This window comes from Pseudoalteromonas sp. CO109Y (assembly GCF_004208935.1).
GTDB classification, from domain to species: domain Bacteria; phylum Pseudomonadota; class Gammaproteobacteria; order Enterobacterales; family Alteromonadaceae; genus Pseudoalteromonas; species Pseudoalteromonas shioyasakiensis.
The window spans coordinates 230,686-288,356 of the sequence record NZ_SGPD01000027.1 but is presented as its reverse complement, the minus strand read 5'-3'; the positions used below and the strand labels follow the sequence as shown (position 1 = coordinate 288,356).

The 57,671-nt window shown below is 40.8% G+C and carries 37 protein-coding genes (1 of these 37 running past the window's edge); 23 read left to right on the top strand and 14 right to left on the bottom strand.

What is annotated here, in order from left to right:
* The 5 genes from fkpB to murJ all read right to left on the bottom strand — a co-directional run.
* Positions 1-329: the 5' portion of an FKBP-type peptidyl-prolyl cis-trans isomerase gene (gene fkpB / locus EXT43_RS11120; RefSeq protein ID WP_055020954.1), read on the bottom strand. 112 nt of this gene lie to the left of the window's left edge; only the first 329 of its 441 coding nucleotides appear in the window; the start codon lies at positions 327-329; its stop codon lies beyond the left edge, outside the window.
* Positions 326-826, bottom strand: a complete 501-nt coding sequence (lspA, locus tag EXT43_RS11115; RefSeq protein WP_130166994.1) for a signal peptidase II — start codon at positions 824-826, stop codon at positions 326-328. Before lspA ends, fkpB begins: the two co-directional genes overlap by 4 nt.
* Before the next feature lie 9 nt (positions 827-835).
* Complete coding sequence (ileS, locus tag EXT43_RS11110) at positions 836-3,661, bottom strand: isoleucine--tRNA ligase (RefSeq protein WP_130166993.1); 2,826 nt, start codon at positions 3,659-3,661, stop codon at positions 836-838.
* Positions 3,662-3,686: 25 nt separating this feature from the next.
* A complete protein-coding gene (gene ribF, locus EXT43_RS11105; RefSeq protein ID WP_062564282.1) occupies positions 3,687-4,613 on the bottom strand; it encodes a bifunctional riboflavin kinase/FAD synthetase in 927 nt (308 codons plus the stop codon).
* Between the two features lie 73 nt (positions 4,614-4,686).
* Positions 4,687-6,267, bottom strand: coding sequence for a murein biosynthesis integral membrane protein MurJ (murJ, locus tag EXT43_RS11100; RefSeq protein WP_276319706.1), 1,581 nt, complete (start codon positions 6,265-6,267; stop codon positions 4,687-4,689).
* A gap of 243 nt (positions 6,268-6,510) precedes the next feature.
* On the opposite strand from murJ, the gene rpsT reads away from it, so the two are divergent.
* Positions 6,511-6,771, top strand: a complete 261-nt coding sequence (rpsT, locus tag EXT43_RS11095; RefSeq protein WP_054561913.1) for a 30S ribosomal protein S20 — start codon at positions 6,511-6,513, stop codon at positions 6,769-6,771.
* 99 nt (positions 6,772-6,870) lie between these two features.
* Here the strand turns inward: rpsT and EXT43_RS11090 are convergent, their stop codons facing one another.
* Complete coding sequence (locus EXT43_RS11090) at positions 6,871-7,254, bottom strand: response regulator (RefSeq protein ID WP_054561914.1); 384 nt, start codon at positions 7,252-7,254, stop codon at positions 6,871-6,873.
* Positions 7,255-7,405: 151 nt separating this feature from the next.
* On the opposite strand from EXT43_RS11090, the gene EXT43_RS11085 reads away from it, so the two are divergent.
* The 3 genes from EXT43_RS11085 (at position 7,406) to smrA (ending at position 8,925) form a co-directional block, all read left to right on the top strand.
* Positions 7,406-7,849 carry a hypothetical protein gene (locus EXT43_RS11085; RefSeq protein WP_054561915.1) on the top strand — a complete coding sequence of 148 codons (444 nt, stop codon included), beginning with the start codon at positions 7,406-7,408 and terminating at the stop codon, positions 7,847-7,849.
* Positions 7,850-7,949: 100 nt separating this feature from the next.
* On the top strand, positions 7,950-8,195 hold the full coding sequence (locus EXT43_RS11080) for a hypothetical protein (RefSeq protein WP_054551958.1): 246 nt from the start codon (positions 7,950-7,952) through the stop codon (positions 8,193-8,195).
* A 148-nt stretch (positions 8,196-8,343) separates the two neighbouring features.
* The gene (smrA, locus tag EXT43_RS11075) at positions 8,344-8,925 is read left to right on the top strand and encodes a DNA endonuclease SmrA (protein WP_062564281.1); all 582 of its coding nucleotides are present in this window, start codon (positions 8,344-8,346) and stop codon (positions 8,923-8,925) included.
* Positions 8,926-8,987: 62 nt separating this feature from the next.
* Here the strand turns inward: smrA and EXT43_RS20905 are convergent, their stop codons facing one another.
* Both EXT43_RS20905 and EXT43_RS11070 read right to left on the bottom strand, forming a co-directional pair.
* Entirely contained in the window at positions 8,988-9,122 is a 135-nt protein-coding gene (locus tag EXT43_RS20905; RefSeq protein WP_258535966.1) for a hypothetical protein, read from the bottom strand.
* A gap of 98 nt (positions 9,123-9,220) precedes the next feature.
* Positions 9,221-10,141, bottom strand: coding sequence for a glyoxylate/hydroxypyruvate reductase A (locus EXT43_RS11070; protein WP_063529693.1), 921 nt, complete (start codon positions 10,139-10,141; stop codon positions 9,221-9,223).
* Positions 10,142-10,264: 123 nt separating this feature from the next.
* On the opposite strand from EXT43_RS11070, the gene EXT43_RS11065 reads away from it, so the two are divergent.
* A complete protein-coding gene (locus tag EXT43_RS11065; protein ID WP_130166992.1) occupies positions 10,265-11,983 on the top strand; it encodes a lysophospholipid acyltransferase family protein in 1,719 nt (572 codons plus the stop codon).
* 50 nt (positions 11,984-12,033) lie between these two features.
* Here the strand turns inward: EXT43_RS11065 and dapE are convergent, their stop codons facing one another.
* Both dapE and EXT43_RS11055 read right to left on the bottom strand, forming a co-directional pair.
* Positions 12,034-13,212, bottom strand: a complete 1,179-nt coding sequence (dapE, locus tag EXT43_RS11060; protein WP_130166991.1) for a succinyl-diaminopimelate desuccinylase — start codon at positions 13,210-13,212, stop codon at positions 12,034-12,036.
* A gap of 70 nt (positions 13,213-13,282) precedes the next feature.
* Positions 13,283-14,701 (bottom strand): MATE family efflux transporter, encoded by a 1,419-nt coding sequence (locus EXT43_RS11055; protein ID WP_130166990.1) that lies wholly within the window; start codon positions 14,699-14,701, stop codon positions 13,283-13,285.
* Between the two features lie 234 nt (positions 14,702-14,935).
* Here EXT43_RS11055 and EXT43_RS11050 point away from each other — a divergent pair, with 234 nt between their 5' ends.
* The 9 genes from EXT43_RS11050 (at position 14,936) to EXT43_RS11010 (ending at position 35,975) form a co-directional block, all read left to right on the top strand.
* Complete coding sequence (locus EXT43_RS11050; protein WP_054561921.1) at positions 14,936-15,589, top strand: OmpW family outer membrane protein; 654 nt, start codon at positions 14,936-14,938, stop codon at positions 15,587-15,589.
* Between the two features lie 333 nt (positions 15,590-15,922).
* Positions 15,923-18,157 (top strand): CapA family protein, encoded by a 2,235-nt coding sequence (locus EXT43_RS11045; RefSeq protein WP_130166989.1) that lies wholly within the window; start codon positions 15,923-15,925, stop codon positions 18,155-18,157.
* A 9-nt stretch (positions 18,158-18,166) separates the two neighbouring features.
* Positions 18,167-20,059: a hypothetical protein gene (locus EXT43_RS11040; protein ID WP_130166988.1), complete on the top strand. Its 1,893-nt coding sequence runs from the start codon at positions 18,167-18,169 to the stop codon at positions 20,057-20,059.
* Entirely contained in the window at positions 20,059-23,172 is a 3,114-nt protein-coding gene (locus EXT43_RS11035; RefSeq protein WP_130166987.1) for a poly-gamma-glutamate biosynthesis protein PgsC/CapC, read from the top strand. The genes EXT43_RS11040 and EXT43_RS11035 overlap by 1 nt, the downstream gene beginning before the upstream one ends.
* Positions 23,159-25,423, top strand: coding sequence for a hypothetical protein (locus tag EXT43_RS11030; protein ID WP_130166986.1), 2,265 nt, complete (start codon positions 23,159-23,161; stop codon positions 25,421-25,423). Before EXT43_RS11035 ends, EXT43_RS11030 begins: the two co-directional genes overlap by 14 nt.
* Entirely contained in the window at positions 25,413-26,156 is a 744-nt protein-coding gene (locus tag EXT43_RS11025; protein WP_130166985.1) for a hypothetical protein, read from the top strand. The genes EXT43_RS11030 and EXT43_RS11025 overlap by 11 nt, the downstream gene beginning before the upstream one ends.
* Positions 26,157-26,182: 26 nt before the next feature.
* Positions 26,183-30,415 carry a hypothetical protein gene (locus EXT43_RS11020; protein WP_130166984.1) on the top strand — a complete coding sequence of 1,411 codons (4,233 nt, stop codon included), beginning with the start codon at positions 26,183-26,185 and terminating at the stop codon, positions 30,413-30,415.
* Positions 30,405-34,484, top strand: a complete 4,080-nt coding sequence (locus EXT43_RS11015) for a poly-gamma-glutamate synthase PgsB (RefSeq protein WP_130166983.1) — start codon at positions 30,405-30,407, stop codon at positions 34,482-34,484. The genes EXT43_RS11020 and EXT43_RS11015 overlap by 11 nt, the downstream gene beginning before the upstream one ends.
* 246 nt (positions 34,485-34,730) lie before the next feature.
* Complete coding sequence (locus tag EXT43_RS11010) at positions 34,731-35,975, top strand: DUF642 domain-containing protein (RefSeq protein ID WP_130166982.1); 1,245 nt, start codon at positions 34,731-34,733, stop codon at positions 35,973-35,975.
* 61 nt (positions 35,976-36,036) lie between these two features.
* On the opposite strand, the gene EXT43_RS11005 is transcribed toward EXT43_RS11010, so the two are convergent.
* The gene (locus EXT43_RS11005; protein WP_054561929.1) at positions 36,037-36,567 is read right to left on the bottom strand and encodes a thioesterase family protein; all 531 of its coding nucleotides are present in this window, start codon (positions 36,565-36,567) and stop codon (positions 36,037-36,039) included.
* Between the two features lie 109 nt (positions 36,568-36,676).
* Between EXT43_RS11005 and EXT43_RS11000 the strand changes: the two genes are divergently transcribed.
* A complete protein-coding gene (locus EXT43_RS11000; RefSeq protein ID WP_062564268.1) occupies positions 36,677-37,165 on the top strand; it encodes a hypothetical protein in 489 nt (162 codons plus the stop codon).
* Positions 37,166-37,231: 66 nt separating this feature from the next.
* Here EXT43_RS11000 and tyrR read toward each other — a convergent pair whose 3' ends face one another.
* The 3 genes from tyrR to bcsE form a co-directional block, all read right to left on the bottom strand.
* Positions 37,232-38,788, bottom strand: coding sequence for a transcriptional regulator TyrR (tyrR, locus tag EXT43_RS10995; protein ID WP_054561931.1), 1,557 nt, complete (start codon positions 38,786-38,788; stop codon positions 37,232-37,234).
* Between the two features lie 94 nt (positions 38,789-38,882).
* Entirely contained in the window at positions 38,883-40,463 is a 1,581-nt protein-coding gene (bcsG, locus tag EXT43_RS10990) for a cellulose biosynthesis protein BcsG (RefSeq protein WP_130166981.1), read from the bottom strand.
* Positions 40,464-40,632: 169 nt separating this feature from the next.
* Positions 40,633-42,258, bottom strand: a complete 1,626-nt coding sequence (gene bcsE, locus EXT43_RS10985) for a cellulose biosynthesis protein BcsE (RefSeq protein ID WP_130166980.1) — start codon at positions 42,256-42,258, stop codon at positions 40,633-40,635.
* A 122-nt stretch (positions 42,259-42,380) separates the two neighbouring features.
* Here bcsE and bcsR point away from each other — a divergent pair, with 122 nt between their 5' ends.
* The 8 genes from bcsR (at position 42,381) to EXT43_RS10945 (ending at position 57,660) form a co-directional block, all read left to right on the top strand.
* Positions 42,381-42,593 (top strand): BcsR/BcsP family cellulose biosynthesis protein, encoded by a 213-nt coding sequence (bcsR, locus tag EXT43_RS10980; protein WP_055021463.1) that lies wholly within the window; start codon positions 42,381-42,383, stop codon positions 42,591-42,593.
* A 10-nt stretch (positions 42,594-42,603) separates the two neighbouring features.
* Complete coding sequence (bcsQ, locus tag EXT43_RS10975; protein WP_130166979.1) at positions 42,604-43,326, top strand: cellulose biosynthesis protein BcsQ; 723 nt, start codon at positions 42,604-42,606, stop codon at positions 43,324-43,326.
* Positions 43,316-45,982: a UDP-forming cellulose synthase catalytic subunit gene (bcsA, locus tag EXT43_RS10970; protein WP_062564264.1), complete on the top strand. Its 2,667-nt coding sequence runs from the start codon at positions 43,316-43,318 to the stop codon at positions 45,980-45,982. Before bcsQ ends, bcsA begins: the two co-directional genes overlap by 11 nt.
* Entirely contained in the window at positions 45,979-48,228 is a 2,250-nt protein-coding gene (bcsB, locus tag EXT43_RS10965; protein WP_130166978.1) for a cellulose biosynthesis cyclic di-GMP-binding regulatory protein BcsB, read from the top strand. The genes bcsA and bcsB overlap by 4 nt, the downstream gene beginning before the upstream one ends.
* The gene (gene bcsZ / locus EXT43_RS10960) at positions 48,228-49,343 is read left to right on the top strand and encodes a cellulose synthase complex periplasmic endoglucanase BcsZ (protein WP_062564262.1); all 1,116 of its coding nucleotides are present in this window, start codon (positions 48,228-48,230) and stop codon (positions 49,341-49,343) included. Before bcsB ends, bcsZ begins: the two co-directional genes overlap by 1 nt.
* Positions 49,334-53,146 carry a cellulose synthase subunit BcsC-related outer membrane protein gene (locus tag EXT43_RS10955; protein ID WP_130166977.1) on the top strand — a complete coding sequence of 1,271 codons (3,813 nt, stop codon included), beginning with the start codon at positions 49,334-49,336 and terminating at the stop codon, positions 53,144-53,146. The genes bcsZ and EXT43_RS10955 overlap by 10 nt, the downstream gene beginning before the upstream one ends.
* A gap of 244 nt (positions 53,147-53,390) precedes the next feature.
* Positions 53,391-54,821 carry a peptide MFS transporter gene (locus EXT43_RS10950; protein WP_063527708.1) on the top strand — a complete coding sequence of 477 codons (1,431 nt, stop codon included), beginning with the start codon at positions 53,391-53,393 and terminating at the stop codon, positions 54,819-54,821.
* A 115-nt stretch (positions 54,822-54,936) separates the two neighbouring features.
* Positions 54,937-57,660 (top strand): metallophosphoesterase, encoded by a 2,724-nt coding sequence (locus EXT43_RS10945; RefSeq protein ID WP_130166976.1) that lies wholly within the window; start codon positions 54,937-54,939, stop codon positions 57,658-57,660.
* Positions 57,661-57,671 lie beyond the last annotated feature (11 nt).

Here is a 57,671-nt window from a genome sequence, read left to right as displayed (position 1 = left end):
AGCTCTGTGCCATCTGGTTGAGTAAAGGCAATAATATTACCTACTTCAGCTGGAGTATCTGCACCAAACTTACTGCGGTCAACATAATAAATGTTATCTGGGTTTGGCTGACCAAATGCATCTTCAGGCTCTAATGCAAATGACTTACTGTCACCAGCAGCTAAACCGAGTAAACACTTTTCAAAGTTTGCTGTCAGGCTACCATCACCCATTCGCAATTTTGCAGGTTTATTATGTACCTTGGTTGAATCGGCTGCTGAGCCATCTTCTAACTTAATTGAGAAATGAAAGATCACTTCAGAGTTTTCACCAATTACAGCTTGGCTCATGCTTGTTGCTCCTTAGGACTTTCGCCTGTGAAGGCATCAAATAAAAGTAATGCGGCACCGATACAAATTACACAATCGGCAATATTAAAAACAGGAAAGTGCCAGTTTTCGTAATATACATGCAGGAAGTCAATAACATAGCCATAAGCGATACGGTCGTATAAATTGCCTATTGCACCGGCTAATACTAACGCATAAGCAGAACATAATACTTTGTTCGTCGCTGGCAAACGCTTCAGCCACCATACTAAAAGCACACTGATCGACACTGCAATCAAACTAAAGAACCAACGCTGCCAGCCACCTGAATCACTTAAAAAGCTGAAGGCTGCACCATAATTATGTACATAAGTGAAATTAAAAAATGGCAGAATATCAATCGACTCTTCGTAGGCCATGGTACTAACGACAAGTGATTTTGTCGCATAGTCTACTACCAAAAGTAGTAGACTAAGCCATAACCAAACCAAGCCACTTTTTCCGGCTAGTTTGCTCACAAACAACTCCTATGCGAACTGACGCTGTTCACCATCGCCATCAACATTGCTTACACAACGGCCACAGATCTCAGGGTGAGCAGGATCAGCACCTACATCATCACAGTAGTGCCAACAACGCTCACATTTTTCAGCGGTTGTTGCAGCAACTTTAATGTATAAGCCATCAATTTCTGTAGCTTGCGTTTCTTCTGGCTGTGCTGTCACAGTTTCAACGGTTACGCCTGACGTTAATAGTACAAAGCGCAGTTCATCACCTAATGCAGCTAATTTCGCGCTTAGCTCTTCACCTGCATAAATGTTTACGTTTGCTTGTAGAGTAGCACCAATAACTTCTTCTTTACGAGCTGCTTCTAGTACACGGTTTACTTCATCACGCACGTTAAGGATTGTTAACCAATCATCGTTGCTGAATTTACCTTGTGAAGAGGCTTGCAAGCCATCGTACCATACTGAAGTGAATACAAACTTGTCACGCTCACCTGGTAATGCTTCCCAAATTTCTTGCGCGGTGAAGCTTAAGATCGGTGCCATCCAACGCGTCATTGCTTCGGCAATGTGATAAAGCGCAGTTTGACATGAACGACGCGCATGACTGTCGCTTTTCGCTGTGTATTGACGATCTTTGATTACGTCTAGGTAGAACGAACCAAGCTCACCAGTACAGAAGTTCATTAGCTTTTGCGTTACAAGCAGCATTTGATACTTGTCATAAGCCGCTAAGATTTCATCTTGAAGCTCAGCTGCGCGGCCCACAATCCAACGGTCAAGCTCAACCATGTCTTCAATAGCAACTTGATCAGTTTTTGGATCAAAACCATTTAAATTCGCAAGTAAGTAACGGCTCGTGTTACGAATACGACGATAACGGTCTGCTGAACGTTTAAAGATTTCATCAGATACAGTCATTTCAGCTGTAAAATCAGTTGATGCAACCCATAAACGTAAGATGTCAGCACCTAGTTTGTTCATCACGTTTTGTGGCGAAATTACGTTGCCTAATGATTTAGACATCTTGCGGCCATTTTCATCAACCGTGAAACCATGTGTTAGCACTTGCTTATATGGCGCATGACCATTGATAGCAACCGATGTCATCATTGACGACATAAACCAGCCACGGTGTTGATCAGAACCTTCTAAGTAAAGATCAGCAGGACCGGTTAAATCTTCACGTGCATCAACCACACATGCGTGAGTCACACCTGAGTCAAACCATACATCTAGCGTATCTTGTACTTTCATGTATTGCTCAGCGTCATCGCCAAGTAAGGTTGCTGGATCTAAGTCATACCAAGCTTGAATACCTGATTTTTCAACCAGCTTCGCAGCTTCTTCAATTAGCTCTTCGGTATTCGGATGAAGCGCACCAGTGTCTTTATCAACGAATAATGCAATTGGCACACCCCATGTACGTTGACGTGAAATACACCAATCAGGACGGCCTTCAACCATGTTTGCAATGCGGCTCTCGCCCCACTCAGGTAACCACTCAGTCTTTTTGATTTCGCTTAATGAATCTTGACGAAGGTTAGCTTGGTCCATACTTACGAACCACTGTGGCGTAGCACGGAAGATAATAGGAGTTTTATGACGCCAGCAATGTGGGTAGCTGTGCGTAAGTGCATGATGATGCAATAACGCATTGTTTTCAGTTAATACGTCAATAACGCTCGCATTCGCTTTAAATACGTGCTGACCTGCAAACATTGGTGTGTCAGGTAAGTAAACACCGTTAGCACCAACCGGATTAGCTACTTCTAAACCATAAGCAAGACCTGCCGCGAAATCCTCTTGACCATGACCAGGTGCAGTATGAACAACACCAGTACCAGAATCAGTCGTTACGTGATCGGCAACAATCACAGGCACTGTGAAGTCATAGAATGGGTGAGCAACTTGTAAGTTCTCAAGTGCGGCACCTTTTACATAACCGAGTACGTGGTAATGTTTGAAGCCATAACGGTCCATAGCATCTTTAACTAGCTCAGAACCTAAAATTAGACGTTGCTGTGCACCTTCATCATCAATTTGAACAAGGGCATATTCAAGCTTTTCGTGAACCGCTACTGCACGGTTAGCTGGTAATGTCCAAGGTGTTGTTGTCCAGATTGCTGTGCTAACAGCACCTGTACCTTCATGGCCTTCAGCAAGTTCAAACGCATTGATTACAGCATCTTGATCAGCAAACTGAAAACGCACATCGATTGCTGGAGACTGTTTATCTTGGTATTCAACTTCCGCTTCAGCAAGTGCTGAACCACAATCTGTACACCAGTGAACAGGCTTAGCACCTTTGTGTAAGTGACCATTTTTAATGATGCGACCAAGTACGCGAATTGCATTCGCTTCAAAGTCAAAGTTCATTGTTAAGTAAGGCTTGTCCCAGTCACCAAATACACCAAGACGTTTAAAGTCTGTTTTTTGACCTTCGACTTGTTTTTTTGCGTATGCGCGACATTTTTCACGGAACTCAGCAGCAGACACCTTAACGCCTGGCTTGCCTACTTTCTTTTCAACCATTAATTCAATTGGTAAACCGTGACAGTCCCAACCCGGCACGTAAGGTGCGTCGAAGTCAGACAAAGTTTTTGACTTAACAATAATATCTTTAAGAATTTTGTTTACCGAGTGGCCTAAATGGATATCACCGTTTGCATACGGAGGACCGTCATGCAAAATGAAGGTTTTTTTACCTTTTTTAGCGCTGCGAATTTGACCGTAAAGATCGTCTTCATACCATGTCTTAAGCATCTTTGGTTCACGTTGTGCCAAATTGCCGCGCATTGGAAACGCTGTTTCCGGTAAATTCAAAGTATGTTTGTAGTCGCTCATTAATCCTACTTTCCGTATCGGCTACCTAATTTAAACCAAAACACTGCTTAGCGGCGGTTACATCATCTGCAATCTGCGCCGTCAGTTGTGTTAATGTCTCGAATTTTTTCTCATCGCGAAGCTTTTTAATTAGCTCCACGTGCATAAATTGTCCGTAAATGTCTTGCGCAAAGTCGAAAAGATGGACTTCTAACAATGCGCGTGTTCCATTAAATGTGGGTTTGTTGCCAATATTTGCAACCCCATATAATTCTTTATCACCCACTTTAGCTCGTACCGCAAATACCCCATTTACAGGGCATACTTGGCGTTTTAGTGCTATGTTGGCAGTTCTGAACCCTAATTCACGACCTTTCGCCCAGCCATGAATAACACGTCCAGAAATCGCATAACCATGACCTAACATGGTTTTTGCATCTTCTAATTGCCCTGCAGCAAGCGCATGGCGAATAAGGGTACTACTGACTCTATCATTGAGTCTGCGAAAACTTGCAGTACTTTTCACATCCATGTTCAGCTCAGCGCCCATGGTTTTTAGTAACGCAAAATCGCCACGACGACGTTTGCCAAAACAAAAGTCATCACCAACAGTTAATGCTTTAACGCCTAGCTTTTCAACCAGTACTTGGCTGACAAACTGTTCTGCTTCCATGTTGGCAAATTGCTGATTGAAGCTAATGCAAATCACTCGCTCTACGCCTAATTTAGCAAGCAAACTGAGCTTATCACGTAGTCGCGTTAAACGCGCGGGTGCATTATCTTTAGCAAAAAACTCTTGTGGCTGAGGCTCAAATAACATCACGGTACTTGGCAATTGATGCTTTTCTGCGTCTTGCAACAAGCCTTTAATCACTTCTGCATGACCTAAGTGCACGCCATCAAAATTACCAATGGTCAACACACAGCCATAATGCTGCGCGCGAATATTGTGAATACCTCTAATTAACTCCATGCCACCTTTTTGCCTTTATCAGCGAGCCCAAAACATTGATATCGGGCCTGAAGGGCCGATTATAATCTTTTTTTTAGTTTGATTCAGTAGTTGCAACACTTTTTATCGTATTTAGTCGCACACCTAAAATAAATAAGGCCGCAAAGTAAACAAAAACCGCCAGCACTAATAACCCACTCAACAGCAACACTTGCTCAGTAAAGTGCCATGTTTTCCACGTAAATTGCTGGCCAACATACCACACTGCAGCAGCCATTAATAAACTTGAAAACAAACACTTAAAGGTGAAGCCCAGACTCATCGCAGAAAACTGATAAACGCCTTCTTTACGTAATTGATGATACAACAAATAGGCATTACAACTGGCCGACATCGCAGTTGCTAATGCTAAACCCAAATAGCCAATAAATGGAGCTAGCATAATGTTAAACACCATATTTAACACCAATGTTTTAATGCCTATTTTTACCGGCGTTTTAGTATCTTGACGTGAATAAAAACCCGGTGCTAACACCTTGATTAACATAAAGCTAACCAGACCAACTGAGTAGGCCATCACACCGTAACTTACCGCTTTTACATGATCAATTTCACCATTTTGAAACGCACCATGATCAAATAAAACCGTAATAATGAGCGGGCTTATGACCATTAAACCAAACATGGCCGGCAAGCCTAAGAAAATAACAAATCTCACCCCCCAGTCGAGGGTTAGTTGAAAATCTTTTGTGCTTTTGGTGCTATGTAGCTTAGACAATGCGGGCAGTATGACCGTTGCTATACCGATACCAAATAAGCCAAGAGGAAACTCAATTAAACGGTCTGAGTAGTAAAGCCACGCGATAGAGCCAGTCATCAACATCGAGGCGATCATGGTGTCGAGTAGTAAGTTTATCTGACTGATAGACACGCCAAACAAGGCCGGTAGCATAAGTTTTCGGACTTTCTTAACGTTTTCATCTTGCCAGCCCCATTTAGGACGGCTCAACATACGGGCACGATACAAAAATGGCAACTGGAACAATAACTGCACTAAGCCCCCTACAAACACGCCGATGGCAAGCGCGTATGCCCCCACCGAAAATTTATCGTGTAGAAAAACAGCACACGTGATAATTGATACATTCAACAGCACAGGGGTAAATGCCGCAACAGCAAAGCGATTATATACGTTCATAACCGCACCACTTAGAGCAACCAAACTCACGAAAAATAAATAAGGGAAAGTCAGTTTTAACAGTGCACTAGCAAGTACAAACTTTTCTGCATTTTCGCCTCCTTGCCACCAATCGATAAACCAGCCAGTACCAAATAAAGCAGCTATGACTGGAGAGGCAACCACCCCAAACAAGGTAACGATTAATAAAATAGTACCTAGGGTACCGGCTGCTTGAGCCACAAACAGCCTGACTTTATCATCGCCTTGTTGCTCTTTTATTTCAGATAAAATCGGCACAAAAGCTTGCGCAAAGGCTCCTTCAGCAAACAAACGTCTTAAAAAGTTAGGAATTCGATTGGCAAATAAAAACACATCCGCAGCAGCACTGGCACCTAGCAGATTTGCCACAACAGCATCTCGTACTAACCCTAAAATACGCGAGATCATCGTCATTGCACTAACAATCATCCCAGAACGAAATAATCCTTTTGCCACCTTAAACCCATTATCAAAAAACTTCTAAGATGGGCGATTATGCCTAAAATATCTTTAAAGCACTAGGCTCGAACCCGACCCTTTGTTACAATGGCGATATTAACTGCTAAAGCGGCAAATTGATGTTCGTTATAAGGAGCAGTTTTTCTTGAGATGTCAAAATTTCGTTGACATTCATGATAAAAACAGGCATATTCCACGGCCTTTAAATTAAGCTTATTTTAAGATTGTTAGGAGCAAACCTTGGCTAACATCAAGTCTGCAAAAAAACGCGCTATTACGAGCGAAAAAAATCGTCAACATAACGCAAGCCGTCGTTCAATGATGCGTACTTACTTCAAAAAAGTAGTTACTGCTATTGAAGCGGGCGACAAAGAAGCTGCACAAGCGGCATTCGCTGTTGCAACACCTATCCTAGACCGTTACGCAACTAAAGGTCTAATCCACAAGAACAAAGCAGCTCGTCATAAGAGCCGTTTAGCAGCTAAAATCAAAGCGCTATAATTTGTTTTTGATGAATATGAAAAAACCGGCTTTTGCCGGTTTTTTTTTATCTGTAATTTAACAAGGCACGTGTTATATATGCCTCATTAAAGTAGCTAGCTAGACAATTTCGAGCTCTGGGTAAAACTTTTTCAGCATAGCGGCAATCTTCTTTGGTGTGAAAGGTTTTACTACAAACCCTTTAGCACCCTTCTCAATCGCTTCTTTAACGTTTTCTACTGTTGAATGGGCTGAAACCATTACTACGTTTGCTTCAGGCGAAATTTCGTTGATTTGCGAGATAATCTCTTTGCCGTCACCATCGGGTAATTCTATATCTAAAAAGATAATATTGAACTCTTTTTCTTTACATGCGCTTAAACACTGCGCGGCCGTAGAAGCCTCACGCACATTATCGATACCTAGGTGCATTAATGTTTGATTTAAAAAACTGCGAACTGTGCCTACGTCGTCCACAATAAGAATTGAAAGCTGCGTATCCATACTATTCCTCTTAAACTATGAAGATAAACACTCATTGCACTGTAGAGTGTAACGCATTTAAGCTATAAGTGATTTGAATTTGACTATTATATCAAAAACTTCGTTATAATCTCATTATAGAGACCTATGTTTAAAAGGCCAGATAAGCTTTATGTCTAATAAAATAAAAAAACAATCTTTGCTTGGTAAAACACCTGCACGAAAAAAACCAACACAAGCAAAGCGCCAAAGACCCGCCCCCCAGCAACAAGCGCGTGCACAAGCTGCGCAGCAAAGCGTTCCTGAAGTCGAACTTAAAAAAAGTAAAACACGCTGGTATGCGCTCGCAGCAGTTGTATTAATTCTGCTAATTACGCCCAAACCTGTGTTAATCACTTATGAAAAGCTAGGTATGGTCTCGCAAAGTGTATTTTGGCCAGGGGTTTTTGGTTATGGTGCAAACTTATTTGATTCAACCCTCAGCCCCCGTGCAGACCTAAGCCGCAACATTATTTACCTGTGCCAGGATAAGCGCAAACCAGATACCTGCCAGAAGTATCGCGTGACAGAGCAAAGTGGTTTTTTTGCTGCCATGAAAAAGCTAATAATGGATTAAAAAATCTAATCCGAAAATTTAAAATTACTTGGTTGAAAGCTGTGTAAAAGATCACCATAATGGCGCTCCTTTTTCAACACAGACGCGATCAGATACGACCATGCTAAACGAGCTAGATTGGCTTTTAAACTTAACGTTACTTGCACTAGGACTAGGTGCATTTTTTATCAACCAGCTTACATTACTGCGTTTTGCAGCGATTAGCGCGTGTAGTTTATTATTTTTATCGTTTAGTTTAGATCTGATGTCATCAAGCGTTATCTCAAATATGAGCTTGGTGTTGATCAACACATTTTATTTATTCAAGGTCTACACATTTGGCCAATTGAATATCAATCAAGGTTAATCTTCTCCTAAGATAAATTGATAGAATAGGCTATCCCATCTATCAGCTTTTATGCCCAAGCAGCCCTCTGCTTGGGCTTTTTTTTACTTACAAAATGATTGAACTGAGATACCATTAATGGCGTATATAAATAATTTGGAGGTGCACTGTGTCATTTAACGACTTCGACTTATTTCTCTCATCAATGGAAGACGTAAAACCTCTTAAGCATGACACTGTTCAGTTTGATTCTACGAAACAGGGCCCTTCTTTAGCGCAACAAGAAAAACGTAAAGCAGCTGAGTGTGATTTAGCAATTGATGAAAACTATTTACGTACTGAATTCGTTGAGCTATTAGATCCTCATGCCATATTGGCATTTAAAAAAGATGGCGTACAAGGCCAAGTATATAAAAATCTGCGTTTAGCTAAATATCAACTCGATGCCACGCTTGATTTGCATGGTCAGCCTCTTCAACGAGCGCGCAGTACGCTTTTTAATTTTATTGATGACTGCCATAAACGAAACATTCGTGTCGTACTAATTCGCCATGGTATTGGTATCAAAAATAAATCACAGCCGGGTATTTTAAAGAGCTATACCAATAAGTGGCTGCAAGAAATTCCAGCGGTTTTAGCCTTTCATAGCGCCCTTAAGCATCATGGTGGTAGCGGTGCGACGTATGTGATGATTAAAAAGTCAGACGAGAAGAAACACGAGAACAGAGAAATCCATTCAAAAAGAAGTTAATAGAATAAGTGATTGAAGTGCAGCATAAAAACATGCTGCACATATTAACTGTGATTGGTTGGTTATGATTGGCTAACTTCAATAGCCTGAGCTGGCTGCTCCGACGCATTCGCTTGATTAAACCATGCTGAAACACCAAGAACGATTACTGACACTACGACTAGACTAAATTTAGCTCCACCTTGATTAGATTTCATAACGCCTCTTTTTTTATTATTGTTTTTTTATTGAGCAACAACAGCATAGCAAAGTTACAGATGTTAACAAGGTGTATATTAAACTAATTTGTAATGTGTCAATAACCTTTTGTTCTATCAACCTGATTTATTAGACTTTCACCTTCAATTAATCTTTTGACATTACCCGCGATTTGCAGCGTCACAGTCTCTAAATCTGACAATGCAGCACAGTGAGGTGTTAAGGTCACCTTTTCATGAGACCAATAAGGATGCACCTTAGGTAAAGGCTCTTCGCTGAACACATCAAGGGTAGCGCCACGTAATTGCTCACTATCAAGAGCTTCAAGCAAGTCTTCATCGACAACATGCTTGCCTCTGGCAACATTAATAAGCACCGCATGATTTTGCAATTTACTTAGCAGTGATTTGTTAATGATACCCTGAGTGTGTTGGTTAAGTGGCAGCAAGCACACGAGATAATCAATTTGACCAAGCATGTCACCTAATCCCTGCTGTGTGTAATAGGTACTTACTTCAGCATCGTGTTTTTCACTATTAGACCAAGCACTCACTCTAAAGCCATTTGCGAGTAACCGCTTAGCACAGGCTTTACCCAATTCACCATAACCCAAAATACCCACATGTTGATGTGAATACGCTCGCTTTGGCTTCCAAGTACTGGCTGATTGTTTTAAATAATATTCTTTGAGTCTCAGCTTGTGTGCCAACACATGGGTCAACACGTACTCTGCCATATCATTTGCAAGATTATCATCAACAATTCTAACAACGGGGACGTGCGCCGCTATCTTCGTTAAGTCGATGCTATCAACGCCTGCACCAAATGAAGAAACTGCTTTTAAATTTACCAGCTTAGGCCATAAATCAGCAGGGGCATTCCAAGCCAGTACAAACTCTACAGCTTCGTAGTCGGTGCATTCAGACCAAAGCTGCACGTCAACCTCTGGTAATAACGCTTGTAATCGAGCAATTAATTGGCTGCAATCTCGGCCTGTTACAGCTACAAGTAAAATCATTGTCTTCTCCATTTTGCCTCGTACTCGAAGCGCTCTTTAAAAAGTCACACAACTGCAACCTAACTGTCACAGCGAACTCTTACCCTAATCTCATCGCTGAAAGCGTTTATGTTTGAGGTTTGTATGATCAGTGTTGATAAAGTAATAGAAGCAAATTTACCACAGTTAGAAAATTCACCAAAAGTAAAAGGCTTAGTAAAGAAAGGTCTGGGTTATTTATTACATGAGCAAGAGTTTGTTGCCTTTGGTGATGCATACCCACATTTACAAGGACTTGAGTTTGTAGAGCAAGTACTTGATGAGCTAGACTTTGACACGCGCTACAAGCCAAAGCAAATGGAACATATTCCTAGTGAAGGTAATGTCGTTATTGTCGCTAACCACCCTATCGGCTCTCTTGATGCATTAGCGCTGATAAAAGTCTTATCAAGTGTGCGCCCCGACTTAAAAGTCGTTGCAAACCGCATGCTGATGTCAATCACTCCGATGCACTCGTTACTCCTTCCCGTTGATAACCTCTCTGGTACAAGTAAAAAGAAAGAACTTGCTAATATCCAAAAGCATTTAAAATCAGACGGTGCGTTATTAATCTTTCCTGCAGGTGAGGTGTCACGCTTAAGTCCAACGGGCATTAAAGACTGTAAATGGAATACTGGCTTTTTGCGTATGGCAAAGAAAGCCAACGCACCTATTTTGCCAATTTACATTAAAGCGAAAAACAGCCCATTATTCTACGGCACCTCAATGATCTACAAACCCTTAGCCAGTTTGTTGTTAGTCAAAGAGATGTTCAAACAGCGACAAAAATCATTAGAGTTTGAAATTGGCGCTTCCATCCCACCTGAGTCATATTTAATCGAGAATTTAAAAGACAAAGAAATAGCTCAGCTGATAAGAAAGCAGTTGTATCGACTTATCACTAAAAAGCCTCTGCCCTTAAAAACACAAACCCCTATTGCCAGTCCAGAAGCAACGAAAGACCTTAAAAAAGCCATCGAAGAGTGTGAGCTATTAGGTGAAACCTCTGATGGTATGAAAATTTACTTATACCAATACTGTGGTAGCTCACCAATTTTCCGTGAACTAGGACGACTACGTGAAATTGCGTTTCGGGCAGTCGGTGAAGGCAGTGGCAAACGCCGAGATATAGATAAATACGACATGGATTATCAACACCTTGTACTGTGGGATGCTAAGCAACTTGAACTAGTCGGCGCATACCGACTTGCCTGCGCACAAGACATTATAGAAAAACATGGCCGCAAAGGTTTATATACCGACAGTCTATTTAGCTACAGCGGTGATATGGCGCCGTATTTTGAAAAGGGCATTGAGCTTGGTCGCAGCTTTGTGCAACCCAAATACTGGGGCAGAAAGAGCCTAGATTATTTGTGGTTTGGCATTGGCGCATTTGTGAGCCGCTACCCGCAATACCGCTATTTGTTTGGCGCAGTCAGCGTGTCTAACGCGCTCCCCGAGCAAGCTAAATCGCTACTTGTTCACTATTACCAACATTATTATGGTGCAAAACAAGTGTTAGCTATCCCCAATAATGAATATCGCCATACCGAATCACAAAAAGAACAATGTGCTCAGTTATTTGCTGGGGATGATATTAAAGAAGACTTTGTTGAACTTAAGCATGTACTTGCCAATATCGGCGCGCAAGTCCCAACCCTATTTAAACAATACACAGAGCTTTGCGAGCCAGGAGGTGTGCAGTTTTTAAGTTTTAGCATCGACCCTGAGTTTAATAACTGCATTGATGGTTTAGTGCTTGTCGACTTAGATAAAGTGAAAGCGACTAAGGCCAAACGATACTTAGGACAGACACGCGAATAGTCGTTATAAAATAGCTAAAAAAGTCGGCATGCTCGCCGACTTTTTTCTTTTTAATTAAAGATATTTCTAAGTGCAGCTAAATATATTTGCTCAATAGTTTTTAAATCTGCGATAGGAACATGCTCATTAACTTGATGAATGGTATGGTTTCGCACCCCACATTCAATCACTTGTGTGTGCTCATTAGCAAAAAAGCGGCCATCTGATGTGCCACCACTGGTACTTAGCATAGGGAAGCTGCCAGTTACTTCATGCACGGCTTGTTCAAGCTGCTGCAATAAGCAATTGCTTGCTTGATGCAGGGTATAAAATGATTCACACGGGCGTTCCCAAACAAGCGTTAGCTGCGATGCTAGATCTGCCAATGCAAACTGAATTTCTTCTTTAACGTCTTTACTTTTGTAGCCATGACTATAACGTACGTTAAACGTGAGCTCACACTGAGCAGGAACAAGATTATCTACCACATTGGCAATATTAATTCCGGTCACTTGCAGTGTTGTAGCCGAACTAGCTTCATCTTTGTGCCAGCTAATTGCCGTTAGGCGCTTCACTACCTCTGCACTTAAATGCGCTGCGTTTATAGTGTTTGCTGGATAGGCAACATGCCCAGCTTTACCTTGAATAGATAATCGAGCAGACAATGCTCCCCTTCTGCCATTTTTAATGGTATCACCCACATGCAAATGACTCGTCGGCTCGCCTACTAAGCAACCATCAAGTACAACACCTTGTTTGGCTAACCGCTCAGCAATCAATAAGGAGCCGTATTCAGCCTCGCCCTCTTCATCTGAGGTTATTAACCAGTAAAATGTGCCGCGTTTATTGCTATTTTGCGCTAAAAAACGTTTTGTTGCGCAAAGCATAGCTGCAACACCGCCTTTCATATCTGCTGCGCCACGGCCATAGACACTGCCATCGACTATCTCGCCACTAAAAGGTTCAACTCGCCAATCACCTTCTGCAGCAGGGACCACATCAATATGGCCAGAAAAAGCAACGATAGGGCCTTCACCAAAGGTGATTTTAGCAATTAAATTAGTAACATGATTAAAGCCAAATACTTCACAGTCAAAGCCGAGCTGGCTTAAGTTACCTTCAAGCCAATCAATTGCACCCGCTTGAGCAGGCGTTACCGATTTAAATCGGAGCAAGGTTTGTAATGTTTCTACCACATCTGATTGCACCGAGAAGTGGGTTGCTAACTCTGCATTTGATATCAAACTCATAATAACCCTAGTCAGTTAGAAAGCTTAGGTTATTACAACGAGAGTTTATGACCGCAGTGTGAAACTTAAATTAATGATTTCCTTCTTCGATGAGGGTTTCTTGGGTTACCTTGGCAATATCTTTGTCTTCTTTGGTTAATTGTGTTCGTTGCCAACGACCAGCTGCGAACCAAAGATAAGTAATGATCGCCACAAGCACATTTGTAATAGCAAAGGAATACCAAATTCCCTGCGGTCCAAGTGAGGTATGCTTAGACAAAATATACGCTGCAGGAAATTGAATAACACATTGCGAAAGTAGTGACACAACCATTGCATTAAGCATGTTTCCTGAAGCCCTAAATGCAGCAACCACACAAAGCTGCACGCCTATTCCGCCCCAAGTTAAACACATAACGCGAATGAACTCTGCGCCACCAGCAATCACAGACTCATCATCAGGAATGAAAAAAGCCACAAAGTATTCAGCAAACAGATAAGCTACAACGCCCACTAAAGTTAGGCCTAGTAACCCCCACAGCGAGGCTAAACGTGTTATTTGTGCTGCACGCTGTGGATTTCTTGCCCCCATGTTTTGACCAACCAAGGTTGAAACAGCCATTGAAAGACCCATTGCAGGGATCATCACCATTTGTAAAATATTAGAACCAACACCATAAGAGGCAATGGTGTGTGTACCAAAGCTGGCAACCAAAAACGACATAATGATTAAGCCAAAGGCTCGCGCAGAAAGTTCAACCGAGCCAGGAGCCCCTAAAAAGAAGGCTTGTTTCATATATTGCCAGTCTGGTTTAAAGCTTGAGAGTTTAAGTTGGATGCCGTGGCGGCCTCGCAAAAACACCCATACCCCGATTGCAGCCGCTAAGCTTTGCGTGATTAGTGTGGCTAGTGCAGCCCCCATTACGCCAAATCCAGCAAAGTCACCAAAACCAAAAATCAGTAAAGGGTCGAGCACAAAATTGAGTAATACAGTAGCGCTTACAATATAAAGCGGTACCTTGGTTTGCCCTATGCCACGCATTAAGGCTTGAAACATGGCATAAATAAATACAAACACAACGCCAATAAAAGATACATGCATAAATTTAAGCGCATCACCAAACACTTGATCTTCAACACCTAATAAAGTCAAAAAGTAAGGAGAAAGCACATAGCCTATTAAACCAAGTATGGTTGCGGTAATTGTCACCATTAACATAGTTTGTGCAGCAACATGGTTTACCTTATCTTGCTGACCAGCTCCCATGTATTGAGCGGATAAAATAGCGCCCGCCATTGCCAAACCAGAGCCAATAGCAATCACCAAAAAGGTAACTGGCATACTGACAGAAACGGCAGCCACTTGTTCTGCCCCTAAGCGCCCTACCCAAAATGCATCGGTCAACTGATAAGCAGACTGCAAAATATTGATTAAGATGATCGGGATACCTAATTTAAGTAACGCTTTTGAAATCGAGCCATGAAGAAATAAGTGCTGCGGATCAGCCATGAAAAACACCTAATAAGCAAATAACACTGTTAGTTTACCAGCCGCAACTGAATATAGAGTCAATAAGAGTCAATCTTTTTTTTGCTGTACCTGTTTAAAAACTTAATCTAAATCAATAAATGGCTTCACTTAGTTCAAACATTTTTGAAACTTTGATCTAGAACAGGTTTTGTCCGCTTCAAGTTAGTAATAATAGCCTCAACCAAATAAGACAAGTAGTTCGCGGAGAACAACATGAAAACTAAATTAAGCATTGCATTACTTACTTCACTATTAGCACTCTCTCCTGTTGCAAACGCAAACTTAAGCGTGAACGTAGGTGCAATTAATGTAAACCCTGATAACGACAGCTCAAAAATCAATGAAGCACCAACGTTAGGTCTACGTGCAGATGATGATACTCAGCTAGGTATTACTGTAGATTATGCGCTTGATGACAATTGGGTAATTGAATTAGTAGCAGCAACACCTTTTAGTCATGATGTTCAAGGTGCAGGTGGTTTAGCAGGTAACAAAATTGCGAAAATCAAACATTTACCACCAACACTTTTAGCGCAATACCACTTCTTAGACTCAACTTATAAGTTCCGTCCATTTGTGGGTGTAGGCGTAAACTATACTGTTTTCTTTGATGAAGAGCCTTCAGCTGCACTAAAAGCAACACTAGGCACTGACGATGTAGAAGTTAAACTAGATGATTCATTTGGCTTTGCAGCTCAAGCTGGTTTTAACTACATGATGAGTGAAAACTGGGGCCTACATGGCATGGTTTCACTAATCGACATCGATACAGACGCTACCGTTTATGCAGATGGTGCAAAAGCATTAACTTCAACTGTAGAAATCGACCCAGTTGTTGCTATGTTCGGTGTGAAATACAAATTCTAACTTTCATTTTGTGAAAGCCCATACGCACAAAAAGGCCATTTATTGGCCTTTTTTATTTCCATTCATTTCCTAATACCAAATTGCTATTTGTCTAAATTTTAAGACAAATTCTGCCAACCAATAAATTTGAACTACACTTAAAACTTAAGCTACACCTTTATCATTGGTTATTAAGTCACCAGTACAAAATATCATCAAGACTATGCCCGAGCGCATGCAATATCTGAATTTTCAGAGCTGGTCAATTGTTGTCCCTATTAGCCAGCAATTATAAAATAACCATAATAATTTTGACGTATAGAATGTAAATTGCGTGATAACGAGGGGCGTTAGTTGAAAATATTTTTTAATTCTTTAGTTCTGCTTACGTGTCTTAATTTCACTGCATGTAAAGTAAAAGACCCGAACGAAGATAAACCAGATGAGCAAACGCAGGTCGCAATCAGCGATCGCGAAAAGCTGCTTGCTGGTAGTGCAAATATTTCTTTTACGATCACCGATGAAAATCAAACACCTCTAAGCAATATCAGTGTTACCTTAGCTGGGCAAAGCTATCAGTCTGATAGCGATGGTACTATAAGTGTTAGTAACCTTGCTTATGGCAATCATGCGATTATGATTGAGCAAACCGGATTTTTTCCGCGTGCAAGTATTGTCGTTAATCAACCAGACTCATCGACAACTACAGTTCAACTCCAAACTAAAGCATCGAGCAGTAAAAGCCTCTTATTTGCTGGCGATACCATGTTTGGCCGTCGTTACTTAGATCCCAATTTAAAAACCATGGGCACGTCTATTCCCGATGTAACTGATGCCTTGATCCATCCAGATACAGCAGGGCCAGACAGCATTGCAATTACTGCTGATGTCGCAGCCCTATTTGAAAATGCTGACTTTGCATCAGTTAACCTAGAATCGCCAGTGACGACTAATCCAGCAACCGTCCATCCAACCAAAGAGTTTAGCTTTTTTAGTCTACCCGATTCACTGCAAGGGCTAACCGAGATAGGCATAGACTATGTTGGTCTTGGTAATAACCATATCTACGATTACTTGCAATCCGGCTTAGAAGATACCCTCATTGAAGTAAGCAATGCTGGCTTACTACATAGCGGTGCAGGACTTGATGAAACCCAAGCAATGACCACAGTGAGTAAAACACTTGAAGATGTAACGCTCGTGCTTTTTGCCGCCACTTCAATCACAGGTACAGAACACGAATACAGCTACATTGCTGATACTGAAAAAGGCGGTGCTGCAAATTTAACCAACTCGGATACAGTTAAATCTTCACTAGAAAAACAGGATTCTTCACTAGAAAAACAGGATTCTTCACAATTTATCATTGCCCAAATGCACGGAGGTGATGAATACACCTATTCTCCTTCAAGCTATATTGGCAGCCGGTTTGAGGCATTATCAAAGCAAAATACAGATCTCCTTATTGCTCACCACCCCCATGTAGCGCAAGGCTTTGCTGTCTATAACGATATTCCTGCTGTACTCGGTCTTGGTAATTTCGTATTTGACCAACCTCGCCTTGATACCTTACTCGGTGTTGCTGTGATGGTCGATTTAAACACAGAAACGCAAACCGTCAACCGGGCTTTTGCTTATCCTATTTTTGTTGAAGATTATAAACCACGCTTTACAGCCGGTTTTTTAACTCACTACTTATTAAGACGCCTTGCTGAGTTTTCTGATGACAATATCACTTTAATTCCTCGTGATAATTATGGTGAAGTCTATTTTAGTCAAAATCAGGCAACAAAAAGCACGACAGACGTCACTATTGAGGTAAATAGCAATAGTGACATTATTGACTTGCGACAATACGCCCCTTCATCAGCCGCATTCGTATCCGAGATCGAAGTAACCAGTGACGAACTCAGTAGTATGGTCTTTGGCCGCGACATAATGGTGTTTGGTGATTTTGAAGATTGGGATAACGACAGCGAGGCGTTTGAAGTAAGCCGCTGGGATCACACCAGTGACAGCGTTTTTCCATGTACAGACCAACCTTATGCTGGCATTCAAGCACTTTGCTCAAGTCGTGACGAGTTCGATAATACGCCATCGATAATACCGTTTAGACATACAATGCGAGTGATGGAACTAACAGATGAAAATGGCGATCCACTTCTGAGTAAAGACTTCTCATTTTATGGTTATTTACAATCAGAAAATGGTGGAAAAATTGATGCTCTATTAAGTTATACAACCGAAATAGACGATCTTACTTTTTCACAACATAAAATAGATGTAAGTGAAGGCGGTGACCAAGCATGGCATGCATTTAGCCATGACTTTAGTTTACCGTCAGATGAGTTCACTTTAGGACCAAAAGAACTTCCACCAAGAGGTGTGAAACTGCAATTTAGACATTATGCACCAAGTACAGGTGAAGCAATCTCTCGCTTAGATAATGTTGCACTAATTAGCTGGCAAGATGCTATCAGCTTAGATAATGGACTATGGCAAACCGAGAAAATGCACGGTTTTGACTTTTTAAAAATCTCAGCAAGTGATGATACGAGTGTAAAAATTACGTTCACATTACTTGATTAAGGAGGAGATGTGTCTGCTGTTCAACAATTGTTGCGTTTAAAAAACTTGCGCGCATTTTGGCTTACTTTAAGCTTATTTTGTGTGGTCTTGTTAAGTAATATGTTCAACCTCTTTCAGGCGAGCAATGCTTTTTTCTATCAAAATTTAGAGTCACTAAGCCACACTCAACAAACTAATGTTGTACTTATTACCAGCGACCGCTTAACAGACAACCACCAGCAACTCGTTGAAAAATTGGTTGAATATCAACCTCGCGCGATTGTAGTGCTGGCTAATGAAACATTAGTCGCACCAAAACTAGACAATGTCTATTACCCATACGCTGAGGGAGAATATTGCGTACCACAAATTGATAATTGGGCTACTTACCAAATGCGCATTCCTCAATCAAATGAGCTTGAATGCAAAAGTATTTGGCAGCAAATATTTAATTATGATGCAGAACACGTTCAACTTATTGACTTTGATTTAGCTGTCACTGCGCTGCCAAAATTTAGTGCTGAACGGGTGCTAAATGTTGACGTAATGAGTGAGCAACTTGAAAATAAGATTATTATAATTGGTCAAAAAGCGGCCGCTTTTAATGTCTTTATTCACGCCCCAAAAGTCGACGGCTTAAATGATCCTTTATTACTGATAGCCTATCTCGCTGACAGTATTGATAAACAAACAACTGTAAAACAACTAAATAGCTTACTGACTATTTTTATTGAGCTTGCGCTTGTTTTTGTCCTACTCTTTAGCTTTCAAAAACTGTCGCTCATATATTCTTTTATTATTGCCTTAAATAGCGTGCTGCTATGGTGCTTATTGGGCTATTTTTTCATAGAATTTAATCAACTTTTCATCCCAATCGGACAATACACAGTATTGACATTTATCACCTTTTTTTGGGTAATTGTTGTTCGAAAGATCTCTGAAGATAACGAGCTGAACACTGTTGTGAACAATATTCAGCAAAAAATGATGGGCCGTTTTATCCCACAAAGCTTTATTGAGCAAGCCTCGCCGTGGGATCCAATCATTCAATTAATTAGCCAGCAGCTAGACTTAGAAAAATCAATTTTCCTTGCCCGAAAAGAAGATGATCATCGTGTTGTTGAAATTCGTGCGATAAATTGTAATTTAGATGATATTCAAGAGATGCGTCGTGATTACAAGCGCACTCCTTACAGCAAAGCGTTAAAATCATTAGGGGTTGTACAAATTACCCGCCCCTTCTTTACACATATTAAAGAAGGTGAAATCGAATTTATGGCGCCCTTGGTTTATGCCGGTGACGTCCGCGGCTTTTGGGCACTATCTGTTATCCCTAACAAATACTTCAATCAGCAAGCGTTTGAAAAAAACGTCAATAAATTCGCAGCGCAAGTTGCTGAATTGCTTTTCCATTATCATATATTTAAAACCACTCAAGCGAGTAACAATAGCTTATTAAATCAATTACTAACCTTAAAGCTACATGAGCCGATTAGTGAGCAGGTTAAACAATCTATTAATGAAATGGAGCAAAAGCTAACAACCTTAGAAATGGTGTTTAATCACACCCGCTCTGCCACTGTTTTATTTAATTTGTTTGGTCAAGTAATTCAAACAAACGCATCCCTCGAACAATTTGCCAAGCAGCACCAACTTGCTATTTTTGAAATGACGGCACTAGACCTACTTTGCAAAAGCTGTGATTTAGACGCTGAAATTGCTAAAGGGAAATTGCGCTATATCACTCTAAACAAAGCAGAAGTAGCCTTACCAGCTAAGTTTGGTGAGCAAGACTATACCTTAAATATTAAAGCCCTACACACTGACAGCTCACAAGCGGCATCCGGTGAGCCTTTTCAAGTATCAGGTATATTATTTGAATTTATCGATAACCATGTAGCTCGTAATGAGGGGCAAGGTTAATGGATTTTGTGTTAGCACTCTTCCCTGCAGGTAGTGGCCTTGGTCAATCTGTTATTACAACAGTTTGGGTAGGCACTGCAGTTGTATGCTTACTTAACTTGCGCTTCGGCTTTCCATTAACAGGCCTTGTAGTACCCGGTTATATCGTTCCTTTGTTAATAATTAGTCCGACCTCTGCGGCAGTTATTATCATTGAAGCTATTGTTGTATATGCCTTAATGCGTTTCAGCGCACATTATATGATGGAAAAATTTGGCTATAGCCAAATGTTTGGTCGTGATCGTTTTTTTGCCATCATATTGATAAGTATCCTAGTTCGAGTATGTATGGATACCTTGTTTTGGCCGTTAATTGCAAACCAATTAAGTCGCTGGGATATCACCTTTGATTATGCTTCACAGCTCTACTCTCTTGGTCTGATCATTATCGCTTTAACAGCTAATGTAATGTGGAACGGAGGCTTTAAATATGGCTTAAAAGTAACCTTTATTCAGTTACTTATTACCTTTATTCTCGTACGTTTTGTGCTCATGCCTTTCACAAACTTTAGTATTGCTAACTTGGGTATTATGTACGAAGCAGTAGCTGCATCGATTATTGCGGCTCCCAAAGCCTATATCATCCTAGTTATTACCGCTTTTCTTGCCTCTCGGGCGAATATTAAGTACGGCTGGGAGTTTAACGGTATCATGCTACCAGCACTTCTTGCCCTTCAACTTACTCAACCGAGTAAATTACTAACCTCATTTGCTGAAACAGCCATTATTTTGGCCGTTGGCGGGTCACTTATTCATTTTACTAGGCTTAGACACGCCAATATTGAAGGTGCCAGATTATTGATGCTGTTCTTCACTATCGGCTTTATTTATAAACTAATTCTTAACTACATTGTGGTCTGGTATTTCCCTGCCATAAAAGTGACCGATACTTTCGCGTTTGGTTATATGTTAGCGACCTTACTTGCTTTAAAGATTTATCAAAAAAACGCCTTAGGTCTTGTCGTCAGAGCAACATTACAAACTTCGATAGTGGGTGGTGTACTTGCCATTATCGTTGGCTTTATTGTTATGCTAATTCCTTCGATACTATCTAAGCCGAACCTTAAACCCGAAACTGAAATTCAACATGATATTACGCTTAATCAGCAAGTTAGTCAGTATAAAAGTTACCTTTATACTAGTCGTAGTAATAAAGTTAGTGTAAGTAGTTATAAAGCAAATCAAGCCGTTGCTGAGTTTAAGTATGCTGTTTATCAGCTTAATAAGGCAATCATTAAACAGCAAGATATCGCTGAGCTCTCACCTTTATTTTCTAGCATTGGCTTTTTACTGCAAGGTGATGAAAACTATATTTATCTGATTGATACAATTGAAGATAGGCAACGCGGACTGTTTGTTTTAAACAAACAACCTAAAACCCCTTTATTAGTCACCGTGCCATTTCCAATTACTGAAAGTTTAGCCAGTGATTCTGCGGCCCTGATTTTCGAACAGCTACAAAGTAAAGCTTTGGTATTTGGTACAAGTAAAACGCCACAAAAGACCTTAGCAAAAGAAAATCAACAAAGCCCATTTTATCAGGCGTTTATCTCTGCATTGGAAGGTACAGAGATATTGCAAATTCGAGAGGCCAACCGCCATACTGCTACTTTGTTTTCAGACAAAACAACACATGCAAACAGCCAATATTGGATCTATAACCAATTACCAAGCTCAGTAAGTCAGCGCGAGCTACATGATTTTGTCGGCAGTGAAACAACCTCTTTTGGCACGGCAACGAGTAGCAGCCTACCTTCTTCAAGCTTTTCTGGTTCAATGTTCGAAATGTTTTTAGATGGTGATAATTACACCAATATTTTAGCCAGTATATACCGTGATAATTTCAATTACAGTAATCTACAGTTGAATGAATTAAATGAAGAAATTAATCAAATAGTTGATATTTATTCGATTCACATAAGCAAAAAAGGCAGTTTTGACTATCAACCACTTTCTAATAGTCAGGTCGCACTTTGGGAGTTTGAAGTCTTAACGCCACTTTACAAGCTGATTGCTCGCATTGGTAATGATGCGCTGACTGAAGATATGCTAAATCAGCTAAAACAAATTAATGGCACCGCACAGCTTTTAAGCTATCAATTAAGGCTTGTGAAAAACAACAGTGGCCGTTATTTACTACTGAGCCCGCTAGATACTCCTGCTGCATTACAACAAGGCCAAGGCATATTCCTATTTAATTTGACCGAGCACGAAGCAATTACCTTAAGTGTCCCTAGACCTTTATTTGAAAGTAATACGTTAAGCTTTGCCAGTGAGTTATTTGCTAAGTCGAACGCTGCTAACCTACTCGTTGCAGGAGCGCACCCTTATGCACATCCACAAGCAAATGTATTAGCTGCAGATAATGTTGCTTCTTTATTCAATATTATTCACCAAAGCTTCTTACGATTTACACAAAACCAGCCTAGCTTGAATATTCAAATTCGCAGCCATAGCGCACCTTCATGGATACGTCCAAATGCAATCGCATTCTCAACAACACAAATAAGCGATACTGCGATTCCATTAATGAAGCAAATTAATAATGAACTCAATGCGTTAGGTGTCAATTATCAAACAGTCATGGGGCAACAAGCCACTCGCGGTCTCGAGATTGGTAGCTCTCCGCAATCCGGTTACCAGCAGTTTAATGCCAATAGTGAGCTGGCAACCTTGTGGCTAGCTTCAGACTTTAAACAACAGTTTTCGATGGATCAAAGTAGTGTGTTACAGCGTTTATTAGCTATTTCGAGTAACTCTAAGGTTAAGGTAATAAACCTTGCCACTCTATCGCCATTTAACTGGCAACCGTTGGATGTTAACAAGAAGCAACAGCTACAAACCCTTGTAAATAACTATGTCGCTAATCAGCGTCTCACATCATTGCGAGATTTTTGCCTCCAAATCCCCGCTTGTAGTTTACAAACCATCAAGCTGGAACACCTTGATAAATTCGCACTAATGATAAAGCAGAACAATAACATCCTTGCGATCTATAACCCGACAAACAATCAACTGATTGATGTAAAAGCATTTAACCTGCTAATGGGAGGAGGTCAGCGTGTATTTAATTAAACGCTTATTCGCCCTATTACTTATTTTGACATTACTTTTCGCTATATTTTTTGCAGGGCGCAGCTTTTTAGTGTGGCTAGACTCAGCAGAGCCCGTGGATGCACGTAGCAATACCGAAACGCGATCTAATGTACAGTGGTTAAGTAGCGAAAAGCCACTGCGATTTACATTTTCTAATCAGCGAACTCATTCTTTACGAATTCTCTCGAATGCCGTGTTTGACCAATCTGTGTTTCTTGAATTACCGGTCAATTACGCAATTAAATACGTTCTTTATGACGATAAAGGTAATGTGATTTTAGATAAAATTTACCATCACGCTTCAAAGCTAGTTAACAATAGTGAAGAACAACAGATCAAACAAATAATAGAGAATAAACAATCACTAAACGTTGCTTCTGGACAGTCTTTTTATTTGCCAATCACTCATTATCCAAATGCCAAAAGTCTTGATTTAACGCTGATCCCAGAAGAAAAATCACTACAAGGCGTGGTTGTCCGTGTTCATGCAAAAACTCCTGAGCAAAATATCGACCCACTCAACAGCTGGCTTAAACGCCCTCTAGAAAGGCGAAGACGTGCCACTGACTATTTAACTATGGGTGAAAACACACTAACCAGCGCTGAAATTAGTAATGCGATGGCATTTTGGTGGCAAAAAATTGCACCTCAAGGGATCCCTGGTATCGACTTTAAATCTGACATTTTGTATGAAACTCTGCCTTACAATGTCACTACATATGACTTTAGCATGCAGCAGCATGACTTAGGCGCTTATTACACTGAACTTGGCCTTTGTGCCAGTATTACACTTGATGTGACTGACAGCCTTATTTTCGCCGTTAACTCAGAGCAGCAATTACCATCGCTAACTTGGTATGATAAACATCAGTTCAAGGCGCCAATACCGATTAGTGTATCTCCAACCGATAGCAAAAATAGCTATAAAACAGAGCTTATTGATCCAGGCCTGGTCACCATTTGTAGTGAAGAACCATTACTGACTAATTGGCGAACAGCGTCAAGCACACCAATTTTAACGAGTTATGCAGGCAGCTATTTGGTGAACGAATTTGCCAGTGTAGATTTTGATATAGAGCCAAATAGTAATCTCAATATTGACGTTCGTGCATTGCAAAGTAGTCAGCTTAACGTGGTTATTTATGATGAACGTAACCTAGCAATAGAAGATTACACCGTGACTTTAAAAGGTGAAGTGTCAGACTTCGACCGATTGATCACCGATACAACTCAAAGACAGCGTGTCGGTATGCTCAATAGTTACTATTTACGTGCCCCAGATAATGCTCATCATCTGAAAATTAGCGCTGAAAGAGATGTCTACGTTCGACTGAAATCTCGGTTAGCAGATTTCAATTATCAACGAACAATTTCTCATCAATATCTACCTGAGCCAATCAATGGTTTTTACGATATAGCCGCTTGGTATGAACAAAGAGCTGCAAATCATTATGAGTTAACGCAGCTAGCACATTTTACTAATATCCGTACTTTTACTCCGCCAAAAGAGCCGGATTTAGTGACAACTTTTTATCAATCTAAAGAGCTCTTTGCAAAGCTGCCATTATCAAATGTCGCTTTAGTGCTAAGTCCTGATCGCTATTTTATGCCGAAGTTACCTCCGCAGGTGTTTAACTTTGGCTTATATAACAAAAATAACTATTCACCTTATGACGACTCTGAGGACAATAGTTTAGTTTATCGCTTAACTAATAAAAGCAGCAAAGAAGTCGCGGTGTCTGAGCTATCGGTCGAGGCATTACAACAATTACAGTCACAGGCGAAAACTATTTACCAAAATTGGTATGGAAATCGCCCATGGATAAAGCAACGCATTTACCAGCTTGATAAAAATACCCCTTTGACACTTGATTTCACAAAGCAACAGCGCCCGATGAGCTTAGTATTTAAAGTGTTTCGTTCAAATAGCAGCGAACCTGTAGAGTTATCGCTTACACAAAATGCCGACTACAAAGCAGGGCTGACCAGTGAATACAGCATCGCTAAACAACGCTTTATGCTAAATCAATCGGCATTACTCGATGCTTTTTTAATTCACCCAAAAAATAGTCAGTTAACAAGCTATCCCAGCGTTACTCAAACAATCACTAATGACATTGCTGAGTTACATTCCCTAACACTACAAACAACTGACACGGTGTGGGTTTCTATACTTGAGGAATATCCTTTGCAGGAGCAAAAAGTAAGGTGGTGGAACCATGAAAACTAAAATAATGATGATTATAGTTTGGCTCTTTGTATCTACATGCTACGCAACACCTAGTTTAAATGAGCTTACCTTGAGCTTAAAGTTATGGCTTGTTGATCAGCAACAGACTCCCAGACACTTTAATGCCAACCAAGGTGCTCTATTTGCAAATGAATCTTTAAATTCCGGTGGTGAAATTCATTATAAACAGCAAGGTGAAAAGTGCATTGCTTATGCACCACATCGCTTTCATGACAAACACACACATACTATTGCAAAGGCACTATATGCACACTGCCAAGTATTTTTAAGCAACACTAAACACCGCAACGACCGTGATGAGCATGGAGAACTTATTGACTTTGGTAAGTATAAACCAAGCGCGAGTAATGCCTTTATTCTTGCATACTCTGAACATGTTGAGTCATTTTCGATTTATCAGATCCATGGTTACGCAAAAGAAAAAAGGAAGACTCCAGAGGGTAAAAAAGCTGATGCAATTATAAGTAATGGTCATGCAATACCTAGCAAGCGAACGATTGCAATCACAGCCTGTTTAAATGAACAGCTAGATATTACAGCTATGGTTTATGGCCTTGATGTTAAAGAACTTGGAGGCACCACCAATATTCTTGCATCGCTGGCTCCTAACAACAGTCAGTTTTTCCATATCGAGTTAAGTCGCCAGTTGCGTGAGCGATTAGTTTCTAATAACCAGCTATTTAAGTTGTTTAACCAATGCCTTATTTCATAATTGCTATTATTTTACTGCTGCTTTCAATGCAGACTGCATACGCTGTTGATACAAATAGAGGTGTTCTTGAGCCCGCAATTTGGCTGCAAACTTCGCCAAAGCTCGCGCCCTATACCACCAGCCAAGATATGAGCTTTAGTGCCAAGCAACATCGCTATCTTTGGCTCCCTAAAGGGCATTGGCTAGACATTGACCCTGAGCTTCTTAATAAATTCATTATTAGTGCGGGGAATACGCAATACATACAACAACGCCTACAAGTGCATCGCGATTTATTATGCGATACGAAGCGATGCCAACTCCCCGCTTTGGGCCATAACAGAATCGTCGCCATCCAAAATCACCTAGATGAGGGTGCCACGTTCAGCGCTATGATTGGTCATATACCACAAAATGTAGATAGCTTTAGACGAGCCTTGTCGCTTGCTAAGCCCTCAGTTGTAACTAAAAACCGCAATGGCAGTGAACGTTATTATCAACTAAGCAAAGATGACGAAGTCACCTTGTTTTTCTCGGCAGCAAAAAAGCTTAAATTATCTGTTCGCCAAAATATGCAACAGCCTGATGAAAAAGGCGTTATATATGCGTATGTCGATAAACAACTGATTGCTAAAATCAATACCATTAATAGCCAAGCCTTAGAATATAAAGAACAGTCGCTAGGCCTTGAAAATATTGAGTACCTAGCTATCGCTGCCGGACAATACTTAACGATAAAAAGTAAAACCGATGCATTTATCAAACTGGAGCAAAGTCACCGCGCAATTTATGATGATAAGGCAGCAGAAAAAGAACAAGAAAAATTACTGTTACCCTACTGGTATCAAATCGCTGATGATGCAATTACGGCGGTTTATCGCGACCACTCATTGCAAGTGTTTAGTGATGATGTAATTAAAGCAAATAACTCACTTGCCTTAAAACGCCGTACCAACTTGCTATCTATGATGACTGGGCAATCTCAGCTTAAGGGTAGTTATCGCACTTTGAACGCAGTTGAGTCTCAAAATAGTATGGTTACTGAACTCGTTGAACAACGCTTAGTAGACGATCAGTTTTATCCACGTATAAATCAACAGCTCCGCCTTATAGCCACTTTAAGCCAATCTGCACAGCTATTTGATTTATCTAGTGAAAAACGTGCAACACCTCGGTTAACTTTAATTGCAAGGAGCACTAAAGACAGCCAATTGAAACTATCTGCAGGTGAAAATAGTTGGTTAGTAAACCTAAAAGCAACAAATGACTTTCAAACATTATTTATCTCTGTGCCACTGAGCAGTCAGTCATTAACAATTCAAAGCTTAAGTAGTCAATCAAATAAAGTTGAGTTTGCGCTGTATGCAAGAACGCTTGCTGATCTGCCCAGCGACGAAGTGATATATCAACAAGCAGTTAATGCTAAGAATATAAGCCCTGCGATATCAAAACTGATTGCAGATGACCTACACAAACAACATGCTGATTATTTAGCGGCCATCGAGCCCTACGCGCCAGCACGTAAAAACGTCTCTGCATTTAATGCCGAACAATCATTATTAACAGCGAAAGATTTAGCTAGTAGCGCCCCTCTCGATGCCTTAGCATTTTTAAAACCTCTGACCCAAAATGCGAATACAACGATTGCCATACAAGCTTGGCAACTTAGAGTCGCAATTTTACGTAAACAGCAACAGTTCCACTTAGCCAATAGTTATTTAGAAGGCCTATACAAAAGTACACAGCAATTAGAGCTGAAGCGATTTGCAGCAAAAGCCTTGATTGATAGTTATCAAACAGAACGTCAAGATATTAAACTATTTGCACTGTGTGCAGGTAACTTAACAAGCATAAATGAGTGCCCGCCAGTTTTGATTAATTTAGCGGTAAAACAGCAAAAACATCGTTTGGCTGCGTGGCTGGCTCACTCATCAACTGTGCCAACTAAAGTGTCTGAAAGCTTTAAAGCGCTTAACTATCAAACTCTCAGTGCCACTCCCTTCATTGATGAAGCGCGTTATTTAGTAAAAGCAGGTATGCAAGAAACCTTTATTAACAGCCAGGGGAAATATCAAAATACTATCATCACACAAACAATGCCATGGCACTTTACAGCCCAAACACCTATTAATTTAGTTATTAAGGCTCGCACAGCAGCCAAGCAGAACGGTGAGTATCAAACTGCTTGGCTTATGGCTGAGAGTCAATATCAGCATAAACTCATGCCTATTTTTAGTGATATACCCGCAACTACTTTGTTTGTTAAAAACCAACAAGCGGCCTCAATTGCAGCCACACTAGTAATTCGCCTTAAAGCTGGTGAAGCGCTAAAAATAACAGCTGACCATACGAGTTATCTTGATGTGAGCTTCATTCCAGACTCTTTATTTAGTCAGTTCGATTATGTGTCTGACGCCGCAAATAAATCCCCATCAAATGATATTATGTCGCTTATCTACTCTGCAGACGCTACACAAGCCGAACTTTTATTAAATGGGCTTTATTTACTTAGTAAAAAGCGCCTTACCAATAACCAATACACACAACTTCTTCAGCGCTTAGAAACCTTAGATGCGGATTCTAAGTCGACCTTTTTACAAAACAGAATAGAAAGTTATGGTCAATGGCAGCCATTAGATAGTTTGCTCGACTTTGCTGGTACGCGATTATTTGACATGCAAAGTACAGCACAAAGTAGCTTTGCAGATCGTTTTACATTGCTAAATACGCAGGCAGGTTCCAATAAAGGCATACTGCTGCGCCCTTTCCACACATTACACATTGATTTAGCACAAACTGAAGGGCAACAAATTCGCTTTAAATTTAACTTTTCTACTGCTGAATTGGCTCGTGCAAATGTTGCTAACCTGTCATTACAATTAGCAAATGATCAAAAGATCTGGTCAGTCACAGAGCAGCAAAGCATTCCTTTCACATTTAACAAACGTGAATTGGATAACAACATCATTTCTGTCAGGTGGTTGAACCCGTATCTATCGCAGCATCTAACAATTGAGGCTGAACAATATGTTACAGGTCGCTGGCAACACCTAGAGTTGCCGACAACGTTACTATTTTACACAGTGACACCTGATACGCCTTTAATGGCCAAATTACCTGCTGACAGACTCATTAAGTTAGAACAGATGAATGAATTTAAGCGAACAGAAAGACGTTTCTTCCACCCTGCGGGTAAGGTTGAAGTGACTGCGGATAAATTACAATACGTTCGCCTGTATAGCTGGCAGCTAAGTGAGCAAAGCAATAAAATTTCACCTTACTCACAGGCAAAAACCCTGTTGCCTGAACTGGTCACTTATCAAGCGCCAGAAAAGCCCTCTATTATCAATGAGCAGATAAACCTACATAGTGACGAATTAAATTGGCAGGGATTTATTCGCTACGATCAACAAACAATTTTCCAAAGTGCCGAAGATATACCTGCCCGTAAAGAAATAGATATAGGTGCCCGCTTACGCCTCAATGATGATAACCACTGGTATCAATTAGAGGGCTATTACTCTATGAGCGATAGCCAGGCTGATATTTTTGCCCTAAATGGTTACCATTCTTGGCAAGATGAAAACAGCCCATGGTATATCGACACACAAATCAACTCACGTTGGCAGCCAAACCATGATAGTTTTGACTTACAGTATGCATTAGATGCAAGTATCAGTATTGGTCAGTCTTGGCAGCGCGATACTGTGCACCGTCACCAATGGCAAGTAACGCCTTACATTCGCTATAGCAGCGCAGACCTTGATGATTACTTAGCAGATGAGCAACTAAACTCGAGCGTTTTCAACTTCTACCGTGAAAATCATGCATCTGGCTGGTTGAGTTATTACCAGTACCGTTATCAACCTTGGGTTGATAACTACCTTAACTTTGGTGTTTCCTCTGGCTCTAACGATGATTGGATAAGCCTAGACTACTTACGTTTCAACTCAAGCTGGAATCAGTATTATCGTGGCCACATTTTTCAAGTTGGTTTAGATAGCTACTATCGCTTTGCCGATGAGCATAGAGCTACAGCCACATGGCAATACATCACTCGCTTTGCGTGGCAAAAACAAGTCAATTTAGGCAGTTTTACAAATGGCTGGCTGAAACTAAGCTGGCAGCAAGACTGGGTCTGGAACAATCATAATATTAGTCTAGAGTTTTCATCAGGTAATAACCAGCACACCGGCTTTGCACCTTTTGCTCATGATGAAATTATTTTCCCCGCACTTCAACTTAACCATTTGCTAGAGCACAGTGATTATGAGCAGTAAACAACTTAAACAACGCCTAGAAACCTTGCTATTTGCTGATATAGCTAGTTTTTGGCTAGACTTATACCGTCAGAAGTATCATGAACTTGTTGATGAATTAAGCCAATGGGAGCTAATAAAAAATCAACCTGACGACGACGATGAAGATGACTGGCTTTTATTACAAGCGATTGCTTTCCTAACTCACAAGATTGAAACCTTGCAGAATCAGTTGCTTAAACTTGATACCGACCATCGCCGTTTTGTAGAGCGCTTAAGCCATGCAGAGTTAAAAGCAGAACGTGAGTTTCACATTCTTGATTACGCATACACTTTAGGGGCAGACCGACTGCAGCTAAAAAAAGATCAAGAAGCTTTTCAGCGCTGGTTTGATGAAGGTGCGATGATTAATCGCTATCAAGATAAAACCTCTGAGCTTGAACAATCACTGAAATTTTTAATTGGTAAACTTGGGGATTTAGCGAATCGCTATTTACGTAGCCACGCTGACGAAATTGCGCAATCATGGCTGACTCTAAATTTAGAAAGCTTTTTCTTGTCGTTATTAGAAAAAACTGACAATGAAGCCATTCGCAACTCAATTTTTCGCGCTTTGGCAAATCAAGTGCAGCTAATAAGTGAATATGTAGATGATCCTGAGTTTAATGCCGAATTAGTAGAAAACTTACTACAGTCTCTTGAAAAAATAACAACCCCGCATGCTGCAAAAGTCGATATCTTAGAAATTTTAATTAATTTAAGGCCAACATTCACACGCTACTATATGCGCTCTCATATTGATTTAGAGCTACCTGAAAATGAGCAAATTGACCGAAGGCAGTTATTTTTACTCAGTGCCTTTGCTGGTATTCTTAGCAAACAGCTTAACCTCAGTGAGGTTAACATTAAACTATTATTTTTACTCGCCAAGCATCGCTACCCAAGAGTAAGGCAAAGTGTCTATGAGCAATGTGCTGTATTGCCATGGCCATGCTCTCAACAGCTTATTTTAGAGGGCTTACAAAATGAGACTCAACAGGCTGTTAGGTTAACTCTGATTAAGCAATTAGCCGATCCACGTTTCAGTGAGCATCAGCAAGGATTCAAAGTTTGGCAACAACAATTAATAGCAACGGCTAGCTTTGCTGAAAAGCGCTTATTACTCGAGTTAAGTCCTCGCATTATGTTTAACCTGCAAGTGGATTGCCATACAGAGCAGCAAGCTAATAGTTTATTTAAATCATTTGTGGAATTTTTAAATCAGCGCCTAGAAGATGAGCCGAGCCTCGCTATTCGTCGCATTATCAGCCGTGTACGAGAACAACTTGTCAGCTTTATGCACCAGCAGCAAGTAGCACAACTTGAAGTTGACCTGAGCGCCCACAAAAATCTAGATTTAGCTGATTGGAATGAGCAGTTACTCGGCAGGTTACTAAGTAATCAAGCGCAAAATTATGAAGCCTACAATGTCAGTTCGCGAAAGAAATCATGGCAAGTACAATATGGCTACAAGCGAGGCTTTCGTTTTTGGCGACTTTGGCATGAATTCAAAACGCCGAGTACTGATAAACGCCAGAGTTTTAACCACATGCATGCAAGAAAACCAAGTGCATTTATGCATGTACCTAGTAGTACAGTGGCTGAAATTAGTCAAACAGAAGTCCCTGGCGAACCACGCTTTGATGAACAGCAATTTAGTGCTCGTGAACACTTGCCATTACTCGACTTTCTTTTGAGCAGCCTTTCTCAAGACAACCTAAAAACGCCAGCAAAAACCTATACACCGGATGGTATTCTCATAGTGACCCCACCGAAGAGCCTATTTAAAAGGCTTTACTGCTATAGCTGGATATCGTTTAACTATGAAAAATTAAACGAGCTGAGAAATGGCTCAGAAGTTGAACAAAAACAGTTTTTAGAGATATTAAAAAGTAAAGGGTTTACACTTGATTTTCAGCCGTATGGTAGCGTACTTGATACAAACTTCCCGGTAGAAACAAGTATCAGTAGTTTATATAACAAACTCGCAATTACACCATTTCTGTTTAATCTATGGTCAAGCTTTAAAGAGTATGCTTATTCAATTTACCAAAATAGCATAGGCCAGCTTATATTCTTTGTGCTCAGCTTTATCGCCTACTTTTGGGCAAGGCATTTGAAAATAAGTCGTCAAATAAAGTCTGACAGAGCACACATTCCGGTTTCAATTGGTGGTTGGGGAACGCGAGGAAAGTCAGGAACTGAGCGTTTAAAAGCCGCACTTTTTAGTAGCCTCACGTTAAAAGTTGTTAGTAAAACCACAGGCTGTGAAGCGACCATGATCTATGCCCGAGCCAGTGGTGAACAGTTCGAAATCCCTCTATTTAGACCCTTTGATAAAGCCAGTATTTGGGAACAAAGTGACGTTTTACATTTTGCCAAAAATGTTAATGCGGATGTTTTTTTATGGGAATGCATGGGCTTAACTCCGCGTTATGTCAGAATTTTGCGAAACTGGATGCAAGATAGCTTTTCAACTATCACTAACGCCTATCCGGATCATGAAGATATATTAGGGCCAACAGGTATCGATGTTGCTAATGAAACAAGCCATTTTATTGGTGAAAACAGCTTAGTATTCACCAGTGAGCAAAACATGGCCCCTATACTTGAGGCGAATGCGAAGCAAAAGAATTCAAATTTAATTCAAGTTCATTGGGCTGATGGCCTACAAATTACCGAAGATATTCGAGCTCTTTATCCATATCAAGAGCATCCTGCAAATATTGCCTTAGTTTGTAAGATGGCAAAACACATTGGCCTCAGCAAAGATTATGTCTTTAAAGAAACCTCTGCGCGAATTATTCCTGACATCGGCGTATTACAACAGTTTCCTCGGGCACCAATAGGTTCTATAGAGCAGTCTTTCGTAAATAGTATGTCGGCAAATGAGCGCTTAGCAACGCTTGAGAATTGGCGCAGACTCAGTCTTTATGAGCTCAATGATTGCCCTAAGACACAAGTCATTGCATTGATTAATAATCGTAATGATCGTGTCGCTCGCTCGAAAGTCTTCGCTAATATTTTGAGCCATGACTTAAGGTTTGACCGAATTGTAGTGATAGGTACTAATGTAGATGGCTTTTATAGTTATTTTATTAATGCATTAACAGAGCGAATTGATAAGCTCATTGAAAATAATGATATTGAAGAACTTGAAAGCCTATTGGTACAACTGAACTTATTTACTGCAGAGCAGCTCCATGCCCGCTTTGTCCATGCATATGGGCAAACCAATGCAGATAAATTAATGTCGCTGAGTGAAGGGACACTCAATAAAGCCTGCGTAAAAGAAATTCTCGGAGATATTTTAGACTCACAAGTAGGTGTTATTTTGAGTTATTTCCGCCACCACTTTCAACGAAATGCGCTTGCTGCTTTACAAGAAAACATAGCTGAAAATGCAAATGAAATAAAAGAGCGCCTATTAACTATTACTAAGTCTAAAATAACAGTCCATGAAAACAGCAATTTATCTGCCGATGAACTTACTATTTCAACCGCCGATTTAGCTCTGCCAAATACACATCAGGTTATTGTAGGTATGCAAAACATAAAAGGTGCGGGTTTAAACTACGTGTACGCATGGCAACAGTGGCAGAAAATACATCAAACCATTCGCCACTTATTTACTGAACAGTGTTCAGCTAAAGAGTTTCGTACCGCACTTACAAACTTAAATATGATTGTTTCGTTCAATCTCATTGAAATAGACTATATGAAACAACATTTAGCAACTTTAAAGAAAACTCACCTTGCGCAAAATGAGTTTTGCCAGGCTGAAATATCTAGCCTGTTAGAAAAACTTGAAGAAGATGAATCAAACCAAAAGCAGGAGCAACAACAAGCCTTACTTGTGAAATACTTCAATCAACTAATTGAATCATTTTTAGATGCCGGTGCTGCAGTAAAACGGAAAAAGCGCGCAAACCAAATTTATCGCGATATTGCAGATCAGCGTATCACTCTAGAAAAAGCGATTAAACTACTCGGTAAACTTAGTCGCAATCAAAAGTCTGGATGGTTCGCGAACAAGTCAAACCAAGACTAACTTTATGGTTAGACCCAAGACCAAACCCCAATACTTACGGGTTTGGTTTTTTTGAGCTATAAAAAAATCTTGAAAAATCAGAAATTTCCGATCAAAAAACAAGCTTTTACAAATCATAAAGTTAAACGATTAAACGTAAAATCACCGCAAATCCGGCTTGTTCCTTAATTGAACAAAAGCCATTTAAAGCAGTAAAATTATACTATTCAATATTAATTTTATGTTAATCACCTAACGGAGAGTGTCATGAAAAGCTTGGTTACTAAACTAGCAATTTTACCTTTAGCTATTGCATCAACGATCGCAATGGCTGGCACAAATTTAGTAGAAAACGGATCATTTGAAAATACAGATACAGTGACCGCTCACAATGGTCAATGGCAGTTATTTGATGTAATACCTGGTTGGACTCGTAGCACTAACGCTAAATTTGAAATTCAAACCAATAAACTTGGAATTATTCCTGCACAAGATGGTGAGCAACTCATTGAGCTTGATTCAACAGCCAACTACAGTATTTCGCAAGCAATTGCGACGACTGCTGGGAATCAATATGAAGTGAGCTTTTACTATTCTGCACGTGTAACAGGCAATGAACAAACAAATAAAGCAGAAGTTTTCTGGAATGGTGAATCATTAGCCGTTGTCAACAGCAGCACAAAAGGCTGGACTAAATACAGCTTTACAGTTGAGGCTGACAGCGCAAGCTCAGTGTTAAGCTTTGCAGGCGCGGGGACATCTGATTCAGTAGGTGCATTCATCGACAACGTCGTAGTGACTGAAATTCCGGCACCATGTGCAGTTGTAACCGGTTTATATGGTATTAATAACTTTGGTTCTGAGACTGAAGGCTATGTGTATCACTTTAACCCAGAATCAAGCGCTGTAACTGTAGTTGCTGGCCTGAGCAATACAGCATCAAATATTGCTAGCAAAGACGGTATGCTGTACTTCATGGAGCAACTTGATAAAAGCAGCAAAGCGTCAAAAATCTATAGCTTAGATTTAGCTACAGACACGCAAGCTGAAGTTGCCGATGCGACATCATTCCCAATTTACCGCTCAACAGTGACTGCGGATGGTCTGTCTTTACGTGCGACAAGCAAAACATACATGTATGATTTTGACCTAACTACAGGTGAAAAAACGGTATTAGGTAAACTATCGTATGAAGGCGATACATTTGCAGACGGCGACATCGCTTATTCAAGTGATTACAACGTACTTTACGTGTTAACAGGTCAAGCACTTTACACAGTGGACGAAGGTAACCTTGAATTAACCCGAATCGGTGAGCACGGTGTTAATTGGGCGTCAGGTATTGCGATTGCTGATGACGGTACAATTTATATTTCAGGTAGAGAAAGCGGCGAGAATGCAAAAATCTACACCTTAGATCAAAACACCGCTGAAGCGACATTCGTAATGGATGGTCCGGCACACGTAAACGATTTAACGTTTGTTAGTGAAGCAGTTTGCGCAGCAGAGTAAACTGTGTTTAAAGCCATAAAATGCCAGCTTAGCTGGCATTTTTTTTAGCTAATCTTGGGTATCACTTATTAGTGAGCTTCTTTTGCTCTAACATTTCTTTCCAGTGCATCACTTCTGCTGGCAAAATAGGTGCAACTCCGCTAAAGCCTGCAACTTCAAGCATTTCTTCAACGCTCACAACACCTTTTTTACGTTTAAATACACCACGCACATAAGCAATTGCATGCAAACCTCTTTCTGAGTGAAACTTTTGCTCAATGTAAAAGTATTTATGATCCCAGCCAACCAAGCGAGTGCTAACTGTGTACTTTTGCATTGGCTTAATATCGCGAATATAGGTAATTGCAGTTGCATTAACGATTGGAAACCAGCGGCGCTTCATTATGTGCTTTAACAAGCCTACTCGCTCAGTCATCCAAGTACGGGCAAGATCCATCATTGCTAAATAACGAGAATTAGTTAGATGAAAATTGATATCGCAATCGGTTGGTAACGCTTTAAATTCAATATCAATCGTGTCTAACAATTGCTGATAATCACGATTACGTTTAATTTTAAAAAACAGTAGTATAAGTCGAAAATAGAGGTTCACGGAAAAGGTCTAACCAGTTGATAATGCACAAAGTGTATCACAGCATATTGCTAAGGCGAATATTCTGCTCTAATCTGTGCATATATTAGTATAAAAAAAGAATAACCTAATGAAATTATTTAGTTTGGTCACTCTGTTTTCAGCCAGTTTATTTACCAGCTCTGCCTTTGCAGATTTTAACTTTGCTGGGGATGGAACCTTAAAGTACCCAACGGGTGTTGAAAAAGCCTTTAAATTTGGCTTTGCTTGGCAACAAGATGCTGAAAAGTTCACTATTGGTGATAAAAGCTATGATATGTCATTACCTGAGTCATATTCTGTGGCGATTACACTCAGCAAAGACGAGCAACAGGTATGGGTTCAGGAATTTAATAATGGCTTTATTGAAGGCTTCAACTGGCAAATTGCTGATCACACCCTAAAACTCGAAAAGCGCAAATTCAGCGATTCAGTCAAAGGTGATTATGTTATCAGCCTTGATAATCGAGACTACTTTTTTGCCCGCAACAACATCAGTGTTGTTATTAAGTTCGACGATGAGGGTATTAAAAATATCGCTATCGATGGTGTCACCAAGGATATGGGTACCAAACAATAGTTTTTAATCGAAAAGAAAAAGGCTTAGGTTTTACCTAAGCCTTTTTTGCTTAATTAAGCTTTATAATTAAACCTTTACTGTTTTGCGGTTAATACCGTAATCTCGAAGCTTATTTGCTACTGCCGTGTGGCTCAAACCTAATCGCTTAGCGAGTTGACGAGAGCTTGGATAAGCAGGATAAAGCTTACGAAGTAAAGTCGCCTCAAAACGTTTTACCGCTTGGTCTAAGGTTCCTTCAAAGTCAGACTCAAGATAACCTAAATCATGGGTAAACGTTGGTAACTGAAGATGCTCAATACGCAATTCGTTATCATCTAACAACGACACAGCACGATAAATCGCATTTTCTAATTGGCGCACGTTACCCGGCCATGGGTAATCTTGTAAAAAGCGTAAACAATCCTCAGACATCACAGGCACAGAATGACCATTTTGCTGGGCATACTTTTGAATAAAGTGCTCTGCTAGCGGGCCGATATCTGCTTTTCTATCACGTAATGGGGCTATTTCTAAGGTCAAAACATTAATTCGGTAATAAAGATCTTCTCTAAATGTTCCCTCTTGCACCATCGCTGGTAAATCTTTTTGTGTTGCGGCAACAATACGCACATTTACTTTTACTTCGTTTTCATCACCGACTTTTCGGAAGGTACCGTCTTGTAAAAAACGTAGTAGCTTAGTTTGTAGCTGAGTCGACATTTCACCAACTTCATCTAAAAACACTGTGCCACCATCAGCTTGCTCTAAAACGCCGCGTTTTGGTGCCGCGTTTTCTTCATAGCCTGCGTAACCAAATAGTTCAGACTCAGCGACATCATCAGGCAACGAAGCACACGACAAAGCGATAAACGGTTTTACTGAGCGGTTTGATGCGTAATGACAAGCACGAGCAAGTAGCTCTTTACCTGTACCGGTTTCACCAGTAATCAGGATTGGCGCTTCAAGTTGTGCCATTTTACGCGCTTCACGAACCACACGGCGCATTGCAGTACTAAAGTTATGTATGGTTGCAAAACTTTCTTGGCCATAACGACGGAACGCACTGACTTGTTGGCCTAAGCGACTTTGTGATTTGATATTGATAACGGCACCGGCTAATACATCCCCTTCAGCACCTTGGGGTACTGAAATAGGTAGAATATCGGCAATAAAGTCTTCGCCAGCTACTTCAACTCGGGTTGTTTGGCCAAGTACTTCTTTGCCTTCTAACCAACGCGTAAAATTAAAGCCTTTAAGCAGATTATTGATGTTAGCGCCAATCACTTCGCTTTCAGATAATTGCAGGTCGCGACACGCAGCATCATTACATAAACGCACCCAGCCTTTAGCGTCAATAGATATCACACCGTCAGGCAATGCACGCAGTAATGTATTTAACTCATTATGCTCTCGCTCAGAAGGTAAAAATGCAGTTGTACGAACGTCTTTCACGCCATCTATCAAACGGATAGATGGCATAATTTTTTGGAATTGTTCAAACTCAATAGGCGGAAAGCTCACGTACATTCGACAATTAACCGAATCTACCTCGATGCCTTTTAAATCAACTTGGTAACTAACCAAGATATTGAGAATCTCTTGTGCGATACCAATTCGGTCAGCACAGTGGATATCTAAACGCATTACATCCTCAAAAAACGGGAACCTATAGTATGAGAATAATACGCTAACTCCCTGCAGCTGGGTAGTCTATTGTAAACAATTTTGGACAAATAACTTAATTAGTCGGGTACTTGGTCCATTCTCCACCATCTAATTGGATGTAAGGCTGCCCTTTTATGTACATCATTACCGTATCTTCATTCTCGGCGACCTTGGCTGAAGTTGGTAAATTATCAAGCACTCGGTTAATGGGTACCGTACCTGTGAACAAATCTAACTTCATCGTATTGTTGATTAACTCTGACAGTGAAAAGTAACTCATTGTTTCATCAACGACATTCAGCCCATCATGCTTTATATCAGGACCGATGAATTTAACCGCAGTTGGCACTGAAACTATTGAAGGGCTCGGAATTTCGCGCAAACCAGAGAATTGTAGTTTATCACCCTGTAAGGCTGCCCCATGCTCAGGCACAACCACCAGCATAACATTACGACCTTGCGCTTTTAACTCAGTTATAAACTTATCAATGTCATTAAATAAGCGCTGTTGTCTAAGCGGATAGCTTTCAAAGCTATTCATACGTTCACGACCAGCAAGTTGATTGCCATCGTGTAAGCTAATGGTGTTGTAATAAAGAGCCCTAGGCTGCTCACTCGAACCTTGCTTTTTCAACCAGTTAGTGAGTATATCCGCATCAGAATAAATTGGTTTGCCATCGAAACCATACTGCGCAGCACTAAATTGGCTAAAATCCAGTTTTGGCACAGAAACACCACCGTATTGTCTGATCAAACCTATAAAGTCATCAAAATGTCCATCGTGGTTAAGAGCCACACTGGTTTTATAGCCAAGCTCAGCAAGATTAGTGAATAGCTGACATTGCTCATCAACAGGTTTAAATAGTTGCTCTTGACTTGTTTGCCCGCAACTTGCTCGTAATAAACGAATTGCCGCAGGGCCACTGTACGACGTTGCTGAGTTAAATTGGCTAAACAAAATATCAAAATCAGCAAATAAGTTACGTGGCTCAACACCAATTGCATTTAAATCAGCCGTCGCTAAAGAGCAAATATTTAGCACAACAACATCAAATGGTTGACCATTAAATACATCAGGAAACTGGCTTTGTAGTAAATTCTGTTGCTGGTAAAAGTCTTGTAACTGTTGATCCGGTGTCTTTTGTTTTGCTGTATCAGAAACTAAAACGGGTACTTGCTTTTTTGTAGTTTGGCTATTGCTTGCAACTTGAGTTGTAACCTCATCACTCGTAACAACCCCACTTAACCAAAACGCATACAAAAAGCCAATTATTGAAATACTGGTGTAACGCAACCACTTAACAGTAAACCAATAAAAAACCACTAAAGCAAAGAGCGCAAAAATCATATCGAGGCTAACAACGCGCGCTGTGATCTCAAAAAAGTAGCCGACGCTAAAGTCTTGTACATTGCCAGCTTGCTTGGTGAGCCTAGAAATCGGGGGCAACCACGAATCGTGATACAATAAAGCCGCACCTATCAGCACACTCATAGCATGTTTGATTCGAGACAACCAAACATGTTGAAAAGAGATAGCTAGAAAAGCAAAAAATGCTAAGTTTGCAAATAAATCAAAAGAAATATCACCTCGGCTATACAGAACAAACTTAACTAAAAAGTATAAATTCCAAATACCTAATCCTGAAAGCCTCACTTGTTATCCTTCTTGTGTCGTTTTGGCGTATAAGGCGTTAATAATACATGCCTAAATGTTAGTTTTCGGTAGAGCACGACTGCTTTATTAAACAATACCTTACCTGTATTACTCAGCAAAATGCCGATTAACATTGCGATAATAAAAGTAATAAAAAACTGATTTAAGCTCATGACAGCTCACCTTTTAAGGTCACTTTTACTGGCTCAGATATAGGTCGAATCACTTTTTTAAATTCCGGTGTCTCTGTATTTAAATTTGCAATGTCTGCTGTTTTTGTATCAAAAATATAACTGACGTTTTCTTGCAATTGCTGGGTAAAGTCGGTTATTTCAGTATCAGCAAAATGACGTTGCATGCGGCGACATTCTTGCTGAATATAAAAATGATCAGCAATGACATTTTTTGACATAAAAAAGTCGCTTACCTGTAATTTAAATAAATGTTTAATCGCACTTTCCACATCGTGTTCTCGACAAGCATGTAGATAAAGGTAAACCGTGCCATCAGCAAAACTAAAAATATCCCCTTCACGTTTTACATGAAATAAATGTAATGGGTGTATGGCATCAATACGCGGTAAAAGCTGCAACATAACAAGCACGCCACTTACACCCAGATTGGCAGCTGAGTCACTATGTTTAGCAACCTGCTGTACGAACTTATCTGGAGACAAATAACCTTTAGCTAATACATTTTCGCTGTATTTTAGAACATCATCAATAGATTTCGGTAGTGGCCTTGTAAACTGAAACCCTTGAATTGACTGAATTTGTGACAGTAAACGCGAAGGCTCAGAATAACTATATAAAATAAGGTTAACCCCTAAAGTTAAAAATAAGCACTCGTCCTGGTGACGAATAATGCCATCAACATTTTGAATTACTAATTTCAGTCGGCGACCACATTTCTTTCGAAGAGAGAAACAATCTTTGGCTAACGCTTTTAAATCAGTGTATCGGGTAACTGCAAAAACTAACGTCGCTGATTTTTTGGTAAGCCCTTTAGAAAAAAGAGCATCATTATCATCAATTATTTTATAAAACACGGGTAGCTTTGTACCCTCAGGTACAGCACTGCGAGTAAGCCATACCTCGTCTTCATCAAAGTCTTGCTCCGTTGCAAGAGACTTATCATCAGCCTCTTGCTCTACCTCAACTAATACAAGTTGACCATCATGAAGCTGTAAATTAACCGAACGCCCAGCGATAACTCCTTCTTTATGACACCAATAATCATACTCAAGAGTGCGAATTGAGGCCTCTTGAGTTATATAAATAAGGCCATCAAAGAAACGGTTTAAGGCTAATAACTGACGTCTCAATTCACTGACATAAGCACCTGACATTAAAAACACTAAAGTGACATTTTTTGACTGTGACAAAGCAACATAGAGCTTTAGTTTTTCACCTAGCTGCTGTTCGTTCAAAGAGACTAAATGTTCTGAATCGACATGCACGATAACCGTACTGTTTTTTAGTTGCTCATACTGTTTTATTTCGTTAATAACACCACGGGAAAAATGCAAACTTTTTGATACATTCTCATTATGATGTAAATGGAAAGGACATAGTACCCCTTGTTCGAACAGGGTAAATAATAACTCGCTTCCCTCTCCTTCGAAAAATAATTCGACTTGTTCAGAGAGCAAAAAAACCGAGTCTTTATGATTGGTTAAAAGATGCCTTGTTAACTCTAATAACTGATTATCTAGCGGGGCAAGTAAAGCATAGTTTGCGCCTCGCTTTAGCTCAGAGAAAGCTCCGTTTAGTCCTGTAATATTTAAATGAGGCACCAACAAACCCTTAAAAAAGATACTTTAGTACTAGTTTTAAACGCTATTCTATATATAATGCAGATTATGTCCATGGATCGTGAACATTTTTAAGCTAATTTTTCTCATAACGGTTTTTTTAGATGAATGACTTTGCAGTAAAAAATTCACACACCTTAACTCAATACGATATTGAAAAGCTGTTACGCCAATTTGGCGGTAAGGAAACGGATTATGTTGAAATTGTTGATGTTGAAAAAAATCGAAAAACGATTGAAAAGTACCCCTTGCTTAACGATATCGCATTAGCAACAACACAAACACAGAGCACGAAAAAATTAACAAAAACGCAATAAAGAATCATAAATGAAGCGAATTTTTTTAAAAGGAATTAAAGGTGGCACTGGTACAACATCTATTGTGGCCAACCTTGCTTGTGCTTTGAGAAAATCAAATGTGCCTGTGTATGCCATCGATTTAGATCCAAAAGGCGACTTAGGCCTACACCTTGGTCTTGCATGGGAGCATCAGCTAGGCTGGAGTGATTATCCAAACTTTGCCTCTGCATGTGAGCAGTTTCACCAAGATAACGATGGCGTAAAGTTTTTACCCTATGGTAGCCGTTCGAACTTAGGGTTAGACTTTTCAAGCATTATAGAGAGTTGTCAGCAGCTTAATGACAGCGATGACAGCTGGTTTTTATTTGACTGCCCAGCCAATGTTGATGTGCACCGCTATTCACTAAATGAAGACGATATATTCCTTGAGATTATTAATTGTGATACTATTTGTCACAGTTTTGCTTTCAAACGTTTAAACACTCTAAAGCAGGCTGAATCATCTTGGCAGCATTATTTTTTAACCAATAAATATAATTCAGCCTCTGAGCTTGAATCAGATTTATTGCAGCTTTGGCAAACTGAATTACCATTAATTGCACCTCTATATATCAATAAAGATGAAGTCATCAAAGAAGCAACTGCATTTAGAAATGTGGCGATTAACTGTGCTCCATACAGCGTTGCTAATGATGACTTTGAAACGCTAGCCGGTTGGCTTGTAAGCCGCGCGAGTCAGAATGACCAATAGCATCCATTCACTCGGTGTCACACACCGACTATTTAAAGGTATTTTAGGGTTGTTTTTAACGAAGCAACTTGTGCGCTTCGTATTTATAAAATTTTATAGTTATTACAACCAACACAAAATGAGCCTATTGGGAGCGATTTTACTCCCCTTCTTTGTGCTTTTTTTGTCATTGTTTATTAAATTAGATAACAATAAAAAACGTGAGTTAAAGCTTAAACTTAAACGCTTGTATCCTCATGTTTCTCAACCAGTACTTACACCAAGCAATTGCATTCGGATTGTATTGCAAAGTGTGTACCTTGCGCTATTCAATACCACCACAACCTCACAGCAACATATCGCCGTTGAACAGCGTAAATCTTGGCGTAAAATCACGCGATCAGCTCGCTTATTGAGACTGGCAGACAGTAAACTAGTACGCTCTTTTAAAGGGCTTTGGTTAGTTGCTAGAAAACAAACAAAAACTAAATCATATAAAGCAGTGAGTCGCTCTCCACTTTGGAGAAACAGCACCTTAAAGGTCGCTTTTTTCACTCTCATTATTTTTGCGGTGGCTATATTTGTAACCGTGCCATTTAGTATTGAAGCGCAAGCAGTGTTCATTAGTTTAATTTTGGTGGTTGCTTATTCTCTAAGGCGGGTTGAAGGGAAAATGGCCACTATTGTGATGATCACCCTTTCTGTTACAACCTCTACACGTTATCTATGGTGGCGCTACACAGATACCCTGAACTGGGGTGACCCGTTAGCCCTAGCACTCGGGATTGGTTTATTGCTTGCTGAAAGTTACGCTTGGTTAGTACTAATATTAGGCTTTTTCCAAACCATTAATCCATTAAACCGTAAACCAATCGCGTTAGGAAAAGACACTGCAAACTGGCCAACAGTTGATATTTATATTCCTACTTATAATGAGCCGCTTGATGTTGTGAAGCCAACAACAATCGCCGCGCAAAGTATTGATTGGCCTGCAGATAAGCTTAACATTTATATTTTAGATGATGGTAAGCGCCCTGAATTTGCCGAATTCGCAAAGCAAATTGGTGTTGGTTATTTAACTCGCCCTGATAACAAACATGCCAAAGCCGGTAACATGAACCATGCGATGAAAGTAACTAGTGGCGACTACATTGCTATTTTTGACTGTGACCATATCCCTGCTCGCTCATTCTTACAAATGACAATGGGACAATTCATCAATGACAGTAAAGTGTGTTTAGTACAAACACCTCACCACTTTTTTTCTGCCGATCCATTTGAGCGCAATCTAAAGAACCATCGAAAAATCCCTAATGAAAACATGCTGTTCTATGGTTTAATCCAAGATGGTAATGATATGTGGGACGCAACCTTCTTTTGTGGTTCGTGTGCTGTTTTAAGGCGCAGTGCCCTTGAAGAAATTGGTGGTTTTGCCGTAGAAACCGTCACTGAAGATGCCCACACCGCGCTAAGAATGCAGCGCGCTGGCTACAAAACAACATATATTAATATTCCACAAGCCGCCGGCCTGGCTACAGATAGTTTATCTGCCCACGTTGGTCAACGTATTCGCTGGGCACGCGGCATGGCACAAATATTCCGATTAGATAACCCGCTGTTTGGTAAAGGCCTAAATATCGCGCAGCGCTTGTGCTATTTAAACGCTATGTTGCACTTTTTATCAGGCATTCCGCGAATTGTATTCTTAACAGCGCCACTGGCATTAATTTATTTTAATGCGCAAATTATCTATGCACCGTTTGTTGCCATCTTTCTTTATATTGTGCCAACCCTGTTACAGGTAAAAATAACCAACTCTCGAATTCAAGGTAAGTACCGCTATTCATTTTGGGGCGAAGTTTATGAGTCAGTACTTGCTTGGTATATTTTAAAACCCACGACAGTTGCGCTTATCAACCCGAATAAGGGTAAATTTAACGTGACTGAAAAAGGCGGTTTAAACAAGCAAGATCACTACGATTGGACGATTTCAAAGCCTTATATAATCTTGTTGCTTGTTAACGTTTTGGGTATGACCTACGGCGTGTTTAGATTGCTCTTCGGCGATAGTTCACAAATAGGTGTACTCGTCATAAGCATGCTTTGGGCAAGCTATAACGTGATAATTTTGGGTGCAGCTGTGGCTGTTGCCGCTGAAGCCAAACAAGTACGCAGCTCACACCGCATTAAAGCAAATTTCCCTGCAGCTATTCGCCTTGCTAATGGCCGTACTATTAAAGTAAAAATTACGGACTACTCAAATAATGGTGTTGGTCTTGAAACTGACCATAATCACCTTTGCCGTGTAAATGATAAAGTCGAGCTACTCATGAGCCGTGGCTTGAAGCAGTTTTCATTCCCAACTTATATCTGTAACACCCGCGATAAACAACTGGGTCTTACCCTCAGGGATTTAGATTTAGAAAAACAAAAAGCCTTTATTCAATGCACTTTTTCACGTGCTGATGCTTGGCTTGATTGGCAAGAAAACTTTAAACACGACAAGCCTTCATACAGCTTTTCTCACGTTTTTTATACCAGTCTAAGAGGCTTTAAGAACTTGATTTTCCATGCCCCAAATGAATTAAGACCCGCGATTGCGTTTGCATCAAGAGTCTTGTACTTTGTGGCGTCGTTATTACCTAAAAAACCAACAAAAGTACTAAAAACATCATGATAAAAACTTTTTTAACCTTGTTATTAGCTTTTGGCACACTCGGCATATCTGGCTGGGCGATAAGTGCTGAGCCTCTCTCTAATAAAGCGATTTTTGATGATGGTTACCCAGAGCAAGCACCAATTGAAAGCATGACGCTAAGCTTTGAAAAGCTTGGTTTAAGCAAGTTCAAGCTTGATGGAGTGAGTAATAGTACCCGTGTTGATTTTACAAACCGCCTCGATAAATTAGGGAAAAAACTGACCCTAGACTTTTCATACACAACTTCACCATCACTTATTGGTCGTGTCTCACATTTGAAAATTTTCTTAAATGAAAACCTTGTCACTGTGCTACCTATTGATGATAAGACAACGCCAATTGGCACAGTCTCTGAGCGCAGTATTGTTCTTAACCCTAAGCTAATTAAAGACTTTAACCAAATTCGCTTCGAACTAGTCGGTTTTTACGATCTGGTTTGTCAGGATGACTATAGTAAAACAATATGGGCCGAGCTTAGTAAAAGCAGCCGTATTTCTATTGACCGTCAGTCACTTGCTCTTGAAAGCTTACTTGAGTATTTCCCTGCACCATTTTTTGATTCGCGAGATTACAACAAGGTCACTTTGCCTTTTGTGTTTGCATCACAACCTGATGAAAACACACTCGAAGCAGCAGCTGCACTATCAAGCTTTTTTGGCGCACAAGCAAAATGGCGCAAAGCACAGTTCCCTGTGCAAATTAATGCAACACCGACAGAACATAGTGTCGTATTCGCAACAAACGACAACAAGCCTGATTTTTTATTGAATTACCCTGATGTTGAAAAGCCAACTGTAGAAATTATCAGCAGCCCTACTCAGCGCTACGCCAAAGTACTGCTTGTTTTAGGTAAAGACACAGCACAATTGAAAGAAGCCGTAGTAGGTTTAGTCTTTGGCTATAAAGTCATGACTGGTCGCAGTGCAACTATTGATGCAATTAGCAACTTACCACTTCGAGAAGCATACGATGCGCCACTGTGGGTGCGTTCTGATCGCCCAGTAAGCTTTGATGAATTTATTGAATACCCAACTCAGCTGCAATCGGAAGGCTATCGCGGTCTACCTGTTCGGTTAGACTTGCGTTTTGCACCAGATTTATTCACTTGGCGTGAAAATGGTATTCCTATTACCTTGAATTACCGCAACACGCCTGTTGAGCAAAACATTTTGTCGCGTTTGAATATGTTGATTAACGGTAAGTTTGTGGATGGTTTTATTCTTGATAACGAAGGCGGTAAAACGATTACAACCGATACCTTATTACCGCTTTTATCCGAATTCAATCCAACCAAAACTCGTCAAGACTTTGAGCTAACAGGGTTAGATTTAACTACAAATAACCAGCTGACTTATGATTTTAATTTTGCAGTCGTAAAAACCGGTGAGTGTAGCGCCATTCCTGCCGGCGGTGAATTTGGTGCAATTGATGGCAGCTCTACCATTGATGTAAGTGACTTCCATCACTATATTGCCATGCCAAACCTACGCGCCTTTGCAAATGGCGGTTTCCCATTCACCAAATATGCCGATTTACACCAAAGCACGCTTGTAATGGAAGCTAACAGCTCAGTTAACGCGATTAGTTTATTGCTTAATTTCACAGGTCATTTGGGTGCCATAACAGGCTACCCAGCGCACCGTTTAGACATTCAATTTCCAAGTAACCAATTGGCGCTAAACGATAAAGACATTATTATTATTGGTAAGCCTGACTCTTTCTTAAACTCACTTGCCAAAGACAGCGCCCTAAGTGTGCTTATCAACAACAACCAACGCATTGTTGATCAAGCTATCTATAATGGTGCCTACGACACTAAAGGTGCTGAAAAAATTAAAGTAAATATAAGCAGCATTGGTCGTTTAGCCGTGATGTCCGGGTTCCAGTCACCGTTTGATTCAGACCGCTCAGTAGTCTCTTTGATTGCCAGTAATGAAAATGCTTTTGCACTTCTCACTGATGCTCTACTGAATGATGATAAAACAGCTCAAATAATGGGAAGCTCAGCCATTATCAATAGCCAAGGCATCAAAACGATTAAAACCGATGAACAGTATTTTGTCGGTCACGTGCCTATTCATACCCTTATTTGGTTCCACTTTTCAGACCGCCCAGTATTGTTAGCGATTCTATCACTACTAACCCTATTACTTATTTCATTTATGTTGTGGCGAGTGCTCGCGCTACTTACCAAAAAACGTTTATCTGAAGGAGATCAGGCATAATGAAAACTATCGCTTCTTTACTATTCGTTTTTGTTTTTTCAAGCAACGCCTTAGCTCAGTTAAGCTGCAGCGCTTGGCCGCAATGGAATAACTTTAAAACTCACTTCATTACACCAGAAGGACGCGTAATTGATTTGGGTAGTGATTACAGTATTACCACCTCAGAGGGGCAATCTTATGCGTTATTCTTTGCTTTACTTGCCAATGATAAAGCCAGCTTCGATAAGTTGCTTGAGTGGACTGAAGTACACCTTTCTGAAGGTGATTTAAGTACCCGTTTACCAGCGTGGCAATGGGGAATAAAGCAAAATCAAGGACAAATCCTTGATTCAAATCCAGCTTCTGATTCAGATTTATGGATTGCTTATACCCTGTCGCAAGCGGCTATCTTATGGAATGAAAGACGCTACGCAGTGCTCAGCTCAGTGCTTGCTGAGCGCATCATTCGTGAAGAAACAGCGCAGATACCAAACCTCGGTCTGACTCTTTTACCTGGGCCAACAGGTTTTGAAAAAGACAGTAGCTGGAAATTAAATCCAAGCTATGCACCGCTATTTATATTTGCGCAATTTGCGCACCTATACCCGCACTCGCCTTGGCAAACATTACACGATAACTCAGCGCAGTTATTAATAGATACAGCACCAAAAGGCGTGAGCCCTGATTGGGTTAATTACAGCGTGGAAAAAGGCTTTTATCATGATAAAAGCGCCCCTGCTACAGGTAGTTACAATGCTATCCGCGTCTACCTTTGGGCCAGTATGATGGCAGAAGATGCCCCCTATAAAAATGCCCTTACAGAGCAGTTTAAACCTTTTGTTGATAGCATTGTTTCTTCAGGCAAAGTGCCATTAGAAACCAATGCTGCCACAGGCAAAACGGCAGGCAACGCCCCAAGTGGTTTTGTTGCCGCCTTATTGCCATTGCTTGCTGAAGATAATGCATCACAAACTGTGACGGCTTTACAACAGCAAATAATGATGGATACCCGCTTTACCACCAGCCGCTACTACGACAGCGTGTTGTATTTATTTGGTAACAGCGCATTGAACAAACGTTTTAGTATTGATAAAAACGGGGCTTTAACAACTAACTGGAGCAATGAATGCCGATAAAGTGGCTACTTGCTGCAGTTTTAGCAAGCTCCAGTGCATCCGCAGCAATAAACAAAGACCTTGATAGTCAATCAATTGATTGGTTAATTAGCCAAGTACAACTTGGTGAAATTGAGCGTGATAATCAATTGATGAGCGACAGCTTAGAAAAGCTGCAAAGCATTGCACCTAAAAATATCCAGGTGCAATGTGCCCAGGTGCGCGTTTTATATAGCCTCAAAGAAACCGACAAAGCCAATGCGCATTTAGCAGAGCTTAGTAACCTATCACATCCGTGCGTAACAAGCTTAAACCTACTTGCACGCGTCAATAACCAAGACAAAGAAGCGGTTCAACAAGCCAGGCTGCGTGCCAGGGCCGGACAATACAGTGACGCGGTAAAAATCTACAATCGGCTATTTAAATCCGCCTACCCTAATATTGAATATGAGCTGGAGCACATAAACTGGCTTGCTCAAGATCCAAATCAATATCAGCAAGCACTGCGCGGTTATCGTTCTTTACTAAAACGCTACCCAAATAGTGGCCGTTTTGAGCTTGCCTACGCAAGACATCTGTTAAAGCAAAACCCAACAAACAAAGAAGCCATAGAATTACTGAGCCATTATGCACACAGTAACCAATATGGTGTTGAAGCTGAGTTTGCGTGGCTTGCAGCCCTTGAGGATATGCCGCTCAATAAACAAACTGAGCGCGAATATCAGCGTTACTTTGCAGCCTACCCTAAAAGCAGTAAAGGTCAGCTACAATTTAGTGACTTTAAAAAAGCGCATTTAGCTGAACAAAAAAAGCAAGCAGACCCTGCTTATCAGACATGGCTTAAAGGCAGTGTCGAACTTGAAAAACGCCACTTTGATGCAGCAGAAAAGCTTTTCAATAAAGCACTGCGACGTCGTCCTCAAGATCCTGAAATATACAATAGCTTAGGTTTATTGAACTTAAGGCAAGGTCGTAATGCCAATGCTTACCAGTACTTTAAAAAAGCTCAAAAATACAGCATAGATGCAAACCGTATAACAGTTTTAAAAGGCCTCGCCAATACTGCTCGTTTTTGGCAATACATAGATGAAGCTAAATCAGCCATTAGTAGCAATGAACTCAAACAGGCTACGCTTAAGCTGGATTTAGCTGACACCTTAAATGAAGACCCTAATACGGTATTGTTTTACCGTGCTGAACTTGCCAAACAAGCAGGCCAACTTCAAAACGCGATGAACCTTTATAAGCAAGTGCTAAAAGACGATCCTCTGCAACAGCCTACTTTGCGTGCCATGCTTGAGTTAACCGCCTCAGATGGTAATTATGCTCGTAGTCATCGTTTTTATAATGGCTTAACTCGTCAGCAACAGGCATTAATTGCTGAAGATTACACCCTGTTACAAACACAGCAATTGCGAGCCCGTGCTGATGAGCTTACTGCTGAAGGTAAGCTAGATGAAGCAGTTGATGTGCTACTTATGGCAATCAAACAAAGCCCACGTCAAAGCTGGCTTTACTACGACCTTGCAAATTTATATCAACAACAAGGTTTAGTTGATCATGCCAAAGCTCTGTATAAAAAAACCTTGTGGCAATTTCCGCTAGATGCAGAGTTGCGTTATAGCCATGCACTATTTTTACGTTCGTTGAACGATTACCAAGGAGCACTGGCAACCTTAGATTACATTCCTAATAACGCGCGCACTGAACAAATTAATGTGCTTACAGAGCAGCTAAGTATTAATACCAAACTAGAAAGGCTCTCTGCCAACAATACAGCCACTAATAAAGCCACGGTGATTTATAAGCTCACCGAGTTAGAAGCACAGCCATTAACACCTTTAATGCAAGCTGAGCTTGCCAGTCAATGGCAACAAATTAATGAGCAGCAGTATGCAATAAGGCAACTGAAAAAAGCTCTTACTCGTGACCCAAGTTTGAGCCCATATTGGCACATGACATATGCAAATTGGCTAATTGAAAGCAACGATAAAAACGCTGCTGATAGCTGGTTTGCAGACTATCAACTGCCGAGTAACGCAACCCATGCAGAGCAATCACAATGGTTAGCACTACAAGTTAATTACGTTAATCGCTTTAGTGATAGTAACCAACGAGTTGCTAAGCTCTCAGAGCTTGCAACACGTTACCCTGATAACCCAGAACTGTCAGAGGCGCTGATCAATGCTCATATCGAGCAAGGCAATAGTAACCAGGCCATTACCCGTTTTGAGCAGCACGTTGCAAAAGGACAAACTGTGTCAACGGATACTGCTTTAGCTATTGCGACACTTGCTCGTCAGCAGCAAAGAGATGATTTAGCAGATCGCATCATTGCTGGGCAAATTAATCAAGTTTCGAGTGAGCAAAGCTATCGTCAGCAGCAATTAATGGCAGCCCTTGAACAATTTGAAGATAAACAGAGCGCAATAAATCTAGCTGAGCAATTGCTAGCTAAATCCAACAACAACCAAGAGCTTTATTATCAAGCAGCAGCGGTTGCGCAAGCTAAGCAACAAACTACGCTTGCGCAAAGCTGGTACCGCGCTGCCGTTGATCCAGATACGGCAACGAGCACCTTAAGCGATGAGCAGAACTATGAACTGTATGCCCTTGATGAAAATGAAGCTTGGTATGTCAATAATGCCAAGCGTCAATTGCAAGGTATTGAGCGCGATGAGCAAGCGTATATCACTGCTGCAATCAACTTAAGTAGCCAAACCAGCACACAAAATGAGTCCACACTGGGCGCTGGGGCAACGCCTATTGAAGCAGGTTTCCCGCTATGGGGTGGCACTGGGATTGTGAAATTAGACCCAATGACAATATCGAGCCAAGAAACCCGCTTTGATGAAACCTTTGCTGGTAGCCGCTATGGTCAAGGAGCCCTGTGTATTTTTGACTGCCCACTTTTAAGTATAAAACCAAAGCAACAAGGTATGGATATTGGCCTTGCTTGGCAAAACGAGCAATGGCGAATTGATGTTGGTACCACTCCACTTGGCTTTTTAGTCGAAGATATCGTGTGGGGCGTTAATTACAATGGTGATTTAGGCGACTTTGGTTATGGCGTCACGTTTAATAAACGCCCGGTTACCAGCTCTGTATTATCTTACGCCGGACTTGAAGATGTCTTTACCAACCAAGTATGGGGCGGTGTTAGAGCTACGCAATTACAACTTAGTCTATCTCATGACCTTGGCCTAGATTGGGGTTTTTGGGGCAGTACTAACTATCAAATCTTGCAAGGTAAAAACGTAAAAGACAATCAAAGCTACAGCCTATTGGGTGGCAGCTATTATCGTTATATTCGCGAAAGAAACACCGAATTAAGTCTAGGTCTTAACTTATTGCACTGGTCGTATAAGTATAATTTAAGTGAAGAAACCTGGGGACATGGTGGCTATTACAGTCCACAAAACTACTTGGGCGCTTCATTACCTGTGATTTTTGATAAGCGAGTTGGTCATAATTTTGTATACCGACTGCGCGCTGGCGTATCTTGGTCAACCACCACGACAGACGACATCGCATTTTTCCCTAACGACCCGATTTTGCAAGGCCAAGCAGAGGCTCAAACAGCTGTAACGGGTGTTGTGCCTTACTTTGAAGGCGATACCAGCAACGGTTTATCGTATAACTTAGGGGCAAGTTTTGAGTATCGATTCACGCCTCATTGGTTCTTTGGTGGTTACGTCAACTTAGATCGGGCCGATTTTTACGAGCCGAATTATGCTCAGCTGTACTTCCGTTATTACTTTAATCCGGTGTATAGCGAACTGGCTTTCCCAGGTAAACCTGTTGTGCCTTATGCAAGCTACTAACTGTCGCATCACAAGGGGCAAGTGTCGCAAGTTCTTCCCCTCTCCATAAGGTCTATGTATACTGTAGCGCACTTGTAGCTAGGATAAGGGTGTGTCCCTTTCCTTCAAGTACAAAACTTGAGCAACAAACCATTATCTTAGCTGCATCAAAAAACATGGCCGCCCGTTCACTAAATAAATACATAGAACGACCAAAGCAAAAACAATAAGGCCTCAAATAAAAACTTAGAGTTAGGAAGTAAATATGAGTTCATTACCTAAAGCAGGTGACTTTTTAGGGCATCCTAAAGGGTTATTCCTGTTGTTCGGCACAGAAATGTGGGAACGATTCGGTTATTACGGCATGCGCGCCATCTTAGTTTTATACTTAGTAGCGCTTGTACAAGAAGGTGGTTTTGGTTGGTCAAATGCAGACGCATTAAGCCTTTATGGTACCTTCACAATGGCTGTATACATCACCCCACTATTCGGTGGTTGGTTAGCCGATAACGTATTAGGACAACGTAAAGCAATTATCCTTGGTGGTTTATTGATGGCTGCAGGCCATTTCACTATGGGTATCCCACACAGCTACTTAGCTGGCCAAGAAGAAAACGTATTCTATATTGGTTTAACACTTCTTTGTATTGGTAACGGTTTATTCAAGCCAAACATCTCAACTATGGTAGGTGATCTATACAAAGAAGGTGATCAACGTCGTGATGGCGCGTTCACTATCTTCTACATGGGGATCAACCTAGGTGGTGCATTAGGTCCTCTAGTTGCGGGTTATGCTGCAGCTGCAATGGGCTGGCAATGGGGCTTTATCGTAGCCGGTGTTGGTATGGTGTTATCTGTACTTTTACAGCTTGCATTAAGCAACAAATACTTAGGCGATATCGGTGTTGTGCCTTCTGCTAAGCTTTCTCAAGCACAGTCTGAATCAAACACTAAAGAGCCACTAACTAAAGTAGAAACTGACCGTATTAAAGTTATCTTTACTATGAGTGTATTCAGCATCATCTTCTGGATGGGCTTTGAACAAGCGGGTGGTTTAATGAACCTTTTCGCTAACGATTACACAGACCGTATGTTACTTGGTTTTGAAGTACCAGCTTCTTGGTTCCAATCTTTAAACTCAATTTTCATCATTGTTTTTGCACCTTTAGTTGCCATTATTTGGTTAAAGCTTGATAAACGTGAACCAAATTCACCGGTTAAGTTTGCTATTGCACTTATCTTCTTAGCACTTGGTTTCATCACTATGATCCTAGCGCTAATGACACAAGGTCAAGGTGAGCACCTACAAATTAGCATGATGTGGTTAGTTTTATTCTACTTATTCCACACGCTAGGTGAGTTATGTTTATCTCCAATTGGTTTATCTATGGTGAGTAAACTTGCACCTCTACGTTTAGCTTCAATGCTTATGGGTATTTGGTTCCTATGTACAGCGGTTGCAAACAAGATTGCAGGTTTCGTAGGTTCTTTCCTAGGTGAAGGTGAAGAAGCGTTAGACAACGCGATGGGTATCTTCATTGGTTTAGGCGCAACAGCGGTTCTTTCTGCTGTGATCATGTACTTACTAAGTGACAAGCTAGTCGCTTGGATGCATGGTGCTGAAGGTCAACACGAGCCACAAACTACTGAGCACATCCTAGCTGAAGAGCTAGAAGTGACAGCTGAAAAGCAATAATTTTTATTCCCCGTAGCGCCCGCTGCGGGGAATTTCTCTCTCCCCTATTCCCTCTGCGTCCTTAAAACTGATACTATATTCTGATATTAATTTGGTTTGCAAAGGAACTGAGTAAGTGCGCTCTAACACTCAACTACTGGTCATTATTCTGACCAGCTTATTACTAACAGCATGCGGTGGCGATAAAACAAAAAAAGAAGTCGCAACAGCTCCTGATCAGTCTGGTTTGATTATTACTGTCGAAAATGGCGTATCAGCTGAATTCGCACAAGGCGATGTCACACTTAATGCAATAAGTAACACAGTCACAACAGACACTACATTTACTTACACTGAGACGAGCGCCTCAAGCACGGATATAGAGCAAGGTATTGTCTCGAGTATTCATACCTTTCGCCCCAATAACCTGATATTTGCTGAGCCATTAAGTTTAGCGATTAAGTTACCAGATGAACAAACCAACCTTGCCTTTAGCATAGTGCAGTTAGTTGATGAGCAATGGCAAACTCTCAGTACTGAACAAAGCGATGATGGATTTGCTGTCAGTGATATTACAGAATTTGGTAGTTTTGCTTTAATGTCTCGCACCGTTCCTGCAGCCAGTAAAACCATTGGCGAGCAATGTAATGACACAGCCAGTAACCAAACGGTACGCTTTATTCATGTTGCAGATTTACACGCGCGCTTTGGCTTTAAAGAGCAGTTATTCAGCCGTATTCGCAGTTACTACGACAAGGCTAAACTTGAAAACCCTAATACTTTATTCACCAATGGCGGTGACGATTATGAAAAAGGCACCGTAGCTGAACAAACATCACAAGGGTTAGCCACAGTCGAAGCAATAAAAGCCATGGCTTTTGACGTACGTGTGATTGGTAATCACGACTACGCATGGGGACCTGAGCAACTACTAGACTTTGCCGATGACGATAATGCCATCGTGCTTTCAAGTAACACCGAATATGATGGTAGCGATGATACGCCGTTTGCCGGTGTCGATTTTTCTGTTGTCCAAGTAGGTTGCCTTCGTATTGGCTTTTTTGGCATGACTTCAGTGCCTTGGAATGAACTTGATGAACCAGTTGAAGACGAGCCAATTCCTGATTTTATCGCTAACTTTAAAATGAATTGGCAGTGGCAAGACGTGGCAGAGCAGATTGTAAACCAATACCGTCAAGATGTTGATTACATGGTCATGGTCAGTCACTTAGGTGAAGGCACTGACACCCGCATTGCACAAAATGTGGCGGGAATTGATTTAGTGCTTGGTGGGCATACTCATGGCGGTGAAAGTTATCAAACCTTAGATAACGGCAGCATTGTTATTCAGCCAAACTTTTTTGCACAAGGTCTGACCGATCTTACCTTAACCTTTAACCTTGAAGACAAAACACTTGCGGATGTTGATTACAAAACCATCGCAACCACCAGCATTACGACCCAAGATGAAAGCACTAAAAACGCCATCGATGAAATCATGGGTCGCTATGCCCCAGATGCAAACACCGAAATTGCCGTTTCAGAAAATTACCCTACTGCAGAAGAGCTCACCACGATTACAGCCAAAGCAACTATTCAGCAGTTCCCTGCTATTGATGCCGCCTTACTTGATGCAAGCCAAGTACAAGATCGTTGGCTACCGGGTACATTAACCCAAGAAGATTTTCATGCCGCGTTTAAGGTTGAACGCCAACCATCGAATACCCCGGGCTTTAATTCAATTTATCAAGTTGAGGTGACAGGCAGCCAGTTGAAAAGCATGCTCGAAAGCCAGCCAGAATGGGTCTCGGTTGTGCCAGATAACATTGATGATGCAAGCACTTACCTCGTTGCCCTATTTAAAGGCCCAGCGCTAAATAGCGAATTATTCTTCCCTGCTCTGCCAAACTTAGAAGCACAATTGGTCGCTGAAAGTTGGTGGCTACTTGATAACTACGCGCGAGCACGCACCAGCCAATGTTTATATATCGATACCGATAACATGCTTAATGCGTGTAAAGCAGATGATGCGGTCACAGTATGGAATTTTAACAACTCTGAGCAAGGCTTTAGCAGTGACTTTGGCCCTGCAACACTCAGCTTTTATGACCCTGAAGACAAAAATTGGGGGCCAGAAGATAGCCAATTTGCCACTACCAGTGAGCTTGAAATTGCTGATTTACCGACGGGTGCCTCAGGCGTGCTCGCCTTTGCTCGCCATAGCCCAACGCAAGGCTTAACCTTAACGGCTAATAGTGCCGCAAACGGTGATTACCAAACAGAAGGCCTTATCGCTGATTACACCTTAGTGATGGATATTATGTGGCCAGAACAAAGCACCAATGAGTGGCGTTCATTATTACAAACCGATATTACTAATAGTGATGACGCAGACCTTTACGTTAGCCGAGATAACGCCATCGGTATTGCCACCAGTGACAGTGGTTACTTTGGCGAGCTTACAGCAAACAGCTGGCACCGTATTGCTTTTGTGTTTTATGCTGCTCCAAACAACGGGGCACTAAAAATTTATCTTGATGGCGAGCTGATTGGTATTAAAGATGAAGGTGAAATCAATGAGCGCTGGGCAATCAACGATGCGGCCTTACTTTTAACCGATAATGACTACGAAACTAAGCCGGGTTACTTAAACGCCTTGTTATTTGCTGGTCGTGCAATGACAGATGCCGAGATTGCTAATATGGGTGCTGCACAGCAGCAACTTAATTTTACGCAATCAACCCGTACCTTAAACCAAGTGGTTGAGCGCCATTATCAAGCTGCGCCACAAATTATGAATAACCCTTGGTTACAACAACGCAGCAAGTTTTTTAACAAAGCGCGCCAAACCGTAAACTAAACTATACAATA

What these genes read in the sequence shown, in the direction of transcription:
- ileS (WP_130166993.1), bottom strand. Translation starts at nt 3,661, where the DNA reads ATGAGCGACTACAAACATACTTTGAATTTACCGGAAACAGCGTTTCCA.
- ribF (WP_062564282.1), bottom strand. Translation starts at nt 4,613, where the DNA reads ATGGAGTTAATTAGAGGTATTCACAATATTCGCGCGCAGCATTATGGC.
- EXT43_RS11090 (WP_054561914.1), bottom strand. Translation starts at nt 7,254, where the DNA reads ATGGATACGCAGCTTTCAATTCTTATTGTGGACGACGTAGGCACAGTT.
- EXT43_RS11085 (WP_054561915.1), top strand. Translation starts at nt 7,406, where the DNA reads ATGTCTAATAAAATAAAAAAACAATCTTTGCTTGGTAAAACACCTGCA.
- EXT43_RS11080 (WP_054551958.1), top strand. Translation starts at nt 7,950, where the DNA reads ATGCTAAACGAGCTAGATTGGCTTTTAAACTTAACGTTACTTGCACTA.
- EXT43_RS20905 (WP_258535966.1), bottom strand. Translation starts at nt 9,122, where the DNA reads ATGAAATCTAATCAAGGTGGAGCTAAATTTAGTCTAGTCGTAGTGTCA.
- EXT43_RS11070 (WP_063529693.1), bottom strand. Translation starts at nt 10,141, where the DNA reads ATGATTTTACTTGTAGCTGTAACAGGCCGAGATTGCAGCCAATTAATT.
- EXT43_RS11065 (WP_130166992.1), top strand. Translation starts at nt 10,265, where the DNA reads ATGATCAGTGTTGATAAAGTAATAGAAGCAAATTTACCACAGTTAGAA.
- dapE (WP_130166991.1), bottom strand. Translation starts at nt 13,212, where the DNA reads ATGAGTTTGATATCAAATGCAGAGTTAGCAACCCACTTCTCGGTGCAA.
- EXT43_RS11055 (WP_130166990.1), bottom strand. Translation starts at nt 14,701, where the DNA reads ATGGCTGATCCGCAGCACTTATTTCTTCATGGCTCGATTTCAAAAGCG.
- EXT43_RS11050 (WP_054561921.1), top strand. Translation starts at nt 14,936, where the DNA reads ATGAAAACTAAATTAAGCATTGCATTACTTACTTCACTATTAGCACTC.
- EXT43_RS11035 (WP_130166987.1), top strand. Translation starts at nt 20,059, where the DNA reads ATGGATTTTGTGTTAGCACTCTTCCCTGCAGGTAGTGGCCTTGGTCAA.
- EXT43_RS11025 (WP_130166985.1), top strand. Translation starts at nt 25,413, where the DNA reads ATGAAAACTAAAATAATGATGATTATAGTTTGGCTCTTTGTATCTACA.
- EXT43_RS11020 (WP_130166984.1), top strand. Translation starts at nt 26,183, where the DNA reads ATGCAGACTGCATACGCTGTTGATACAAATAGAGGTGTTCTTGAGCCC.
- EXT43_RS11015 (WP_130166983.1), top strand. Translation starts at nt 30,405, where the DNA reads ATGAGCAGTAAACAACTTAAACAACGCCTAGAAACCTTGCTATTTGCT.
- EXT43_RS11010 (WP_130166982.1), top strand. Translation starts at nt 34,731, where the DNA reads ATGAAAAGCTTGGTTACTAAACTAGCAATTTTACCTTTAGCTATTGCA.
- EXT43_RS11000 (WP_062564268.1), top strand. Translation starts at nt 36,677, where the DNA reads ATGAAATTATTTAGTTTGGTCACTCTGTTTTCAGCCAGTTTATTTACC.
- tyrR (WP_054561931.1), bottom strand. Translation starts at nt 38,788, where the DNA reads ATGCGTTTAGATATCCACTGTGCTGACCGAATTGGTATCGCACAAGAG.
- bcsR (WP_055021463.1), top strand. Translation starts at nt 42,381, where the DNA reads ATGAATGACTTTGCAGTAAAAAATTCACACACCTTAACTCAATACGAT.
- bcsQ (WP_130166979.1), top strand. Translation starts at nt 42,604, where the DNA reads ATGAAGCGAATTTTTTTAAAAGGAATTAAAGGTGGCACTGGTACAACA.
- bcsA (WP_062564264.1), top strand. Translation starts at nt 43,316, where the DNA reads ATGACCAATAGCATCCATTCACTCGGTGTCACACACCGACTATTTAAA.
- bcsB (WP_130166978.1), top strand. Translation starts at nt 45,979, where the DNA reads ATGATAAAAACTTTTTTAACCTTGTTATTAGCTTTTGGCACACTCGGC.
- bcsZ (WP_062564262.1), top strand. Translation starts at nt 48,228, where the DNA reads ATGAAAACTATCGCTTCTTTACTATTCGTTTTTGTTTTTTCAAGCAAC.
- EXT43_RS10955 (WP_130166977.1), top strand. Translation starts at nt 49,334, where the DNA reads ATGCCGATAAAGTGGCTACTTGCTGCAGTTTTAGCAAGCTCCAGTGCA.
- EXT43_RS10950 (WP_063527708.1), top strand. Translation starts at nt 53,391, where the DNA reads ATGAGTTCATTACCTAAAGCAGGTGACTTTTTAGGGCATCCTAAAGGG.